Origin of the sequence: Algoriphagus terrigena DSM 22685 (assembly GCF_000429445.1) — a bacterium.
Classification (GTDB): Bacteria; Bacteroidota; Bacteroidia; order Cytophagales; family Cyclobacteriaceae; genus Algoriphagus; species Algoriphagus terrigena.
In genome coordinates, this window is the sequence record NZ_AUBW01000010.1 from 1 (window position 1) to 57671 (window position 57671).

Genomic DNA, 57671 nt, shown 5'->3' on the forward strand with positions numbered 1-57671 from the left:
AAAAGGCTATCGAACATTCGCCAACTTTAGAAGCGCTATTTTATTCTTCCATGGAGGCCTAAACTTATATCCTCACTAACTTAAGGGTAGAACCCAAAATTAAAAGGGGAAATACTAAGAAAACTATCCGTATTCGGGGTTAATAGCGGAACGATATTTCCGGACGTTTCTGGATTATGCTTCTATCTTAACTGGAAATATTTTGATAAAACCTTATAAAAGCAAACGCTAACAACTAAACTTCCGTCGCGTGCGCAGCTCAACAATGAAATCTAGATTGCTCGAAACCAGTCAAAATTTGGATCAGGCGGTAAAGTCTATTGGCTTTGACGGTCTGCTTTTGGGCATTTACTGAATTATAGCCTTGAGCCAGTAGCGCAGTTTGTAGGTTTCCAATTCCCCTTGCAGCGGTAAAGAGAACTCCTTGGCCGAACTGCCTTACTTCTCCAAAATCTTTTTCAAAATCTCCATCATCTCATCCTTTTCCTTCAGCATCCGCTCGTATAGCACAATTTTTTCTTCGTTAAGACGCTTGATCTCTTCCAAAGATTCAAGCCATTTTTCAAGTGGATTGATATTAAAAGTCGGGTAGTAATTATACCCATTTGATTGGTCGTTAAAGGTGTTAGAGATGATATTAACCACTTGATCCTCATCAAAACTCTTAATCGCCTCAGCAGGAACCTTCAAGATCTCCGCCACCTGACGGATCAGGTTCTCCTCCACCTCTTCCTTTTGCTCCAGCAGGCTGATCTTCTTTTGGGACCAGTCCTCCCCCAGCTCGAAGGCCAGAGCCTCCTGCTTGATGCCCATCATCTCCCGGAATCGCTTGATGTTTCTGCCGTGGTGGATCTTGTCGCTCATAGGTGAAGTGGTTAACCCGAAATATGCATTAGCAATTCTATTGCGGACTTAAATTGCTTCGAAATCAGTCACTAAGTTGCTGTTTTCGACTTCACCATAGCGATGCTATGCCTCAGTCTCCAAACAGCCTGATTTCCTTGCAATTTCAGCCCTCACAACGAAAACTAATGCATAATCCGGGTTTAAGAAAGGGAAATTAAGAATTTCCTCCGAATTGACTAAACTAAGATATTCAGGTGGTCGGTTTAATTCAAGCAAACACACACAAACCGGGACATTTGCTGTCTCTATTTCTTCTACCAAGTCTGCCTTTGTAGGCACCGCAGCGACTCAAAAAGTACTGCAACGCTGGAATTTTGCCAGCCTAGCACTAAATCCAAAAAGGATGTGCGCGGTGGCAGGATTTGCCAGCGGGCCAGCGTCCGGCCCCGTGCGGCTGGAGCATTGGCAAATCTTGATTTTTTGGTGACTTTTTTATCAAGAAAAAAGTCACAGTGAAAAGATCGACGGAGGTTTCTCTGACGGGTTGATAGAGAATATCACACCCCTGTATATATCGGCCATGCCTACGGCATTTCCTGGAATTCTTGATCAATCATTCTTTCCAGCCATTGAAATGGCTGGCTAGGTAATCGATCATGCCTACGGCATTGTTTCCAAATATACATTCCCGCCCTGCAAGCTGGCTGCTCGCTGGATTTGTCCACCGGACAAATCCTTTACGCTAGCCCCTCCCATAGGGACGGCCGATATAACCTCACATACCTACGGCATTTTCCAAAGCCCATCCTTCGCAAGAATAATTTATCCCCAACCCCTTCTAAGCTATTCCATCCCAGAATACCATACCCCATTGAAGATCATCAATTTGGACGCATAGTTCCTCCGAAAGGAGCGACCAACCGCACCAAACTGATTGCACGATGGAAAACACATTCAGCACCTGCCGCAGGGCCTTCCGATGTAAAAATCAATACGAGGCCTTTGTCAATTTAAACTATGTCCTCCAAAGTGTAGCCGACGCTTCTTATTGGCTTGAAAAAACCGAAGAGATACAACGGGCTGTATTTGACCACCACATTGATTTTGAAAAGACGTCATCCAATGCACTAATTTATTATGGTCAGCTTTTCCTCAAAGTCATCTACGCCGGTATCCACCTAAAGGAATTTCCCCCAATAGAAAAGAAGACGCTTGACTGGGGCCATCTAGCCGACTCTTGGATTCGGAGTCGGTGCAAAAAAGAATCCGAAACCCTCCTTCCCCTTCAAGTCCTGCAATACGGCCCAAAAAATCTAAGCCAAGATGAAATCCTCGATCCATCTGCTTTTATCAAGGTATTCTATAAGAAACGATCCCTAAAGAAATGGATCAAGCGCTGGAATCAGTTGCGAGAGATGGCTTTCTATAGCGAATCCATTTTTGAGGGAGACGAAGGGGAGTACCTGGAGGACTTTACCTATCTCAAAAAGCTGCTCGAAGCCAGCTACCTGATACTTGTTCGCTATTCTCCCATTTAACCTCCATTCTCATGCAAGTCAAAATCTCAAGAACCGATCAAGACCGGGCAGAGCACTTCAGAAACTTTCTGCAGCTGCTCGTCGAAAAATTCCAGCCTACCCGGATTATCTCTTTTGGAACCCAAACCCTCAAAAATGAGATCTCAGGATGCTTTGCCAGCAAGCAGGCAATTCACCAGCACCATTGCCTGCTCGTCTGCACCGAATCCTCCGCCCGCATCGAGTATGAGGTGCAGGACTTTGCCAATGCCCACTATCACAACGGGCAGGTCACCATCCTGTGTCACGGCGAAGCTGCCGTGCAGGAAGGAATCGAATCCAACAACCGCTTCTTCACGACCGTCCTGGCGCAAGGCAAGCCGCTTTATACCAAAGACGGTTTCTTTGACCTCGAATTCAAGGCATCCTTAGATCCCGCAAAGTGTCTGGCGAAAGCGGAGAAGCACTTTTTTCACCGTACAGGCTTGGCCAAAGGATTCTTGGAGTCAGCACATGCCAGTCTTACAAAGGGACAGTATAACGTCGCGACCTTCTTAATCCATCAGGCCGTAGAGCAGTCCTGCATCCTTCTGATCCGGGTTCATATCGACTACCGTTCCGAGTTTCACAACCTCCATCGGCTGCTGGGCCTGACCCGCTGTTTTTCTGACATTCCTATCGAGCTGATGATCGGAGATCGACCTGCCGACAAAAAACTGTTCAGCCTCCTCACCAGCAGCTATGGAAAGGCGCGATACGCTCCTGATTTCAGCGTCGCCCAAAAAGACGCCGAAGAGCTTTACCAAAAAGCCTCCGCCCTGTTTGAGTTGACCAAGACCATGTGTGCCACCAAGATGGAAGCAATGGCCGCGGAGGTTCCCGATTTCAATTTCCAAACCGAAAACCACTGAAACCATGACAAAAACAAGCCAAACCCCTGACATAAAAAACTTCTATCGCCTGCCCCTCGAGAAAGGCACCTTTGAGCTCACTGAGCAAACCCTCAATCTGCACTCTGAATTCCGAAAACCACATTATTTCTATCACGTCAAGGTGCGGAATATCCATTTCCGGAATGAGATCCTCACCTTGGGGGTGAAGCTGGAGGATGAGCCGGAAAAGCTGATTTACCTAAAAGTCACGCAACACGAGCTCTTGGTCTGCTGCAATGTGGACACCGATCCGGGCCACCTTAGCCGGTATGCCTACTTTGGACTTCTCTCCTTGCTTGACTTTAGAGGCAGCAAATGCTTTAAGGAATACTATTGGCCTGACTTCTTTGATGCCCAGAGCGGCAGAAGCAAATTCCTCACGATATACAATGATCGTCGGGGATTGGACATCTATTTAAAACCCCGATATCCCCACTTCTATCGGCCCGGTGATCCATTGATCGAATGGCACAGAGGATCAGAAAACCCGGAAAAGAATCTGCCCGCTCCACTTTTGCCTGATGAACACCCTTCTTCTGATCCGGCAATTGGATATTTTATTGCTGATGTGAAGCTGGACTCGATTCATTCTAATCATTATCCGTTTCTAATTCCATTTCTCGGCGTTCCGACCAAGGATAAGCAACGAATAAAATCCTATACCTCTATTTTGCTCAGTGAGAATGATATCCAATCCATAGAAATTACTCCCACACAACAAAAGCTAAATGCGATCTGCTTCAGCATGCGCAAACTGGCACCCGTCGAATCAAGAAGTTGGTGGAAACATTTCTCTCTTAGTGCAGAGGAAAAGGAAAACGGAAGCCAGTTGATGGAGCTGTGGCATGAGGCAAAGCACCTTATCCAGTCACAAAAATACATCCACTATTACAATACTCACGGTCTTGTATATCTACCAAGAAGACCGTCACGAAATTGGGTTCGCGCTTGTGCAATTCGGACCGAACCACCTAGACTCGTCATCCTATTGATTGACAAAGGAGAATACTTTCTATTGGAACTGAGGTTTAGAGTAAACAAAAAACTGCACATCCCGGAGAAATCAGACATTGCCTTTTTCATCAATGGAGCTACCGATCCAGAAAACCTCTATTTACTGGATAGGTTTACCGACTATCAGCTCGTCTCCTTTTTTGCGCAGTTTGGATACAAACTCGCTGTGCTGAAATGCCACTATCTGGATGAACTTAAGGACTTTGTCGAGACATTAGCCACCGAATACGAGACTGTCGAACGCTAATGAATTCCTCATCTCAGCGGGTACGCAATCTCTGTTCTCAAGCAACACGGAGGCTAAGCCAGGTTAATATATTACCATACTATGACCAATACAAGATCAATATATAATTATTTATAAAACAATATATAAATGCTTATCTAATTGTTTGAAAACGTTTTTTTGTAAATTTTAGATCGATTTATGATTCAGTTATTGCTTAGTTTGATTACATTCCGCTGTAAATCAAACAGTAAGCATATGGCACGGATCACAAGTTCGATTCTCGAGGGGCTATCGGGAACCATCGGGGAATTGGTCATCTACCAAGTAGACGGTAAAACCTACAGTCGCAAAAAACCCGGAAAACAAAGTAAAGCCACCAAAGCGAAGACTTCTCCAGCAAAACGCAAGTCACAGTCGGTGATAATTCAGACTCAGGCTTTCCTCAAAAACATCGCACATATCCTCCGGTTTGGCTATCAGAACCATATAGACGGTGCAAGAAGAGCCTATCATGAAGCGGTATCCTACACTTCCACAAACTGCTTCAAGGAGGAAGGAAAATCAAAGGTACTGGACATCAGTTTGGTGAAAGTAAGCCGGGGAAGTCTTATGGGGCCACAAGATCCCAAGGCCATCCGTGTTGCCGATGGAGTTGAGTTCAGCTGGACTGACAATTCTGAGCAAGGCTCAGCCAGGTTTTCAGATCAGGCCTTTGTTGTGTTGTACAACACATCGGGACAAGGCTCGGAATGGGTGTTTTTGGGAAGTTTTAGATCGATTGGAGAACACAAACTCCCCTTTACAAATAGCAATTCCGACGCGCAGTGGCATGCCTGGATCGCTTTCAGTCAAGAAAATCCCTGGACTAAAAAAAGAACGCTTTCCGATTCGGTTTACTTGGGGATTATGTAAGAGATATGATTATCGCACAATTGTACCGCTAACCTGATCTTTGTTTTCGGGGCTGGGATGCCCCGTCGCAGGGAATCGAAGACTGAGCAGAGAACTACAAAAACCTGAAGAGTCCGCTTGGCAAGATCGACGAAATTATTAATTTAGTCGCGACACCGCCCAGAAGGCCTGTAGGCAATCGAGAGAGAGTTGCAATAGGATAATAGGTCACTGGGGTTCGTCGAAGCGTTATGGAGTATTGTTTTAGGATAGAGAATAACCGCGAAGGATAAACAACAAAAAAGTAAATCTGTGGCTAAGAAGCTTGTTTCAATCGGATTCGTTTCCGCGACATTGTTGCTTTTGATTTACACTGACCCTCTCTGGACAAGATACCCCGGCGGATTTTGGATACCTTTAATATTCTTGTTTGTAGCGGCCGGATTTTTCTGGTTGATCATCAAACTAATTAAAGAAATAATCAGACTGATAAAAAACAGGAAGGATTTCAAACCAAATCATTTATCTCCAACAATTCTGATTATTGTAGTTTTATGTTTTACTTTTTTAAACTCATTCTCGTTCGACATTGAGGACAAGATTTATGGGAAGGTAGTTTTCCGAGCTTGCTACGAGGGAACACAAAATCAAGCGACTTTCAAACTCAGAGAGGGGAATAGATTTGAAATTCATGCAACAGGTGTATTCTTCTATGATGAGTATTTTACAGGACAATACATTCAACGCGGCGACACCTTATACTTAGACTATGACAGAGGTGTGCTCGGAGCTATCGGAGACAAAGTTTTCATGAACAATCGGGACAAAGTTTTAGAGCCAACAAACAACAATTCAGACAGCACAAGACGACCGTTGAAATTCTATTACGGCTATTGCAAAGGCTTGAACTAAAAACACATATCTCAATAAGACGCATATCAACAGTCCCACATCTTTCCTTCTCCAGCCTCTTTTTCCAAATCTCCACTTTCTCCCGCTTTGACCCAAAAGCCACTCATCAGTCGGTGTCCCAATGACGGGATCAGCTTTAAATCCCCTCCTGCTCCAGCAAATAAACCAACGCAGTCATAGCTGCTGCCCCCAACTCGAGTTCCCGCTGATCCACTGCTTCAAAGACGTCTGCCTCGGTGTGGTGATAGATGAAATACTTTTGCGAGTCCGGCTCCAAACCAATCAAGATCGGCCCCTGCGCTCTCAGCGGGCCGATATCGGCTCCTCCTCCCGGCTTTTCCAGATTCCAAACCTGATATGGCCTGAAGTACGCCGACCAGCTCGCCAGTTTGGCGCGCTGCTCGTCCGAACCGGTGGATGAAAATCCGATCGGCAAAAACCCTCCAGAATCCGACTCAATGGCCGCAATGTGCTTTTCTCCTTTTTCCTTGGCAATCTTGGCGTATTCCTGTCCCCCGCGGAGTCCATTTTCCTCATTCATCCACATCACGGCCCGGATGGTTCGCTTTGGCTTCCAGCCAAATTCCTTGTACAATCTCAGGGCCTCAATCCCCTGCATACAGCCCGCTCCGTCGTCGTGCGCTCCCTCTCCGACATCCCAAGAGTCCAGATGTCCGCCGACCGCGATGATTTCCTCCGGCTTTTCAAATCCACGGATCTCACCGATCACATTGTAGGACAGCTTGTCCGGCTTCATCTCTCCGTGAGATTCCAGATAGAGTTTCAAACCTGGCTGCTCGGCGAGCAGCTCGCTGAGCAGTTCGGCGTCCTGCGTGCTGATGGCCAAGGCGGGGATTTTGGGAAAATCAGGGTTGTAGCGTTGGTTGCCGGTGTGGGGGATGTCATCAATCCGATTGCTGAGTGAGCGGACGATGGAGCCGATAGCGCCGAGCTTGGAAGCCTCGCCTGCACCGGCACTCCGCTGGGCATTGGCTCCCCCATAAGCGGTGAAGGCATCGATCATGGTAGGATCCATCGGCCCGTTGAAGAAGACGATCTTGCCGCGGACTTTCTCTCCCAGTTCCTTGAGCTCCGGGATGCTTTTCACCTCCACCACCTCGCCTACCAGACCTTTTGGCCCGGTCCCCTGAGTATTTCCCAAGGCCAAAGCCGTGAGTTCCAGCTGCCCATGCTTGCCGGAATTGATAATCTTAACCACGTCTTTGCCGCCTCGCTCCCAATGCGGCACCATCACCGGCTGGAGGTACACGGTATCAAAGCCGTAACTTTCCATCAACTGGCGAGTCCATTCCACCGCCGCTGCCGCGCCGGCAGAACCTGCAAGCCGGTTGCCGATCTCCTTGCAGAGATAGCGGAGATTCTGATAGGTGTGGCCGCTGGAGAGCTCCGCATCGTAGATTTTTTTGATGTTGGCTTCGTGATCTTGCGCCATGGAAAATCCCGGCAAAAGGAGGAGGAGTAAAAAGAGTTTCTTCATTGTTTGATAGACTTGAACCAAAATATAAGGAAAGGAGAAATGGGTTTGAAGATTTTTTGACGGTTGGAAAATTTGAATTTAAACCTTTCTCAAAACCCTGTCTGCATTTCACAGTTATACCCCAAATAATCAACCCGTTCGCACCTGCATTTATCCTTCTTTTTTACCGTCTTAGAAATAAATTTTGGATTTGAATCCCAATTGATCAAAATTGAGACAATAGAAAACTTCTACTCGAATAAACCCCTAATCAGATAACCTATGACAAACCTTTTACGACGGCATTCTCCTCTTCTCTTTTTCCTACTGCTCGGGTTTCTGGCCTGTAAGTCTGAACCCGAGGAAGACACCTCCAAACCCGAAGACAACCGGTTCACCAAGGTCGTGCTGACCGAGGGTATGGACGAACCGATGGAGATGACTTTCCTCCCCGGAGGCAAGATCCTTTTTGTGGAACGAAAAGGCGGCGTCAAGATCCTCGACGAAGCGAGCGGGGAAGTCACCCTCGTCGCCACCATCCCGGTGAACACCAAGTACACCAACAAAGAAGGTGTGATCCGCGAAGCAGAGGAAGGACTGATGGGTGTGATCGCCCATCCCAACTATGCCCAAAACAACTGGATTTACATGTACTATGCAGATTCTGCGGATGCCAAGCACGTGCTGGCAAGATGGGAACTGAAAGGAAATGAACTGGTAGCTTCCTCCAAAAAAGTCATTTTGGAAGTGCCGACTCAGCGTCAGGAATGCTGCCACACGGGAGGCGGGATGGTTTTTGATGCGGAAGGAAACCTCTATCTAACTGTCGGAAACAACACCGTAAACCCCCGGGAGGGCTCCTCCAATCTGGACGAAAGACCGGGCATGGAAAACGCCGATGACCAGCGTGCTCCAGGAAACACCAACGACCTAAGAGGAAAAATCCTGAGAATCCACCCCGAAGATGACGGGACGTACACGATCCCTGAGGGAAATCTTTTCCCGGTAGGGACAGAAAAAACCAAACCTGAGATCTACACCATGGGTCACCGAAACGCATGGCGACCAACCATCGACTCCAAGACCGGCTACCTCTATTGGGGTGAAGTCGGTCCGGATGCCTCCGTGGACTCCATCTGGGGACCCAAAGGCTACGATGAATTTAACCAGGCAAAAGGCCCGGGCTTCTTCGGCTGGCCGTATTTCATCGGCGACAACTTTCCCTACAACCGCCACAATCACGCAGACAGCTCCTATGGCGCTCCCTTTGACCCCGCTAATCCAGTCAATGAATCGGTCAACAACACCGGTTTGAAGGAATTGCCCAAGCCGGTGCCTGCGATGATCTACTATCCTTACGGCACATCGGATGTATTTCCTCAGCTCGGCAGTTCGGGAAGAAGTGCGACCGGCGGGCCGGTTTTCCGCAAAGCGGATTTCAAAGACGCTCCGTTTACCTTTCCGGCTTACTATGAGGGCAAATGGCTGATCGTCGACTTTATGCGGGGATGGATCTTTGCCGTGTCTATGGATGAAAACGGCGACTACCAAAGCATGGAGCGATTCCTGCCCAATGAGACTTTCAGCTCGGCAATCGACATGGACTTCGGCCCGGACGGTGCGCTGTATATCCTGGAATACGGCTCGGCCTGGTTCCGGGGCAATGCTAATTCCCGTCTGATCAAGATCGAATATAACAAGGGCAACCGCAAACCAAACGTCACCGCCACTGCTGACAAGACTTCCGGGGCTTTGCCGTTGGCAGTGAATTTCAGTTCCGAAGGCACAAACGACTTTGATGACTATGATGCCGGCAAACTTACCTACGAATGGAAAATCACCAACGGGTCAGGTTTTGACCAGACCCTGACCGAAGCCAATCCGAGTTTCACTTTCTCTGAAGCCGGAACTTATCAGGTAACCCTGACGGTCACTGATACCAAAGGCGAGAAAAACTCTGCTTCCCTGGAGATCATCGCCGGAAACGAGCCTCCGGTGGTAGCGATTGACTTTGGCGGTATGAACAAGTCCTTCTGGTTTGGGGAAAAAGAACTTCCGTACTCCATCACGGTCTCCGACAAGGAAGACGGCAGCACAGCCGACGGAAAGATCAGTGCGGAAGAAGTAGCCGTGACTTTCGACTACGTGCCGGCAGGTTTTGACCCGATCGAGATCGCCTCCAAGCAAAGCGGAGTGGAATCTGCTGCGATCCTCAACCTTGGCAAAAACCTCATCGAGGGCAGTGACTGCAAGTCCTGCCACCAATACGACAAGACCTCCATCGGCCCGAGCTACGAAGCGGTGGCCGAAAAATATCCCAACTCAGCCGAAAACACGAAGTACCTGATCGGCAAGATCATCAACGGCGGAGCAGGTGTCTGGGGTGAGCACGGGATGGCAGCGCATCCGTCGCTGAGCGAAGCCGATGCGAAAAGAATGGTAGACTACATCCTCTCGATGAATGACGAGCAGGCCAATATTGCTTCCCTTCCGCTTAGCGGAAAGGCGAAAGCAGTCGTGCCAGAAGGCGAAAACGGCCAGGGTAGCTTCCTCTTGAGAGCTTTGTACACAGACAAAGGTGCAGGAGCGATCAGCACGCTTTCCGGAGTGGACTATGTCGCGCTGCGAAATCCGTTCCTCGATCCCCAGCTTTCTGTAGATCGCAAAGGCGTTACTCTGATGACCACTCCAAGCGTGAGCTTTATGATGATTGGCAATGATTCGCACATCGCCCTGAAAGGAATTGACCTCACCGGAATCCAGCAGATCGATGTGATCGCTAACATCAGCCAGCGAAACAGCGCAATCGGCGGTTCGGTAGAGATCCGACTGGGTTCACCGACCGGAGAGATCCTGGGACAATCCGAAAAAATCGGCCGGGTGGAGATGGGCTTCCGTCCTCCGCAGGGGACGAATATGTTGGATTGGAGACGGCAAGTTGCTCCACGGGCCAAGGTGGCTATCAAACCGGTGACCGGACTTCAGGACATTTACCTGATCTTCAAAAATCCGGAAGCAAAAGGCGAGGAAGTGCTGATGAGCATCATTGAGATTGAATTTAAGAATGCAAAAGTGAATTGATCCCAAAATCAAAGCAAAAACGGCTTCAGAGACCTAGATCTCTGGAGCCGTTTTCATTTAAAAAAATCTCATACTAAAAATCAATGCCCGAACCTTAATCTATTCCAACCAAGGCCTGGCAAAGCACCCTAAAAGGATTTTTTACATCAAGGACATTCTCGAAGGCCTCATAATCCACCCAAACAAACCCATCGTCTCCCCATTGTTCTCCCCAGGAATTGACCAGTTTGAAGGCTTTATTCTGGTCCGAATATCCCACTACCAGCATGGCATGAGCGCCATAAACCTCGTCTTTTTTCACCTGGTGTGGCCGATAGGCAGTCAGCCCAAGGTCATCCTTTTTTCCAAATTCCTTATCCAATCCCATCGCAACGACTACAGGCTTCCCTTGAGTAATCAAGGTCTTCACTTCAGCAACCAAGTTGACTCCACTCAAGATCTTATAATCGCTCATCTTGTATTCGCTGGCATTTAGACGTTGATTTTCATTAGGCTGCACATTACAACCGGTGGATTGGTAGGGGAAAATATCCCATTCGCTTGCCCCTTGATCTACCAAGAGCTGCATCGCGCTTCCAATCGACGTTCCTTTACATTGGCCTTTTGTGAGTTGATTGTAGATGTAAGAAGGGCTCAGTCGCACACTGGCTACCCGCGAAGTGTTTTCGGAGTAATTGGAGAGCAAACTCCTGCCATAATAAGCCGTGGCCCAAGCGGTACAGGAACCAAGCCTGCCTTGATTTCCTACTTCCGGAAGAAATGATGAGAGATCAAAAGTTGCCGGAAGATTATCGGGAATTACCAGATTCTTTAGGGTCATATCCCCATCTGGAGGAGCACCTGCGAAACCGTAACAATAGGTATTATCACACCCCATACCGTATTCTTCCCCGGATTCGTCGATAAAGATTTCACCATTTTGCGAAAGGGGGTCTGTGTCAAGTATGGCCGTAAACTCATCTTTGTCAAAACAGCCCGTAAGGATAAAAAATAGGATTAGAATCAGGCTTATCCGCTTCATAGATCTTGGGTTTAGGCTGAAAACGAATATTCTTTTTCATCCGCTACAGCCTGTAGAATTTTTTGTCTTCTTCGGGCTTCAGGACAATAAATTCATCTTCTCATTCAGCTAGATCCAACATATTTTGTCTTGTATTGGCCCGATTACTCCTCCTCTAAAACCAACCTGCAGCACAGTTAGCGGCTTAGCTTCAGATAATTGCGGCTTGAACGGTATGAAAAAGCCTTGGCTTTTTCTCTTCTCTCTCAAAAAACACATGAACTCGAAATACGGATTGAAGCCCGCCATCCGATCGGAAAGGGCCTAGATCGGCCTCTCCTTTTTCCTCTGTGGTGTAAAAAGAAGCGATGTTTATCTTTGGACAAATGCACTATTTCCAAGTTTACCGGATGGAAAAGTAGTTGAGAAGGTATATTTTCAGCCACATTTTTACCCAAATCCAGCCCTCGCTTCAAAACTGTTGTATGAGAAAAAACCCTTTCATCCCTGTGCCACTTTCCTTTTTGCTGACAGGCCTTGTCTTTAGTTTCTTTTGCACTGCTGTAAAAGCACAGGAAACAGGCGAAGACTGGTTGGTAGACGGAAAGTCCAGACCGGCAAAAGTGGTCGAGGTGTCTCCAAAAGAAATCCAACTGACCAACGGCCTGATCCGGCGAAGCTTTCACCTTTCGCCAAATCTGGTTTGCTATGATTTTGCAAACCTCAGCACCGGCGAGCAGCTCCTCCGCACGGTCATGCCTGAAGCGAGAGTCACACTGGATGGCAAAGTCTATGAAGTTGGCGGGTCGCTGAACCTAAAAGAGAGAGGATTCTTCAAGAAAGAGTGGCTTTCAGAAGTCTCTTCGCCTACTGCCAATTTCCAATATCAGTCCTACGCAGTCTCTGAAATTACCCCGCTGTTTCCATCGAAAAGCCGGTTTTGGGCAGGCGAAGAAAAAGGAGCGAAGGGCAAAAAAGTCTCCTTTTCCTATGCCCATCCAGATCTCTCGGGCATTGTTTTGAAGATCCACTACGAAATCTACGATGACCTTCCCCTGATCGGGAAATACCTGACGCTGGAAAATAGTGGACAAAAACCGATTCACATCAATCAGGTGGTGCATGAAATACTGGGAACCGTAGAGGAAGAATCTGCGGTAGTGGGAAGTACCGGAGAGATGAAAAAACCGCATCAGCTCTATGTGGAGAGTGACTTTGCTTTCAACAACTCCATGAATGCCGAACTGAGCGATCAGGCCCGACACTGGAAACAGGATTCGGCCTACACCTCCCAAGTCAACTACAACTACCAAACCCCTAGCACGCTGGAGATCTATCCGGAGAAAGGCATCGGGATCGACCTGCAACCCAAGGAAGATTTTAGATCGATCCGCAGCTATGAGTTGGTGTTGGACAGCTATGACCGGGAAAGAAACGGCCTGGCGAGACGGAAGATGTATCGGGCGCTCACTCCCTGGGCGATGCAGAATCCGATCTTCATGCACTTGGTCAGCAAGACCGACGAGCAGGTCCGAACGGCCATCGATCAGTGCGTCGCGACGGGATACGAGGCAGTGATCCTGAGCTTTGGCAGCCACATCGACATGGAAGATACGACAACGGCCAACCTGTCCCGATGGAAAGATCTCGCTGACTACGCCCACTCGAAGGGCATCAAGATCGGCGGTTATTCGCTCTTTTCATCCAGAACAATCGGACCGGAAACGGATGTGATAAGCCCCTTGACGGGCAAACCGGGCGGGGCATTTTTCGGCAATGCACCCTGCCTCGGTAGCGAATGGGGACTCTCTTACCTGGAAAAGCTGAGAAACTTCTACAGCCAAACGGGCTTTGATATCTTCGAAAATGACGGCCCCTACCCCGGAGACGTCTGCGCTTCGACCTCCCATCCCGGCCACAAAGGTTTGGAGGATTCCCAGTGGACCCAGATCAACCTGCAAAAGGGCCTGTACCAATGGATGAACGGCGAGGGAATCTACATCAACGCGCCGGATTGGTATTTTCTGGATGGCACACATAAGATCGCGATGGGCTACCGCGAGGTCAACTTTGCCTTGCCGCGTGAGCGGCAGAAAGTCCTGAACCGTCAAAACATCTATGATGCTACTTGGGAAAAAACGCCCTCGATGGGTTGGGGTTTTGTGCCACTGACAGCCTATCACGGCGGCGGAGCGGACGCGGTACTGGAACCTCTCAACGATCATTTGGTGGATTACAAGCAGCTGATGATGCAGTATTATGGTGCGGGGATTCAGGCTTGCTACCGGGGGCCGAGACTCTATGACACCGAGGAGACCAAGGAAGTGGTGATCTCGGTGATCGACTGGTACAAAAAGTATCGGAGCATCCTAAATGCCGACATTGTACGCCTGAGAAGAGCCGATGGAAGGGATTGGGACGGCTGGATGCACGTAGACCCTGCAGGAGATCAAAAAGGTCTGATCATGCTTTTCAATCCGACATCGGAGTCGATCAAGAAGGAAGTGACTTTGCCCCTTTACTACACCGGACTGACTGACAAAGCCAGCATCCGACTGGAAGATGGAAGCTCAAAATCCTTTGCTCTAAACAGGAATTATGAAGTTTCACTTCCTGTAGAAATCCCTGCAAACGGCTATACTTGGCTGGTAGTGGAATAGTTTGTGAGTCAACAGTCCATAGTCGACAGTCCACAGCGGGTGCAGGAAAGTCAATGAAAATGCGAACCATCACACATTTGGTGGATCCTACACGATGGCAAATTATAGGGTCTCCGATAGCCCAAACCCAGACATAAAGGGTTGTATCAGGACAGTAAGTGTGGGCAAAACCCTTATATTTTCGACTCTTTCCATTCCTGAAAATGCCCCGAGTATCCCAAAAGTCTCTTCTGTTCACCAAAGTGCCTGCCCTGGTTGCTTTCTTCATCCTATTCCTGGCAAGCTTTCCATTGCTGGCGCAAGACGGCTCTTCCGATTCTGGCTTTTGGCTCTGGCAGCTATTCGGAAGGCTGCATCCCATGATCGTCCATTTCCCGATCAGTCTCCTGATCTTCGCGGGATTTCTGGAGCTTTTTACGTTCAAAAACTTCAAGCATCCGCTTCGTCCGGGCATCCGAATCCTGGCTTTAGCAGGAGCGATCAGCGCAATCTTTTCCGCGGTCTTCGGACTGCTTCTGGCAAACAACGAAGGCGTGACCGGCCAGATCCTGGATATCCATCAGTGGATCGGCATCGTATCGGCAGGTCTGAGTTTGGTGTTGCTTTTTTTCCTGCGGAAAAGAAAACCTAAAACCAAGGCCATCCCTATCTACAGAACCCTTCTATTTATCTCCGGGATCGGCGTCGGGTTGGCGGGACATTTCGGCGCTTCGCTCACCCACGGCGAGGACTTTCTGACAGAGGTTTTACCCCGAGCGGAGGATGATTCGGACGCGCCCGAATCTCTGACCATCGATTTGTCCACATTCACTGCTGATATTTCACCCGATCAGGAGATCCAACTGGTCACCAATGTGAGATCGGTATTTGCGCATAATTGCTACAAATGTCACTCCGGCTCCAAGATCGAAGGCGAACTTCGCCTCGATGAAAAGGAATTTGTATTCGCAGGCGGGGAAAACGGGCCGGTCATCGAACCCGGAAATCCCGGAGCGAGCGAGCTTATCCGCAGGATTTCCCTCTCCAAAAATCACGACGACGTCATGCCTTCCAAAGGCAAGTTGCTCAGCAAGGACGAGATCAAACTCCTGACACTTTGGATCGAGAAAGGCGCTCCCTGGCCGGACGGTGTCGCCCAGCAATCCATCTATCGGGTTGCGGCATTGGCCCCCAGAAATCCCGCTTTGCCTCCGGCTCAAGCCGGACTGGAAAACCCCATCGACCGCTGGGTGGACCAATATTTTCAGCAAAATGAGCTCGAATGGAGCGAAGTGGTGGATGACCGGACCTACCTGCGAAGAGTCTATCTCGACGTCGTTGGCTTACTCCCAACTCCGCAGGAACTGGCCGCCTTCGAAAAAGACCCAAATCCCGACAAACGTAAGATCCTGCTTCAAGACTTGCTCAGCCGAAAGGATGACTTTGCGCAGCACTGGCTCACCTTTTGGAACGATCTGCTTCGCAATGACTACACCGGAACGGGCTACATCACCGGCGGTCGCTTCGCCATTACGGACTGGCTTTACGCCTCGATCCGCGACAACAAACCCTACGACCAGTTTGTCAAAGAACTCCTCAACCCAAGCGACAAGTCCAAGGGATTCATCGAAGGAATCCGCTGGCGAGGAACTGTCAACGCCTCCCAGCGCGTGGAAATGCAGGCTGCCCAGAACGTCGGGCAGGTGATCCTCGGGCTCAATCTGAAATGTGCCTCCTGCCACGACAGCTTCATCAGCGACTGGAAGCTGGAAGAGTCCTACGCCTTTGCCAATATCTTCGCCGACTCCACGCTGGAGGTCAGCAGGTGTGAGATTCCCACCGGCAAGATGGCCAAGACGAAAATCCTCTGGGAGGAGCTGGGAGATATTGACAGCACGGCCGCCAAAGCAGAAAAACTCCTCCAACTGGCCGACCAGCTTGTGCAGCCTGCCAATGGCAGAATGTACCGAACGGTCGTCAACCGAATCTGGAAGCAGATGATGGGCAGAGGTATCGTGGAGCCGGTGGATGAGATGGACAACGAACCTTGGAGCCAGGATTTGCTGGATTGGCTGGCGGTGGACTTTGTAGAAAACGGCTACGATCTCAAGCGTCTGGTCTTCCAGATCGCCTCCTCCAGGATCTACCAAAGCCAATCAATCGCATTTGATTCTCCTGAAAAACTGCGCGCGGATGACTTCAAATTTCAGGGAATCGTGAGCAGACGACTGACAGCCGAGCAGTTTTCGGACGCAGTGAGTCAACTGGCCTCGCCGCTTTTCGACTCCACCGAGGTCAAATTCAAACCGTACGAGTTGATCCCTGAGGCTAAAACCAGTCTCAACTTCGCCCGCGCCTCTCTGGTCGTCAACAATTCCTTTGTCACGGCACTCGGTCGTCCCAACCGCGAGATCGTGTCCACGAGCCGGGATAGCCAGGCAAGTTTGCTTCAGGCACTGGAGATGAGCAACGGTGACCGGCTCAACAAATCGCTGGAAAAAGGAGGTGCCGGCTGGGCAACGAGGTATCCCGACACTGAGCTACTGACTCGGGAGCTTTATGCCCGGGCACTGCTTCGAAGTCCAAATGAAAAAGAGCTCGCGGTGGCAAAAAAGGTTTTCGGTGAAAAACCGGAAGCAACCGAGGTCCAGGATTTACTCTGGGCGGTGTTTCTGCTTCCCGAGTTTCAAATGATTTATTGATAAGTACCCATGCCCCTGTGAGTGTCTTCACTCACAGGAAAACAAAAAGAAAGTTCCTATGAAAACTCTCCAAAGCCGTCGCGATTTCCTAAAAAAAACCAGCGCCGCCGCCATGGCCACTATGGGTATGGGCGCTCCTTTGGCTGGATTGCTTTCGTCCTGCGGCACCACGACGTTACCCTCCACCGCGGATTCTGTGATATTGCTTTTCATGGCAGGTGGAATGGCGCATACTGAGACCTTTGATCCGAAAAAATATACTCCTTTCCGCAAGGGCATGGAGTCCAAAGAAGTCCTGAGTACGTTCCCTTCCATCCCCACCAAACTCGACGGAATTCAAATTTCCGAAGGTTTGGAAAACATTGCCTCAATCTTGGACAAGGGGACGCTAATCCGCTCCTACCAGGCCGCAGATTTGGGACATATCCTCCACACGCGACACCAGTATCACTTTCACACCTGCTACGAGCCGCCGCAATCCGTCGTCGTGCCACATCTCGGAAGCTGGATCGCCAAGGAAAAAGGAGCTTTGAATCCGGTCATTCCGCCTTTCATCAACATTGGTCAGGATTTTTCCGTGGGAGAAGGTGAAGAATTGAAGGCATTTCACAGCGCAGGGTTTCTCGGATCGGAGCACGGGCCGTTTTTGATTCCAGACCCTTCCACCGGGCTGGAAGCTGTCCGGCCTCCCGTGGGAATGGATTCGAAGCGATTTGAGTCCAGAAATCAGCTGTACAAAGACTTGATCTCGGCTGGACCGATGGGAGAATTTGGCTCCGACTATCAGAAGGAATCACTCAAACGCTCCATGGAGCAAGCCTACATGTTGCTGAATTCACCGGAAGCGAAGGCTTTTGATCTGAGTCAGGAACCCAAAGAAAATTACGACAAGTACAACACGGGGAAGTTTGGACTAGGCTGCCTCCTGGCCAAGAGGCTGGTAGATCAGGGAGCCCGCTACATCACGGTGACGACGGAATACGTCCCGTTTTTCGGTTGGGACACGCATGACAACGGCCACACCCGACTCAAGGACATGAAAAAGATGATCGACGCGCCGATCTCGCAACTGATCAAGGATCTGGATCAAAGCGGAAGATTGGATCGAACGCTGGTCATCGTGGCAAGCGAATTCAGCCGGGACATGCTGACCGAAGGCCGTCCGGATCTGAAGGTGCTCGACCAGGTGGAAGTGCCGGATATCATCGACGATTTAAAGAACTACGGGATGCACCGGCATTTCACAGATGGCTGCTCGATGCTGATGTTTGGTGGTGGGATCAAAAAGGGCCATGTATTCGGTAAAACTGCCGACGAGCGTCCCTGCAAAACGATCGAGAATCCAATCAAGATCGATGGCATTCATCAGACAGTTTACCATGCTTTGGGTATTCCTCCTGACAAAAATTACGAGATCGAACAGCGTCCCTTCTACACCACACCGGACGGACATGGGAAGGTTGAGTATGGGTTGTTGGCAAACGCTGAGGTCTGATCATTCCTTTCCAGCAAATCTGCCTGAAATCAAAAACCTGAGTCCAATAGAAACAAACTCATTGTTGAGCAAAAAGTACTCCTCGGAAGGTTCTTTAAGGGTAGAAATGTTGTACTGTATCTCCAACTTCGCCTGGGGAAATCCTCCGCGGATCAGAATCCCGGGTTCGAACATCACTTTGTGGTTTATTTCGTCAAGAAATTCTCCGGAGTTGATCGGCATTCCATCCAAAACCAGTTGCAGGTCATCGCCCGAGGTGATGTTCAAATAAGAAATTCTTGGAGTGAGCGCCATGTCAAAATACCTGGTGGTAAAACCAATGCTGGGCTGAATAAAGGGCTTGATATAGTTTACATGAAGCTTTGATCCGCTATTGACTATAGACGTATTCTTGATGGAGGCTGTTCCGACTCCTGCGTAGCCTTCGTAGCTAATCTTCTTGTCCGGATTCCCACCGAAAAGCCCCACCCCCAGCTCAAAATAGGAGCCTTTTCCTTCCCATTCGTCACCTTGATCTTCGGCTCCTTTCATGGAATAGAAGCTGGAAATGACTCCTACCTTGTCCGAGATGGCATAGGCTCCCTGAAGCCCCACTCCATTGGCTATCCAGGCGCCATCGCTGCTGGAGTAGCTCACCTGCCCGCTAAACTCCCCCTTCTCTTGTAGCAGCGGGACGTTCTGTCCCACATTCGAATACAATACCGGGCCGCATGCATAAAAACTGGCAGCCGCTAAGAACAAAAGCAGAAATCTGAGAGAAGCTTTCATGACCAATTTATTTTGAGTGAAAATCATCTTATCGAATTTCGAAAAGTCCCATTAGTAGTGAGCTTCACGAATTACTTATCGGATATCTGTTTTTATTCCTTTTCACCAAAAAACCGAAAGCTCCCAACCATCACCACATCCGGCGCATTTTTATCCAAAACGATCCAGAAGTATCTGAAAAAATCCAGTTCAAATGGAAAATACGCCGCCGGTCAGAAATCAGCAACCTTGGGAAAAGCATCCGTTAAACCTTCTGTCCCACCCAAAATCAAAGACGGATACATTCAGTAACAATCAAACCAAACCATTTTAAAACATGAAATTGATTACCACTTTAATCCTTGCAGCCGGAACATTGCTCGCTACCAACACCACCCTGGCTCCTGCCACAGTAAACAAGACCGAAAGCACCGTCACCTGGAAAGCTGAGAAAGTGACAGGAAAGCACTGGGGCTATGTGCCGATCTCGGATGCCCAGCTCGACGTGGCAGGTGGCAAGATCACCGGTGGCTCCTTCGAAATGGACATGACCAACCTGACTGTGGAAGATCTGACCGATCCAAAATCAAAAGGCAATCTCACCAATCACCTGAAGTCTGACGACTTCTTCTCCGTGGAAAAATTCAACAAGTCCACCTTCAAAATCAAAGAAGCAAAGACTACCAATGGCACCGACTACACCATCTCCGGTGACCTGACGATCAAAGGCACGACGCAGCCGGTTTCTTTTCCTGCCAAAGTATCGGTGTCCGGCAAAGAACTCACGGCTACCGGAGAGATCACCTTTGACCGTACCAAATTCGACATCAAGTACAGATCCAGCAACTTCTTCGAAGACCTGGCCGACAAAGCCATCTACGACGAAGTGAAACTGGAAGTGAAGCTGGTAGCGACTATTTGATTGGAAAATTGAAAGATTTCAAAATTAAAAATTAGGCCTGGACGCAATTCCAGGCCTTTTTTTATGACTCCAGCAAACTTTGCAAAAACTTTGCAAAAGGCCGGATATTCTGAGCCGAACTGGCTGATTCCAGCGCGTTCATGTACTCTTCTCTCCTGCTCATGGGCACAATTGTCCAGGGATATCCGCCGGAAGCCATTAATAGATTCATCAGAAACCGGGCAATCCGGCCATTTCCATCCACATACGGATGGATATATACAAAGGCAAAATGGCCCAAAACAGCTCGAACCGCAGCACTTTCTTCTGAAGAAAGCAATTCAAAATAGGCAGGCATCAAATCCCTGACCAGCTCGCTTCCCGGCGGCACATGCTTGGACTGACGGATGTAAACAGGCTGATTGCGATATCCCGCCAAGTCTGAGGCACGGATAATCCCTGCCTCTACGCTCGGTGCAAATAGCTCCCGATACCAAGTCCGATGCGCAGACTCTGCAACTTTTCCGGATTCAGCACCTTCAAGCACGGCTTGGAGTTCTTTTTTCACTGACTGAAAGGCAAGCCAATACCCTCTGGCGGCCATTGCATCCCGATGCTGCCGGTCTGAATCCCGGGCCTCCGGCTGCCAATTCCCCGCTTTGATTCGCTCGATCAAGTCTGCCGATACCCGATAGCCTTCGATCGAAAGCGAGTTATAGGCATCGTTGACAAAGAGGTCAGAAACGCGCTTGAGGTAGCCTTCACGGTCCGCAGGTATCCCCGGCTCTTCGGGAAACTCTTCCAAAACCGTCTCCCTCATGCTCGCCCACATCAGATGAAGGCGGTTTACCTGAGGCAAAACCTGCCTCGAAGGAAGCAACAAAGTACTCGGAGCCGCAAATGGATCCTGCTCGGTGACCGCGTAGCCCACGCTCCGCATCCCAGCCAAGATATCATCTGCTATTGCATCCCGTCCGATATTCCGAAAGGCTCCAGCCAGTCTTCCCGCTACCACCGAATGGCCTCCGTCGAGAAGCTTGCGAAGCAAATCTGTGCCATCCCGAAAGGTGGCCAAAGCTGCCCGCACATCTACGGGATTGTTGCGAAAGAAAACTTCTGGACTATAAATGAGGGCCGATCCCAGGGAAAACAGCCGCAGTCCATGTGCGTCCACGACTGTCTCTTCTGCATCTGCCATCTTCGCTCTGGTCTCAAAGATGGATGTATCAAATGGCAATTGGGTAGTCTGGTTACGGGCACCGGGAGCCCGAACCAGCAACTGTCTGGGTACAGTGAGATTGCCAGCATGGAGAATCACCGATTGCTCGGGTGACAGGCTCCATTCCTTCCCAAACCGCTCCTCGAGGTATGCAGCACAGAAATACCAAAAGGAAGTGTACCAGGAAGTACTCTCCCCCGCAGGCTCATCCGGTCGGGTAGGAACATACCATCCCCGCATCACCTCTTTCAAAAAACCCGAACGAACCAGGCGCTCCCGATGGGTACGGCTCAGATCGGATGATTTGACGGCAATCTTTTCTACTTCCTGAAGATCCTTGAGGATGGTCAGGGAGTTAGCGAGTCTTTCGGAGATTGTAGCCATTCTTTCCTTTTTCCAAAGGTAATTTAGCTTTTACGGTTTTACAATTTTTAGCTTATATTGTTTTACAATTTTTAGCTTTTAATGATCTACAATATTTAGCTTTTAATGTTTTTTTTGTTTTAGCTTTTAATGCTTCTCAGGAAAAGGTCAACCTCCATAAACAAAAGCAGGCCGGAAAATTGACTTCCGGCCTGTTTTTTTCTTCTCTTTTGGGAGAAAGCTAAATCTCCTGCGCCGAACTCACCTGCTATTTGCAGTGGAACGAACCTCCACCCAAAAATCAACGAGGTCGGTTTGAACCATCCTCGCACCGGGAGCGACCAAGTCCAGAGCAAGTTTGGGATCAGGGGTCGAATTCAATTTCCGGTCTAAATCCCCTAGGGAATTGATCCAGGTCTTCATCTCAAATTTGCGGCAAACCTTCATCGTCTTACTTGTGTAAAAGCTCGGATCGATGTGAACCATCGCCGGTGCGAAGCGCTTTTCCACAGCATAAATATCCTCCACAGAATACGTTCTCGGCATCAGTTGGGCCTCTGGCATGAGACTGCGGACATGATCCAGCACGTCCCAATCCGAGTCGAAGAAAAACACCTGATCTGCCATATCCAATTCTTGTATGATAGGTACGAGATACTGGACTTTTTCAGTCTTTAGATCCAGGTCCACATAGACTTTCCCTTTGGCCAATTCCAAAGCTTCCCGCAGCGTGGGAATGTATTGGTCGGACTGGGTACCGTCGGTATTTTTCAGCTTTACCTTCTTGATCTGCTCGGCTGTCATGGTTTCCAGCGGGCCGCGGGCAGATACTGCAGTCCGGTTGACGGTGGCGTCATGGAGGAGAACGGGAACTCCATCTGAACTCACTTTGACATCAATCTCAATAATATCCACTCCGAGACGGATCGCTTCACGAATAGCCGCCAGGCTGTTCTCCGGATAAACTGCATGTGCAGCCCTATGGGACGCAATGACCAAACTGTCCGGATGGTCCATCCGAACTTTAATTTCACTCAATTGGGCTTGTGCTCCTTGGGAAAGCAGGACAAAAAACAGCAGCACGAAAGAAATTCGGGAATTCATGTTTGTGGGAGTCAATCGTTTCTTGAACCGGTTCGTTCGGGCGTGGATGGGATCTTGTTAACGATCTTGTTGCCGCCTTTTTTCTTGGTCATCACAAAGCTGTCATAAAGTTCGCCAGTACCCATGTACGACTCATACACCAGTTCGTCGCCGTTGATACGGATCGTCTGGAACAGCTGCGTGTTGAAGGCACTTCTCACCATCCATTCCTGCTTATTTACATCATACATCTTTGGTCCCGCCACAGACACCACGTAGACCGGACCTTTGTCGTAGTCCAATTTATCTGACCCGGCAATGGTATTGGCCTGGCCTCTTGCATAGGCATGATCATGCCCCTGCAGGACCATATCCACTCCAAACTCTTCGAAAATCGGTCTAAAATCCGCCAGCAACTTCACATTCGTCCGCTCCGCCTTGGTCGCATAAACCGGATAATGAATAAAGACAAAAGTCCATTTCTTGGGATTGTTGGTCAAAATATCGCGTAACCATGCTTTCTGGATTTCCAGCATCTCATTGGACTCATCGATCTGCTCGGTGTCCAAGGAGATCAGCTTCACGTCGGCATAGTTGACTTCGTAGGCTGTTTCTTGCAATTCTGCCACACCGATCGGACCGTTTGATGGCAGGTTAAACTGCGCTCTCCAGTGCTCGGTAATCTTGACATCGCGAAACTCATGGTTGCCGGGAGTCATGATCGTCGGGATCGATGAATGCAAAAATGCGCCTCCCTTGAACCATTCGCCCCATTCCAAATCCGAATTGTGACGGTTGATCAAGTCGCCCGCATGCAAGGTGACATCGACACGACCTGACTTCAGGTGCGACTCCCGATATACTCGGCTCCATTGAGACAAAATATTTGTCTGCGCATCTCCATAGTACAGGATCGAAAATCCTGCTTTAGAATCCGGCATCTGGATCTGAAACCATTCACTCCACAATCCCGGCTTGCCTACCCTATACATGTACATCGCGCCTGGAGTCAATTGATCGACTTTGACCGCGTGATTATTGAAATTCAAGATCGGCTCATCTTCCTTTTCCGTGGTGAATTTGGAAGTGCTGGCGGAAAACTTCCTGACATCCTTCTGGAATTCCGGTCCGGGTGTTGCCGGTGCCAGCTCGAGAAATGACTCAGTGACGGCAGATTCCGTTCGCCAGTTTACTGCAATGGAAGTCTCACCGTTTTCGCCGGGATGAAGGATGATTCGGTCTGGTCGCGATCCCGCAATCGCCATCTTGCCGGGAATGGAATCCGCGATCTGGGCGACACTTTGGAGATGGGTGAGCAAGCCAATGGCGAGACCCAATACCAGAGAAGTTCTGAATTTAATGTTCATAGAATGATAGAAAGTAAAAGCAGAACGACCGTTACCCACGATCATTCTGCCAAAAAAAACCACAGTCATATTACCTCATCAAGGTATTAATCGGACTACTGACAATGAATAATAAACAGGCGTTTCCTTTAAAGCTGTTGGATTTAATGGTTTTTGAAAAAAGGAAAAGTCGTTGGCGTACCATTGTCGGCAGACCACGGTCTTGGTCAAAAATTAAAATTAAGCGTTGCTATAAATCAAATTTCACCGTCAACAATCCATACCTGGGCTGGACAAGATAGGCATAGGTACTAATCAGATTTTCGCTGAAACTGTCTCTGCGGATCGAGCGGGTGTCGAGGATATTCCACACCGAAAGCCGGAATTCCCAAGGGCTGGATTTGCCCTGATAGCTCAGGAAAGCATTGAAAAACTCGTAGTCGCTCCGGATTCCACTGGCTTGATTCAGGTAAGTGTTATAGGTGTAGTCAGCATTCAGTTTGATCCCTTTGTAGATGTCCAGATCGATCTCGACTTTGGGGCTGTGGGTGGAAAAGGTGTTTTTGATCTCGCCCGAGGTGTACTGGTTTCCGGTGAAAGAATAGCCTAGATCCACTTCCAAAACCTTAAAAAACGTCGTGGTCACCTTTGTGTCATAGGTCTGGGAGAATTGTTCGTTTCGGCTAGGCATATCATTCAAGACAAGGTTGTTGGAGTAGGCATTCCATCGCCCGCCCAACTCGAATTTGAGGCGGTTGTACCGCTTGTCCATCCTGAGATTTCCATTGATCGTCTCGTTGGTAGGCTCGACGTTGAGCACCGAGAGAAGCCGATTGATCCCCATGAATTCCGTCGTGGTGATCAGCTCGTTCTTCTTTCTCTGCCAGACTGCATCCCCAAACAGATTGAATCCGGAGAACATGTCGAAATGGTTAAAATTCAGGGAATGGGTGTAGTAGAGACCATTTTCGAGCACGCGATTGCCCTGAAACACCGCATTGTAATCCTGAAGCACAAACCCCTGGGCAAGCTTTTGGATGTCCATGAAATTGGCTTCGGTCTGGAAACGATAGGTCAATGAACGGTTCGTCTTGATGGCCCATTTGGCATAAAATCCCGGAAGTAACAGCACCTTGTCATGGCTTCGTTCGTCCTCAAACTGCTGATCCTGCCAAGCGAAACGGTGAAGGTAAAGTGAGGGACTGAGGATCAGTTTTTTCCATTTGGTCTTGTACGTCGTCCCCAGATACAGATCCTGGAAGCCAAACTCATTGTCATTTTCAAAGGCATCAAAATCACTCCCTGCGTCCACCTGCTCCAAGCTTCCCGTCAGGCTTTGGGAGATGTTCTGATAGCCCAGCGACCAGTTCAGGTGGTTGGTTGCATTCAGGATGTGGTAGTAGTTAAAAGCTCCCTCGATCGTGCGGGAATGGATCTCCTGCTGCTGAAGAAACTGGTAGCTTTCCTGATCCATGACCGGAATGACACCGCCCAGCGGCTTCAAATTCGTGTTCAACTCATACAGCGGATCTTGAAATTTCTTTTCCCAGTTCACCTCCATGGAGTACACCCGCTTCTCGCTCGGCGCATGATACCATTCGGCTTTCTGCTGCAAGCTGTAGGGAGTTCGGGTTTGAACCGTCCCAAGATTTTGGACAATTTGCCCAAAATTGGAGTTCATCAGATTCCCGTTCTCAATATCGGAGAGCTTCCCAAAAGCGCTGTATTTGAAATATGTTTCGTCTTTAGGCGTGAAAGTCAAGCCATACTTCAGGAGCCCGGATTTGTTTTCCACCCGGCTGACCGAGGTCAGGAGTTCCTGATTGTTTTCACCTGAGTTCAGATAGGTTCGAAAGGAAGAACTCCCGAGCTCATTATCCGAACTTGAACCGATCAGAAATCCAGAGTGCCTCCACTTTTTGCTTGGATTGTAATTAAAATTAAGTGCCCCAAGTGTAGTCTCGAGCGAAGCGGCGTTATCGCGGCTGGCCATCGGGATGCCGATGTCGTCTCCTGCAAGGGCCACATTCGAACCGGTTCTTCGGCCCAGTCCGGCCATTCCCCCGCTAAACCGGAAATAATCCTGAAGCGTAAAGGTTTGCTCGCCGACATTGTTAGTGCCTCCGATTAGGTTTAGATTCAGTTTGGGAGCATAATAAAAGACATTCGCGTGCCCCAAATAGCGTTCTTGCGGCCCTCCTCCGGCCGTCACATCGCCGAAGACCATGTTCTTTTTCCCGTCCTTCAGCTGGATATTCAGGGCCAATGTTTCGTCATTGTCCAGTCCCCGGATCGGGGAGATTTCGTTGAAATTCTTCAACACCTGCACCCGGTCCACGGCATTTGCGGGAAGGTTTTTGGTAGCCAGCTTGGTGTCTCCGTCAAAGAACGTCTTGCCATCTACCAGGATTTTGTCGACCTTTTTGCCCTGTACTTTGACATCACCGTTGTCGTCGATCTGGAATCCCGGCAGCTTTTCCAGCACATCCTCCAGCTTGCGCTCCGTGCCGGTGGTAAAGGCGTCCGCCTTGTACGTCAGCGTATCCCCTCTCATCGTAACCGGCATCTCGGATACCACTTCGACCAGCCCGAGCTCCGTATCACTTTGCTTTAGGATGATCTGCATCTGGACATCCTGATTCCATTCTGAGATCAGTTTTTCAAACTGCTGATAGCCGACAAAAGAAACACGGAGTAGAAACTGGAAACCCTGAGCCAGCGTGATCTTAAATCTCCCCTCCTCGTTGGTGATCCCGAATCCGCCGATCTTTTGGGTGCCCTGGTTCACCGCCACGACGTTGGCGTAAGCAATCGGCCGATTCAGGCTGTCCAAAACCTGTCCGACGAGGGGTTTGGTTTGGGAAAAAGAAGAAAAGGAAATCAGAACAAATCCCAGGCAGATCAAAGTCCGGTAGAAAAAAGGCATAGTTGGTTTAGTTTTAAATGGTCAACAGTCGACGGACGACAGTCCACGGCTGTGTCAGGTAAAGATTTAATCTGGATTCTTCTGTGGTGCGTTTACCTCGTCCCAAAAGGCTTCGCCTTCCCAACTCTCGTAGGTGCTCAGCCTGACACATGTCATCGTACTTGGTACTTGGTACTTTGTACTTAATACTAATTTCCCACCCTAATCGTAAACTGATTCCCTTCACCGGGCTTTCCCTGGTACTGGTTCATCATCTGTTTCATCCCTTCCTCCTGCACGGTTCGGAATTCCTCGCGGCTGACAATTTTCCCACGCTTGGGATGCTCGATTTCAACAGGGTGGGAAGCAGGATTCAGCTCGATTTTTTCACAAATAAGTGTTCTGCCTTGATTATGAACTTCCAGTATCAAACCCGGTAAGCCGAAGTAATTATCCGGCCCATGGGAAACGGGGATTTCTGGGGTAAACCAAGCCTCTACCTTGATCGTGTCTTTGACAGCTTCCATCTCAGTCATCCCGGTGGAAAACCGCTGGGAATCGATAATCTTGGAATAGATTGCCTTTTGAGCGTTGTAGTTTCCGATTTTTTTGGTCTCTCCTGTGAGCTCCCATTCGGCAGGCTCCAGGACATCTTTGATCAGAAATTCTTTCCCCATCATTTCCTGTTCCTGTTCATAGGCTTGGTCTGCGATGTTTTTGTAGAGCACCCGGTCTGCACTGCCTGTATTGATCACCATGGTCATGCCGCCAGAGCTGGCTGTGGCTGGTCCGGCACCAAGACTTTCGGCTTGCTTCCAGTTGGATTCTGTCTGGGTGAAAGAAAGTATGTAGTCCCGCTCCATCTGCTTTTTGAGCTGCGCCTGGATTTCGGCCATCTGCTCGGGGCTGGTTTTGCTGCTGTCCATCTGGAACTGCATGCTGCTGGAGGATTTGTAATAGGCTCGTCCGGTCAATCCCTGAGCGATGGCCTGGGGTATGGTCGCGCTCACAAAAAAGAGCAATGCGAGTACTAGTAGTTTTGCTTTCATAGCTAGGTTAAATTATTTGTCTGAATAAGTTGAATTTGCGGTTTGGATTAAATTTGGTGGTCTTACGACCGTGGCCTGTTGACTTATTTCATTCTGGCACAAACCAATAAAATGCAATCAAACCAAAGAGTTAAGCACTGTTAACGTGTCTTAACCTTGAATTTTAAGCTGGCAAAAGTCTAGTCGGAGGCTTCGAAATTTTGACTTTCTTGACGCTTAAATCTTGACTCTAAAACTTCCAATCATCCACCAACCCGGACCTTATTTCCCTCACCCGGCTTGCCCTGATATCGATTTTGCAGCTGCTGGATGCTTTCTTCCTGGATCACATGAAACTCTTCATAGCTGACCACTTTTCCCTGTTTGGGCTTTTCAATTTCCACAGGATCAGCCGCAGGATTGAGTTCGATTTTTTCGCAATAGTAGGTTCTGCCTCCATTATGCACCTCCAAGATTAAACCCGGCAATCCGAAGTAGTTTTCCGGACCATGGGCCACGGGGATTTCGGTAGTAAACCAGACGGTGACCTGGATGGTATCTTTCACATCTTCCATTTCCGTCATCTCTGCCGAAAAGCGCTGTGCATCCACCACTTCAAAATAGCTTGCCTTTTGCGCTGTGTATTTTCCGATCTTTTTCGTCTCTGCACTCAGTTCCCATTGGCGCGGAACCAAGGCATCCTGGATCAAAAACTCCTTGCCCATAAACTCTTGCTCCTGCACATAGCTTTGATCCACGAGGTCTTTATAGAGGACCTCGCTTCCACTTCCGGAAAGACTGATAGTCATCCCATCGGCACTGGCTTGATCGGTGGCGCCTGCTAGAGTTTCGGCTTGCTTCCAGTTGGATTCAGTTTGGGTAAAAGAAAGGATAAAGTCCCGCTGCCAGGGTTTTTTCATGATTTCATGAGCTTCGGCAATTTCTTCCGGACTCATATCGGCGCTGTCTATCCGAATCATAATCTGATTAGAAGCTTTGAAATAGGCTCTACCTGAAAGCTGCTGGGATTCTGCCTCACCGAGGAGGAAGCCGAATAAGGAAAGGAGAATCAAAAGTCTGGTTTTCATGGCTAAAATGGATTTTGGTTTGGGATAAATTGTTCGGTACAAACCAATCCAAAGCCGCTGAGCAAAAGCGTTAAGCACTGTTAACGTGTGTTAACCTCGGTTTTTCGCTTCCACATAAGCCTCTAATTTAGTGGCGTGAAATCGAGCTAGTTGCAAGCGAGACTCGTAGAGATGACTATAAAGCTTGCGAGATTCCATGTGGCCTTTAAGAAATAATTACAATCACATGAAAAAGCTGCAATTCAAGCGAATAGGATTTTTGATCGGATTTACCCTGCTGGTGAGCATCGGGGTTCAGGCCTGGCGCACCTATTCCCAATTGCAGATCATCAGACGTCAGCTCGTCGTGGACATCCAGCAGTCTCTGGACAATGCTCTCGAAAGCTACTTTGCCGAACTGGCCCAAACCAATGTGATTGGGTTGACCAATCGGCCCGGCTCCCCCGCTCCCCCCAGTTTCGCGGGATTAGACTCGGGCCATATCACGCATATTACCATAAACAGTCAAGACACCGTCGGCATATCTGCGAATGGGTTGAGTCACAATACCCTCCGGCTTAAAAGGTCCCTGGATTCTGAATTAAGTCAAGAAATTGACTCCATTTTTTGGCAGGGTGCGCCAGCCGATTCCACTGTAAAAATGATTTTTCTAGATTCTTCCCAAAGAATTAATGTGGACAAAGGCCAAGATTTGAACGTGTTCTACAGGCGAAATCAAAACGACAGCATCAACCAGCTCCGATATTTCACCAACAAAGTTATCATCTCCATCACGCGGGATTCCCTTGATTTTGACAAAATCAAGACATACCTCGAGGCAGAACTGGATCGTAAAAGAATCGAGATCGACTACGAACTTTTCCAATCCACCAGAAGGATCCCCCGAACAGGAGAAAAAATGGAGCCTCCAAAAGCGCCAGAGAAAAAATCGGACTTGAGCTACATTACCGTCTCCCGCGCTACCTTTTTACCACCGGGACAGTCGTTGGAGATACATTTTGAAATTATTTCGAAAACCCTGGTAAGACGTGGAATCTTCGAGATTTTGACTTCTTTGACGTTTTTGGCCATCATCGCCTATGCCTTTTATTACCTGTACCAGACGATCAAAAACCAAAAGGAAATCGCCGAAATCAAGCAGGACCTGATCGCCAACATCACCCACGAATTCAAAACCCCGATTGCGACGACGCTTTCAGCGATCGAGGGGATTCAGCTGTTCAATTCGGAAAATGATCCTGCAAAGACCAGTCGCTACTTGGGCATTTCCAAAGCCCAAATGCTCAAATTGAACCAGATGGTGGAGAAACTGCTGGAAACGGCTACCCTGGATTCTGACCAATTGCCGCTTCATCCAGAGCCAATCGAACCTGAGATTTTGCTCCGCACCCTCGTGCAGAAGTTCCACACGATGGCTCCCGAGAAATCCATTGACCTCACGCTGCCCTCCCATTGCAAACCGATCCTGGCTGATCCCTTTCACTTTGAAAACGTCATCTCCAACCTCTTGGACAACGCCATCAAATACGGCGGAGATCAAATCCGGATTTGCCTGGACCAAAACGGCAACAGCCGCATCCGCATCTGGGACAATGGCGGAAAGATAGAATCCGCACAAAAGGAGCGGGTTTTTGAGCAGTTTTACCGGATTCCACAGGGAGATCTGCATGATGTCAAAGGCTTTGGAATCGGGCTTTATTACGTGAAAAAAATCCTCGAAAAACACGGAGGCAAGATCGAATTGGACACCGCGCCGAAGCACACGGCCTTCACCACCATCTGGCCATGAGCAAGATCAATGTATTACTGGCCGAAGACGAATTGGCCCTGGGAATGATCATTCAGGAAAGTCTCGAAAGCAGGGACTTCAAAGTCCGCCTCTGTGGCGACGGGCAAAAAGCCTGGGAAAGCTACCTCCAGCAAAAGCCGGATGTACTGGTCCTGGATGTGATGATGCCGAAGAAAGATGGATTCACCCTGGCTGCGGAAATCCGCAAGACCGATCCCTACACCCCAATCATCTTCCTCACTTCCAAAAGCCAGACCGAAGATGTGGTCAAAGGCTTTGGCCTCGGAGCCAACGACTACGTGCGGAAGCCCTTTAGCATGGAGGAACTGATCGTCCGAATCAAATCCCATCTGGACAAGATCCGAGTCCGGCAGAGCCAAAGCGATTGGATCGTCTTGGGGAAATACGAATTCCATCCTACCCGACAATTGCTGAAGCTGGGAGAAAGCGAGCATCCGCTCACTTCCCGAGAATCCCAATTACTTCAGATTCTACTGGAAAACGCGAATGACATCACCGACCGAACCAAGATTCTCACCCAAATCTGGGGTTCGGACGACTTTTTCAATGCCCGCAGCATGGATGTCTTTATCACCAAACTTCGCAAAAAACTCCAGGACGACCCTGGGATTCAGATCCTGAATGTGCGGGGATATGGGTTTAAACTGGTGTGTTGAGTTTTGAACTTATCGTCCCCGTGAGTGTCCCACTCACGGATTGACCACGTCTCTCCCCGACTCCCAATCCTACAAACCCTTACTCTTTCGAAGCCTTGTAGATCGCGTCAAGCAGGGAGCCTGCTTCTTTGGTGTCGTTGCCGAGTTCCCAAAACATGATACCTCCGATGCCCTTTTCCATCGCATAGCGGGTTTTCAGGGCTACGGACACGGTGTCATCATAGGACACCATCAAGCTGTCGGCTGCATTGTACATGTAGGGAGCCTGCGCTTTGTCATCCCAGAATCGTTGGAAACTGCTGTCCTGCTCGTACTTTTCCCGGATCTCGTGATAGGCCATCCAGCCGATGTGCAAGCCGTTGCTGAGCTGATAGAGTCCGTTGTTTACCGGCGGCACACCTTTCCAAACCCGTCCGTAGAAGGCTCCTCCGATCACGATCTGCTTGGGATCGACACCCTTTTCGATTAGGAAATCGACGATCTTTTGTGCGGACCGAGGGTCGGGATCAGGATTTTCTCCGCTTTGGAACAGACTATCCAGATGGGCTTTGAACGGCGTCCCCGCGATATCTGCGCTTTTGACATCGCCAAGCGGCGTATGGTGTCCGGTGTAGATAGACACGCCGGAGACCTGATCGTAGGTCATCACATTGGTGTAGTCCGCGTACTTCATGACCTCATTCACATCGATGAAATCGTAATACCGCTTCCAACCCGCCGAAGCAAAAGTCAGGATCTTTGGCGTGTCGAAGGTATCCAGCATCTCCCGCAAGCCCTTCATGAGTGCGGTAAAGTTTTGGGTATCTTCCGGTCGGGCTTTGGTACCCGCTCCCGAAATCCCGGGATACTCCCAGTCCATATCCATGCCGTCCAGGCCATAGGTTTGGATAAAATTCTTAGCGCTGGCAATGAACTTTGCCCGGCTCTCCGGAGTCAGCGCCATGTCAGAGAATCCATCCGCACCCCAACCGCCGATGGCGATCATGACTTTCAGATCCGGATTTCGCTCCTTTTGTTTCACCAGCGCTTCCAGTTTCGCTCCTGCTATCTCAGGTTTGCCAAACTTCATCTCCCCATCGATCACATGGGCGAAAGAGTAGATGATGTGGGTCAGTTTTTCCACCGGAACCTCCTCGGGCTTGTAGTTCCGCTCGGGCACGTAGTAGGCCATGATGACGGGTTGATGGGCGGAATTGGCCGTGGGAGTTTCTTCGGAAGGGTGGGCAGAAGGAGCAGAGCATCCCCACAAAAGGATCAGCGCAAAAAGAGCAGCGAGGTAAATATGTTTCCGAGCCAAAGTAAAGTTCTTTTGAAGTTGATGGATAATTTTTAACAAGATCAGATTACTTCTGTTATTTTTTTTAACAATCATCTAATGAAAGGATTATTTTCCTCCCAGAAAACCAAAATCAGAGAAAGTTTGAGATTATCGTTTAAACGGGGGGCTCCTCGGCGATAAGCACCAAATGCTGTCAGCCAGCTGCCATTCCACCGGAATTTATCGCAACTTTACAACAGTTACATCAGGCCACGTTTCCTCCATGAATATTAGAAAAGCTCTGTTTGAAGATGCTGAGGCCATTGCAGGACTTTTGATGCTGGCTTCCGGAGAGGTGATGTACAAGTTCGCCGGGGAGAAGAACTATCCGAAGGCGAGGGATTTTTTGTTTCATTTTGTAAAAAGACAAAGCAACCAATACTCCTACCAGAATTGCTATGTTGCTGAGGATGAAAACGAGTTGGTCGGCGCAGTTTTGGTTTATGATGGAGCGAAATTGGCAGAATTGAGAAAACCAGTTCTGGACTATATCCATCAGCATTTCGACTCCACCCTGCAAGTGGAGGACGAGACGCATGCCGGCGAATCTTACATCGATTCGCTGGGAGTTTCGTCAGTCCATCAGGGGAAGGGCATCGGCTTTCAATTGCTTCAGTTTGTGATCAACGAGAAGGTCAAAACAGGCGGCGGGACGATTGGTCTGTTGGTTGACAAGACAAATCCCGGAGCAAAGAGACTCTATTTGAACTTGGGCTTTATACCAGTTGGGGAGAAGTCGCTCCTGGGAATTTCACTGGAACACCTGCAGCTGAAGGTGATTTGATAGTGGTTTTTTAGCTGACACCTCCCTCCGAATATCAGTCCAGCCAGATCAACTGATTTGAGTTTTTGGACAGCTATTTTTGAAACGGTTCTTATCTTAGAAAGAAAACAAGTCGTGAAAACAGCTTTTGCCCTGCTCCTCCTCTTATTTCCTTCGCTGGGTTTCACTCAAGAAAAACTCGTCTCTGTAAACGGCATCAATATCAACGTCTTAGTGAAGGGGATGGAAGACCGGGCCAAAGGTTCGACTGTCATCGTATTCGAAAATGGGATGGGCGTGGACTTGGGCTCATGGAATAAGGTGCTGGATTCGATTGCCTCTTTTGCTCCTGTAGTCGCCTATGACCGGGCCGGAATGGGGAAATCCGAGGTTGTTTTTGAAATGCCCACCATCCAGTTTGTGAATGAGAACCTTCATGCGCTTCTCGATTCATTGCAGATTCTTCCACCCTACATCTTGGTCGGACATTCGTTTGGAGGTGTTTATATCCGAAGCTATGCAGGTCTCTATCCCGATGAAATCGCCGGATTGGTATTCGTTGATCCCGCGGATTTTACGGAGACAAAGGACGACTGGAACGATATATTCCGAACTATCGGAGTACCGGAAGCTAAGATCGAGGAAATGATCACCAAGCGCCTTTATCAACCGAGTAAGGTGGACTCTGTGAATTTCGGACCATGGAGCGAAGGTGAGGTTTTGAGGGAGTTAAGACTAAACGACTTTGAAGAAATCTCAAGATTGACATTGCCAAATGTTCCGATCTACTTTTTTGTCGGGGGGAAGTTTGATGTACCGGTCGAGAGGCGAAGCAAAGATTTTGACCAAGAGCAATTCTTCCACGTCAAAAACAATTCAAATATGGAACGATGGAAAAAGCTGATCTACGCTTCGGACAAAGGCGGCGCGCTCATCTATCTCACCAATTCAGGCCACTATATCCAATGGGACGAACCTCAATCTCTGATCGCAAACATCAAAGTCTTGGTAGACAGCCTGAAAGAAAAGAAATGATTGGCCTCAATTCTTCCCGGAACAAGTAGAAACTCTTCGAAAGTGGTTTCTAACAGCATTCTCAATCCATTTATTGTAATATTTATTACTGTAATCTATCTTACAACAATCACTTCTTCACCGGCAATCTCGCGCCGGTTTCCTCCCAAAAAGCTTCCAACTTCGTCTTCAGTTCCATCGCAACCAGGGGCAACTGCTTCACCAGATTGGTTCCCTCCAGAGGATCGTTGCGCAGGTCAAAAAGTTCCGCTTCCTTGCCGTCAAAGTAGTAGATCAGCTTGTAATCCCCAGAGCGAACGACCGAATGTGGCACTACATCCGGCTCCCGATAGTGGGGGAAATGCCAAAATAAGTCACGCTCAAGCGACGGCGATGCTCCCGTCAGCACTGGCCAAAGGCTCTCACCCTCCAATCCCGGTTGATCCGGATTGTCACCGGCCACTTCCAAGATCGTGGATACCCAATCCATCGTGATTGTCGGGACTTCGGAAGCGACTCCTTCAGGAACTCTACCCGGCAAACTCACAATCGTCGGGACGCGAATTCCTCCTTCGTAGGGATAGCCTTTGTATTCTCTCAGGCCAATGTTCCAGGTGACTGGATTGGCTTTGTTGCCGATCAGGCCGCCGTTATCCGAAGTGAAGATCACCAGGGTATTTTCCCGAAGTCCTGTTTGATCCAGGTAGGCTATGAGTTTGCCGACATTGGCGTCGAGGTTTTCGATCAGCGCAGCATAGACCGGATTTCGCTGCTGGCCTGGCTTCTTCTGCTTGTATTTTTCCACCAAATCAGCAGGCCCCATGATCGGCGTATGCACCGCATAAGGTGCCCAATGGACAAAGAACGGTTTCCCCGGATGGGTATCCAAAAAGCCAATCACCTCATCCGATTCCCGATCTGTCAGAAATTCACCGGTCTTGCGTGGCGGCAGGTTTTTGATCTGATAAAACTCCCTGGGAGTAGCCGGCAAGTAGGGATCAAAGTAGCTCGGCGGTTGGCCAAGGTCATTCCCGCCGATGTTCACGTCAAATCCCTGATCCTCCGGATGCATCCCTTCCTCGCCAAGATGCCATTTGCCCACATGGAGTGTGCTGTAACCCAATGGCTTCAATCGCTCCGGAATAGTCTGTTCTTCCAAGGGCAGAAAACCCTGAATCTTGGGCGTTTTCAGCGGCTTATCGGCAAATTCCTCGTACTCTCCGGGCAGGCCGGACGTGGTCACTCCCTGAAATTTCGCCCGAATCCAGTCCGTGATTCCGATCCTCGCGGGATATTTTCCCGTCATCAACGCCGCCCTGGATGGCGAGCAGATATGCGCCGCGGCATAGGATTGGGTGAAGCGCATCCCCTCGGCCGCCAACTGATCAAGATGCGGGGTTTCGTAGAAATCACTTCCAAACACCCCAAAATCCGTCGCACCCAAATCATCGACATGGATAAGGATGACATTCAGTCTCTCTTTGTCCTGGGGAAAAGACTGAAAAGTCAGCGTAAAAAGAGCGAGGAATACGGCAATTTTCTTCATATAACTTAATGGAGAAAGCCCGGAAAACCGGGAACTGAATCAATACTTCAGGCTTTTCAAATAAGCAATACTTTTTGGCAAGGCCTCCAATTCGTGGTCACCCTCATCCTCGATAAACATGTGCTTGATGCCGATTTTATTGGCTTCTCTCAGGATCGCCGGGAAGTCCAACTGTCCCTCTCCGAGCGGAACGTCATTTTCCGGCCCGGTCAGGCCAGTCATATCTTGGGGAGCACCTTTACGGAAATCCTTCAAGTGAAGTGAAACCCAGCGCTTGCCGTACTTTTTCAGCAAAGCCGCCGGATCTCCTCCTCCGAAAAAAGTCCACATCACGTCCATTTGCAGGGAAACGTACTTCGGATCGGTATTTTCTACCAAGTAGTCAAACAGAGTTCCTTTTTCATAAGGCTGGAATTCGTAGCCGTGGACGTGGTATTTGAAAATAAGCCCGTTTTCCTTCAGGACTTTGCCTCCTTCATTGAAAGCCTTGATGGCCCGGTCCGCGTCTGCTTTGCTGAATTCTCCTTTTTTGTGAGGAATCCATGCGCACATCACATACGTCGCTCCCGAAGCTTTTGCCCGATCGGCTACGGCTTGAGGATCTTTTTCCAATTGCTCGAAACCGGTTCCGGTCGAAGGGATCGAAATGCCACGATCCGAAAGCATTTTCTTGAAGTCCTCCGGAGAAACGCCCTGTGGCGCGCCGCCTTCAAACTCCGTGAAACCCATCTGCTGAATGATGTCAAGCGATTCGGGGACGCCATTTTTCCATTGGTTTCGGAAAGTATAGGAAGCAAATCCCAGCGGAACCTGAAGCATCGGGTCGCCTTTTTTCTGCGCGAAAGTCTCCTGAGGAGAAATGATCCAGGCGAAGGCGAGGAGGAGTAAAAGTGTCTTTTTCATAGGTTTTTATTTTTATCAACGGTCAACAGTCCGCGGTCCATAGCTGCTTGTAAAGCACTTCATTCGATGAGGCCGAATTAAACCATCCGCTTGGCTGGTGGAATCAGGCGGCAGTCGACTGTCGTCCGTGGACCAAAAATTATAGATTCATTTTCTTCAGTTCTTCTACGGCATGGTTAGCCGCGCGGGCAGTCAAAGTCATAAAGGTCAGCGTCGGGTTTTGTGTACTTCCACTCGTCATACAGGCCCCATCTGTGACAAAGACGTTTTTGCAATGGTGAAGCTGGTTGTATTTGTTGAGCAGGGACGTCTTGGGATCGTTGCCCATACGCACGCCGCCCATCTCATGGATATCCGAACCAGGAGGCGAGCCCCGATCTATCACGTTGATGTTTTTGAAGCCCATCCGCTCGTACATCTCACTTTGTTGCTGGATAAAGTCCGCCGTCATCTTGTTGTCATTGTCTTTCCACTCGACTGACATGATGACCTTTGGAATTCCGTATTTGTCTTTTTCGTCCTCACTCAGACGCATGTGGTTGGATTCATCCGGCACCATTTCGCCTTGCATCCAAGCCGCCATGCTCCAAAGTCCGTATTTCGGGTTGAGCAGATTATCCCGCAGCGCGTCGCCAATCAATTCGCCATTGCCATCCAATTGACGACCTCCCGACATCCCGATGGCGTAGCCTCTGAGGAAATCGGTTTCCTGCAGAAAGACGTTCCTGAACCTCGGGACATAGGCATGACCCGGATTTCGGCCTTCGTTGAATTTATCCGCAAAGCCTTCGAAAGTTGCGTTTCCGCTGCCCCGATAGTTATGGCAAGTGATGAATTTGCCCATCAGCCCGCTGTCATTTCCCAGTCCGTTGGGAAAGCGTGAGGATTTGGAATTCAGCAAGATCGCATTGGAGTTGAGCGTGGAAGCGTTGAGGAAGATGACTTTTGCATAAAACTCAATCGCCTCTCCGGTGTGTCGGTCGATGATCCGAACTCCCGTCGCTTTCCCTTTTTCTTCATCATAGATCACCGACTCCACGACCGAATCGGGCCGTAGCGTGAGATTTCCGGTCTTTTCAGCCCAAGGCAAGGTAGAGGCATTGGCCGAAAAATAACCTCCGTAGATACAGCCACGGTTGCACATCGCCTGATTCATGCATCTGCTTCTGCCCTGCTGCCTGTGAATCTCCTGCGGATCGGTCAGGTGAGCCATCCTACCTTGGATCAAATGGCGGTCCCCGTAGAGTTCTTTCAACTGGGCTGAATAATGCTTTTCGATGCAGCTCAGCTCAAAGCCCGGCTGCACCATCTGATCGGGAAGTTCAGCCAGCCCATCTCTATTTCCACAAAAACCGACAAATTGCTCCACATAGCTATACCAGGGCTCCATGTCCTTGTATCGGATCGGCCAGTCCACTGCATAACCGTCTCTGTCCGGCCCTTCAAAATCAAAGTCAGACCAACGCTGGGTACCTCTGGCCCAGAGCAGCGATTTACCTCCGACGTGGTAGCCCCGAAACCAGCGGAAAGGTTTTTCCTCGATATACGGCTGCTCATCTTGTGCCAAAGTCCAGTGCATCGTCTCTTCACGCTGCCAGTTGGCTCCACCGACTCCGGAGCGCTTTTCGATCGGCACATTGCCCCGAAACTCAAACTCCCAAGGCGCTTTAGAAGCCGTTGGATAGTCTTCGACGTGACGGACCATACGGCCCCGCTCGAGCACCAGTGTCTTCAGTCCTTTTTCGCAGAGCTCTTTCGCAGCCCAGCCGCCGGATGCTCCTGAGCCGATGACGATGGCGTCGTAGGTGCGTTTTTCTTTTGAATCTTGTAGCATGGGATTTTGGGTCTAAACTTTATCAGCAGGTACATCCGCACATCCACGGTAGAAACCGGGAGCGACTTGGTAGCCACGGTAATCGACCATGACTTCTTTGACCGTCGTAAATCCCATGATCGTGTTGGAGCGCATCAAATCGTAAAACTTCTTTTGCTCCTCGTCTTCAGATGCTTTCAAAGACATCAGGGTGTTTTCTCTTTCTTCCTGAGAAAAATCCTCAAACCCTGATTTTTTAAGCGCTTTTAGCTGGGATTTGATCAGGTCCTGATCTTCCTTTTCAAGGCATTTTTCAAAAAATTTGACCAGAAACTGATCGGTTCCGGTGCTGACCGCACCGATGGGTTTGGCATCGGGAGGGGGCAAGATCGGGGGGTGGCCCTCCGGAATGAATGTGTCGGCGATGGCCGTGATTATCCGTTCTTCATCAAAGCTAAAAAAGCCCTGATGAGTCAATCGATCCACGATCTGCCATTTCCAGTCCACCAGTGCGAGTCCGGCGATGCCTGCCACTGATCCGCCGATGAGCTTGAGTGAGTTCCTTCTGTTCATGTTTTAGGTATTTTGGGCAAATACTAAAAGCCAAGATAGATTTTTTTGAAAAGGGCTGTCGAGAATCGGTGAGGAATTCCACCAACGGAAAAATCAGCCCGGCAAAATCTAGCGATCTGAATAGTTGAAAGACAGGCCGATGGAAAAATAGGTCCTCAGTTTTTTGTCTGTGGTGTTGCTCGTGACGCCAAAGGTAATCGGTCCAAGGATGGATTTGTATGTGACATCCGCGCCGTAGCCAAAGTAACTTTCGTCCCGAAAGATCTTGTCCGGAAAACTCACCTCGTCGATTGGATATTGCTGACTGTACCCTATCACATTCGCCCCACCCCGCAAGTAGATCTTCTTGAATGGAATAAACTGAACCTCCGCGCCGAGCTTGAGAAAGTTGGGAGCAGTCACCTCGGCATAGTTTAGACCCCAGAATCTCGTGTCTCCAAACCGGATATTCTGGTAGCCGCCCACGTAGAAATCCTGAAAGATCTTCGACCCGTCATCGGTAGACAACACCACTGCTCCTGCCACCTCAGGCTTGATCTGTAGCCTCGGAGTCAACGGGAGGAATTTTGAATATCTGCCATAAACCGTGGCATGAGACTGTGGCGTGAACGTTTCGATCAATTCGTCCAAGGCGGAGACAGGAATCGGAAAAGGCTCTCCCTCTGAATCCAGATACACGGTATCCACGCCGGACTTTATATTCATCCCCAGCCAGTTACCAACGTTGAAGATGGTCTCGACCAGCCCCTCTGCTCCTGTTGTCGGATAATTACGGTCATTTTGAGAATTGCGGTAGTAGCGAAACTTCAGGCCCAAGTTGCGTTGGTACGCATTCTTAATATCCTCCGGAAAAACGCTCGCAAACCGATATTTCGAATTGTTATTTTCCAAAATCATCCCAAAAGAAAAAGCCTGTTTAAGAGAAGATGTAGAGATCATCTGTGCCTCTGCGCGCGAGTTTCTTGTAATGGTCACGTTGTCTTCCTCGCCGTCCACATAGTTGGGCAGTTGCTGATTGAGGTAATTCAACCGCATATTAAAAGCAAACTTTTTGGCGCCACCTACATACTTGTAGTAGTCGATCCTGAATTTTGGATTTTGGGAAATGTCCGCCAAGACCACAGTACGGGAAGACTTTCCGATCAGATCCCGGGCCGTATAATTCAAGAGAATTCCCGCAGAAAACTGGTTGTCGTAATGGATTGCGGTATTGAGCAACCGGGAAGATTTTTCTTTTACCCTGATCAAAAGGGCAAAATCTCCCCCATCAACAGCGGCCAGACTATAGTCAACCTTGTAAAAACCATTCATGCCAAACACCCGGTTGATCCCGTCCTGGAGTTCCTTGCGCGTCACTTCTTCCCCGTCCTTCACATCCAGTTTGGATAAGATGAGCGAGGTCGGAAAGATGGAATTCCCAAGTACCTGGATGGACTGGATACGAATCGAGCGGGCCTCCAGACCGATTGCTTCGAAGCTGTCTTTCCGTCCCAGGCTGTCTGCTAGATGTTCAAAACTCGGGTAAAACTTCTCCCCAGTCTCGTCTCCGATCTTCAAGATGGCATCGAAGTCATCAAAGCTCGCCGTGCCATAAGGCCCCAGATCTGGTTTGATATAGATGTTTGTGTCTTTGATATTGACGGCTGTTTTGCCGAGCGACTGCGCCATCGAGAGCTGCATCAAGATCGCTGCGAACCCTTCCAAATCGGCAGCTTTGATAAAATCCTCGTCGCTCACGTTGACGCCGATTACATAGTCCGCACCCATGGCCTTCACCACGTCCACGGGATAGTTATTCACCACACCGCCGTCCACGACCATCGTACTGTCCAGATGGAAAGCAGTAAATGCGGTAGGAATGGCGATACTTGAGCGCAACGCGTCGTGAAGGTATCCGCCTTGGAAAACGATCGGTTGTCCGGTACTGATGTCCGTGGCGATGCAACGGAATGGAATCGGGAAGTCGTCGAAGTCCTTGTACTTCCGGGCCGGCCAGGTGTAGTACTGCAAGACCTCCGACAGCATCTGTCCTTCGATCAATCCGGAAGGAAGCGAGATTTTCCCATTCCGAATCGGGAACTCAAGCAGGTATCTGTTGTAGTATTCTTTCTCCTCAAAGGCAACAGTCTCAAAGCCGACCCGGTTGGAGATGATCAGATCCCAGTCAATGGCGCGAATGATCTGCTCGAGCTCATCCGCGCTGTAGCCCAAGGCATACAAGCCACCAATCACCGAGCCCATGCTGGTACCAACGATGTAGTCGGGACGGATTCCAGCCTTTTCCATGGCACGGATTACGCCGACATGAGCCATTCCTTTGGCTCCCCCGCCACTGAGCACCAGGCCGATTTTGGGAGAAGGAGTGGCTAAACTGTCCTGCTGAAAAGAAAAAGAACGATGCGTCAATAACGCGCAAAAGCACACTAAACACAGCGTCTTCAAAATAGTCATCTTCGAACAGTTCAGCCCCAAGTCAGTACTTTACTTTCTGTAATCCAACGGAGCCTTCCGGTCGCCCACCAAAGCCTTATAGACGAACTTATCCCCTCTTCTTTTGTTCAATTCCTCCAGCGCTTTGCCAGTCACAGAGGGGTCTTTGAAGATATCCATCGCGGTCAAAGTCATCGTCTTGGCAGCTACCAGCATGCCTTTTTGCCCAATGCTCATGCCGCCCGCCGCGACTGCCTGCCAAGTATGCGCAGAGGTGCCTGGTACCCAAGTCGCAGCACCCAGACCTACAGTCGGCACCAGCCAACTGATATCTCCCACGTCGGTAGATCCGCCGGCGCCTTCCTCAGACACCACAAACGGGGCAATCTTCGCTGCGTCGTCTGGACTTGCTTTGACCCCCGCAGGATAAGTTTTGATGATGTCTTCGGCAAATTTCTTTTCCTCCGGTGTGTAGGTAACTCCGCCTACAAGCTCCAGATTTTTGTGCATGATGCGAGCAAGCGTCTCATTGGGCAGGAGATTATACACGCCGTTGATGACTTCGTATTCCATGCGCGTTTGGGTTCCCAACGCTGCGCCCTCGGCGGTTTTTACCATTCGGTCAAAGATCTCTTTCACGACGATGGCATCTGGATGACGGACATAGTGATATGATTCTGCGAAAGCAGGAACCACATTCGGGGCCTCTCCTCCACGGGTGATCACATAGTGCATTCTGGTTTCCATTGGCACATGCTCACGCATCAGGTTGACCATGAAGTTCATCGCCTCGACTGCGTCCAGGGCTGATTTGCCTCTCTCTGGAGCCGCAGCTGCGTGAGAAGCTTCCCCATAAAACCGAAACTTGGTCGAGATATTGGCCAGCGAAGAAGTCGCACCCGCCGCATTCTGGGAACTTGGATGCCAATGGATCATCGTATCCACGTCTTTGATCAAGCCAGCACGGGCGATGTAGACTTTTCCTCCACCGCCTTCTTCTGCCGGAGTTCCATAGACGCGGATAGTTCCCTGTATCTTATTTTCCTTCATCCACTCCATCACGGAGATACCGGCGGCGACCGATGCAGCACCAAACAGGTGGTGTCCGCAGGCATGCCCCGCTCCTCCTTCTACGACCGGATCACGGAAGGGAACCGCCTCCTGGGATACTCCCGGTAGCGCATCAAACTCCGCCATAATGCCTATCACCGGCTTGCCTGAACCGTACTCCGCAACAAATGCGGTGGGAATGTCTGCGACTCCGGCAGTCACTTTGAATCCGGCGTCAGTCAGCGTCTTCTGCAAAAGCGCAGAGCTGTTGGTTTCGAGATATCCCAATTCGGGATTTGACCAAATCTGCCGGGCGATATCGCCATAAAAATCAGCTTTGGAATCGAGTTTTTTCAATACTTCATCCTGGCCAAAGAGCGGCGAAAATGTAAGTAGAAACAGGAGTGGTAGTAGATAATTTTTCATCTGATTTCATGTAAGGTTGGTTTCCTGAGCAAAATACTAATTGTTGCCAAATGAAATAGAAAATAAGGTTGCGAACGGTAATCCTCATGAAAAGAGGCAAAACAAAAACTAACCGAGATTTTCTTTCATTTTTCAAACAATAAAATTCATTTTGAACCACTTTAATTGTCAGTTATTTAGAATATTCTTAATTTTTGTGACCAACCTCCAATTCAAAATGAAAAAATTTTTAAAAGTAATCGGCTATCTCCTAGGGGCGGTAGTCATACTGGTGATCGGCGCAGTCGCCTTTCTCCAATTCGGGTTTCCAAAAGTGGATCCTGCCGAAGAAATCACCATCGAGTACACGCCTGACCGGATCGAGCGGGGCGCGTACCTCGCCAACCACGTCACAGTCTGCATGGACTGCCACTCGACACGCGATTTTTCGTTGTTTTCAGGGCCAGTTGCCGAAGGAGCCTTGGGTGCTGGAGGGGAGAAATTTGATCAGTCGATTGGCTTGCCGGGAGTTTTTTATTCCAAGAACATTACCCCTCATGGCATCTCAGACTATACCGACGGGGAGCTCTATCGCCTGATCACCACCGGCGTAACCAATGAGGGAAGACCGATATTTCCCCTTATGCCTTATCCTTCGTATGGCAAGATGGACTCGGAAGACATCTATGACATCATCGCTTACCTTCGTTCGTTGCCTGCGGTAGCTTCCGACATTCCGGACTCCAAAGCCGATTTCCCGGTCAATCTGATCATGAGGACCATGCCTCAGAATGCAGAGATGACCAAAAAACCATCCCCAGCAGATCAGGTAGCCTACGGTGCATATTTGATCAATGCTTCCGGATGCAAAGAATGCCACACACAAGTCAGCCCTCAAGGCGTGATTATGCCGGAAGTGGCCTATGCCGGAGGAAGAAGCTTTCCGTTTCCAGGCGGTGCGATAGTCAGTTCAGCGAATCTTACCCAATGTCCCGACACCGGAATCGGCAATTGGGATGAAGCTACTTTCGTATCCAAATTCAAGCAATACGCAGATTCAGGCTACGTCAATCCAAAAGTAGCTCCCGGAGAATACAACACGATCATGCCTTGGACGATGTATGCGGGGATGAAGGAAGAAGACCTGAAGGCAATCTTCGCCTATCTGAAAACTGTAGAGCCCATAACCAATCAGGTAGTGAAGTTCACCCCATCAAGCGAATAAGCTATTTCGATGTACTCATGATTGAGCGGCCTCACTATCTGTGAGGCCGTTTTTTTTTACTGGATATTTTTCAAAATCCCCACACTGCCCAATTATCCACGAATGATGCTATTTTAGTAGCAAGCGGGGCTAGCCCATTTTCGGAATCTTCCCGTAGCCCTCCGTTTCTATGTCAAGCCGATTTCTATGAATCCATCCCGAAGGAAATTTATCGCCCAACTCGGCACGCTGAGTGCAGGCGCAGGACTTGCTGACTTGGCTGTTGCTTCGTCAGACAAGTTGAGATTTCCCGAAAAGGCTCCGGCTTCTTTCACGCTCAGCATCCTTCAGACCACCGATGTGCATTGTCAGATCCATGCGCATGATGAATTATTTTGGGAGGATGGAGCTGCCGTATTTCGAAAAACCGGTGGCTATTCCAATCTGAAAACTTTTCTCGATCAGGAAAGGGCGAAGATGGATCACAGCTTCTTGATTGATACAGGAGACATGTTTCAAGGATCTGAGCTGTCGGTCAAAACCACCGGAGAGGCGATGGTTCCTATCTTGAATGCCCTGGACTACGACCTTTATCTTCCCGGAAACTGGGAGGTGGTCTACTACAAAAAAACCATGCAGCACCTCTTGGGGTCTTTGACTGCTCCGAAGGTTTGCGCCAACATGTATCACGACGCAAGAGATGGAAACAAAGGAGAACTGATCTTTCCACCTTACCATATCTGGACGGTGAATGGGGTTAAAATAGCATTTCTCGGCTACACAGATCACCTCGTCCCACTGCGGCAATCGCCAAATTACAGCAAAGGAATCTTCTACACCAAGCCAGAAGAAAACCTGGCGCATTATGTAGATATCCTGAAAAATCAGGAAAAGTGCGCCTTTATCGCACTCATCGCCCACATCGGCCTTTCGCAGCAAATCCACTTGGCGAATCTCCCCGCTTGTGAGGGCGTCGACTACATCCTGGGCGGAGACACCCACGAGCGTGTTCGCAAACCGATCCAGGCCAAGTACGCAAAAGTCGTGGAACCCGGCGCATTCGGTTCCTTTGTAGGAAAATTGGAACTCAAGATTGAAAACGGCAAGGTCATCGGCGACTCCTACGAACTGATGGAAGTGGATGCCGCCAAATACCCGGAATCTCCTGAAATGAAGCAACTGATTTCGCAGAACGAAGGACCCTATCTGGAAGATATTCAGCGAGTCGCCGGATACAGCACCATTCCACTATACCGGTATTTTGTAATAGAAAACACGATCGATACGATGATTTTGGATGCCATCAGCTGGCAAATGCCGGAGGTAGACATTGTGCTTTCCAATGGATTCCGTTTTTGCCCGCCACGATCTACCCCGGACGAGACTGGCAATATTCCGATCACCAACGGTTTCATCTTCGATATGCTACCCGTGGATTCCTTTATTCGGACAGGAAAAGTGAGCGGAAAACAACTGCAGGACTGGTTGGAGAAAGAACTCCACAACGTCTTCGCTGCCGATGCTTCCCAGCGGTTTGGCGGCTGGATGATCAAGTTCAAAGGCATGGAATTGAAGTTCAACGCTTTTGGGAAAAATGGAAAAAGAGTACAGTCGATCCTGGTCCACGGGCGACCTCTAGACCCGAAGAAAGTGTATCAGATCTGTGCCTGTGAGCGCGATGGCGATCCCGACGATATGCTTTGTCGGATCCGCGGAGTGAAGGACACGGAGAACACGCCGTTTACGCTGCACAATGCGATGAAGAATTACCTTGCCGAAAACTCACCCGTGACACCAACCCCTCCACAATCCTCCATTGCGCTGGACGCCCCCGCGACGCTTCTGACACAGGTGAGCGGAGTGGACTATGAGTTTAGATAGCTGATCAGGCCCCTTGGATTGTTTAAAATCTGAATTTCTTTGGTCTTCCGCTACGGTCTTCGGAACCTTTTCGACGCCGATATTCGATGTCGGCCGAGTTGCTACAACTATGAATCAATCCCCCTCATTCCTTTCCTGCCGATTTCTGCCTAGTTTAGCTCCTCCAAGCGTTTTCACCGAAACCCCAAAGCAATGAGCAGAAAATACCTCCAAATTGGTCTTATCCCTTTAACGCTTTTTGCCTTTTCCTGCACGCCAAAAGCCACTTTTCGAATCATCGACAAGCCGATCACCTGGAACGCCGAACGCGAAGCTCTTTCCCTCCAATACCTTAAAGACCGGCACGGCTTGGAACAAACTACGGCTACCATCCAGCCACAAATGGTCGTGGTTCACTGGACGGCGATCAACAGCATCGAGGTGACGCATGACGTGTTCAATCCTCCGGTTTTGGGTGGGCGTGCCGACCTGACCGGAGCAAGCAATCTGAACGTCTCCAGCCAGTTTCTCATCGACCGGGACGGGACTATTTTCAGGCTTTTACCGGATACCACCCTCGCTCGGCACGTGATTGGCTTAAACTATCTGGCCATCGGCGTCGAAAACATCGGCAGCGATGACATGCCACTGACCAAAGCCCAGCTCAAAGCCAATGAACAACTCGTCAGATACCTCAAGAGAAAATACCCCATCGACTATGTGATCGGGCATCACGAGTACCAAAACTTCCAGAAAACCGACTTGTGGAAGGAAACAGATCCCAACTATCGAACTGTCAAAAGCGATCCTGGGGACAAATTCATGAACAAACTGAGAAAAAATCTTGTCGACCTCAACCTCAAACCTGTACCCAAGCTTTAATTCCCTTATGCGTTTCCAATTACAGTTTTCCATTTGGATCATTTGCTCAGTCTTGTTTTTTGCTTCCTGTAAGTCCCAAAAACCAGTTCCCGTTCAGAAGCCAACTCCTCAGCAGCCGAGTACTACTACCAAACCGACAACCCCGGCAAATCAGAATACTCCTCCCAAAACCGCCGAAACACTTCCTCCAAAAACCACACAACCGTCTCTTGCTCTCAAGCCGCTCAGCTACCAGATGCCGGATATTCCCCGGGAATTTCGCGGAGTTTGGATCGCCACCGTCGCCAATATCGACTGGCCGATTTCCTCCACGGATCCCTGGGAAAAGCAAAAACAGGAATTTGTCAGGCTCTTGGACTATTATAAAAAAAACAACTTCAATGCGGTTATCGTCCAAGTACGGACTGCGGGAGATGCCTTCTATCCGAGCAATCTGGCTCCCTGGTCCAAATACCTGACCGGAAAGCAGGGCAAAGCTCCCGCTACCGCCGAAAACCCGCTCACTTGGATGATCAAGGAAGCACACGACCGCGGGCTGGAGTTTCATGCATGGCTCAATCCCTATCGGGCCACGATGACCCTCAACACCGAGGAATTAAGTCCCGAGCATGACTTCAACAAGCACCGCAACTGGATGCTGAAGTACGGAAGCAAATGGTACTACGATCCGGCACTTCCTGAAGTAAAAGCTCACCTGCTCGCCGTGATCTCGGAGATCGTGGACAATTATGACGTGGACGCGATACACTTTGACGACTATTTCTACCCATACAAAGAGCCGAAACTGGATTTCCCCGACAAAGCCTCCTACGACAAATACAAAAAACCGGGGCAAAGCCGGGACGACTGGAGAAGACAGAACGTCAATGACCTGATCTATGCCCTGAACCAGACGATCAAAAGCCGCAAGCCTTGGGTTCAGTTTGGTATTTCACCCTTTGGAGTCTGGAGAAATCAAAGCAAAGACCCGAAAGGCTCTCCTACGCAAGCGGGCCAAACCAACTACGATGACCTCTATGCGGATGTCCTTCTTTGGATGAAAAACGACTGGATCGACTACCTGGTGCCCCAGCTCTACTGGAGCATGGAGCACCGCCTCGCCTCCCACCGCATGCTCGCCGACTGGTGGTCCAACAACAGCTACGGCACCAACGTCTACATCGGCAACGGCCCCTACAAGATCCGGGATGATTCGGACGCTGCCTGGAAAAACCCATCAGAGCTCAACACCCAGATCAACTACGCTCGAACCCTGCCCCAGATCCAGGGAAATGCCTTTTTCTCGGCAAAGTCGCTCTACACCAAAAATCAGGACATCGCGGACCTGCTCAGCAGAGATGTCTACAATCAACCGACGCTTCCGCCTTCCTTTGAGCCCAAAACCCAGTCCACAATCGAGATCCCAGTCGTCTTTGACGTGAAGACAAACGCCGAAAAGACCCAGATCAGCTTGGAAAAGCCGATTGATCCCGCGATCCGCTACGCAATGGTACAGGGGGGAAATGATCTGTCCACGCTACAAGACCAGACTATCCACACCGCTTGGGTAGGTGGCTCAAGAGTGCGATATTTAGAAGTGCCGAGCCTGAACACCGACTATCTTGCCGTCCGATGGATTGACCACTACGGCAGGATTGTGCAGACTCAGGTATTCCAAACACCAAAAAACTCCCGCTAATGAAAGACATGCTCGTTCGCCTTTTGGAGCTCCCGGACTTTTCTGATGTAGAAAAGAAACTGCTGGAAAAAGAGAAAATCGTTTTTCGCAGGGCCATTGCTCCCGAAAAACTCCTCGTGGCGGACTGGGTGATGGAGCAGTTTGGAGAATATTGGAAATCCGAAGTAGAAGTGGCCTTTTCCCGGCAGCCTGTTTCGGTTTGGCTGGCGCAAAGGGGAAATCAGATCTTGGGCTTTGCCTGCTATGAAAGTACCGCCCGTAACTTTTTTGGTCCGACGGGCACCTTGGAGTCCGAGCGGGGAAAAGGAATCGGCAAAGTCCTCCTGATCAAATCACTGGAATCCCTTCGAGAGATGGGCTATGCCTACGCCATCATCGGCGGCGTCGGACCAGCCGAATTCTATGAAAAAACGGTTGGTGCCAAAGCCATCGACGGCTCCGAGGTCAGCGTATACCAGCATCTTCTGAGAAAAAAATGACCCAAAATAACACCAAAAACCCTTGGTTTTGGGTTCCTTCGCTGTATCTGACTGAGTCGATGCCCTACGTGGTCATCATCACTGTCTCGGTGATCATGTACAAAAACCTCGGCATCTCCAATGCCGACATCGGTCTTTACACCTCATTTCTGTATTTGCCGTGGGTCATCAAACCTATCTGGAGCCCGATTCTGGAGCTTTTCGGAAATAAGAAAAAGTGGTTTCTGAGTATGCAGCTTATCCTTTCCCTGGTCTTTCTGGGAGTGGGGTTGACGACCGGCACGGATCAGTTTTTTGTAGTCACGCTGGCTTTCTTTTGGATGGGAGCTTTTGCCTCCGCCACCAATGACATTGCTTCCGACGGCTTATACCTGATCGCACTGAAGCCCGATCAGCAAAGCTTTTTCGTAGGAATGCGCAGCACCTTCTATCGTGTGGGAATGATCACGGGGCAGGGTTTGATCGTGATCCTGGCTGGTTTCCTAGAGGAAAAATTTGGGAATCCCACCCAAGCTTGGTCCTATACGATGATTGGAGTCGCCGGTCTGATGCTGATCCTGGCTGGACTGAATTTCCTGACCACCCCGAATATCCTGGAAGTTCGCAGCAAGCCCGAGGATCAACCAGCCTTCGGAAAGATCTTTGCGACCTTTTTTACCAAGAAAAACATCGGACTTTCGCTGGGGTTCGTACTGCTGTATCGACTCGGGGAGTCTCAGTTGGTAAAGATGGCTTCGCCGTTTTTCCTGGACGAAAGAGCAGAAGGCGGCTTGGGATTGAGTACGACGGAGGTTGGGTTTATCTACGGCACTTTGGGGGTAATTGCTTTGCTGGCCGGAGGAATCCTGGGCGGGATCGCCATCTCCAGACATGGACTCGGCCGATGGATGATGCCGATGGCCTTTGCGATCAATGCGCCAAATATCGGCTATGTGTTCCTTTCCTGGCTGCAACCGGAAAGCATCAGTTTCGCGATGACCGTTGTGGTGATCGAGCAGTTTGGCTATGGATTTGGCTTTGCAGCTTATATGATCTTTCTGATTTTCTTGGCAGAGGGAGCGTTCAAAACCGCCCACTACGCACTGGCGACGGGTTTTATGGCGATGGGAATGATGCTGCCTGGCATGCTCAGCGGCTACGTGCAGCAATGGCTCGGCTATCCGGGCTTCTTCGTGTGGGTGGTGATCGCGACGATTCCTGGTTTCTTGATGGCGTATCTGGCGAAGTATCCAAGGGAGTTTGGGAAAAAATTAGAAGGCTAAAGTCAGAAATCTGAAACTTCGAAATTCGACGTTTAGTATTCGGTGTTCATTATTAAAAAATCAAAAAGACCGAATATCGAACGTCGAATATTGAATGTCGAAGTACGGAAAGAACGCACAATTATATGAATAAGAATCAAAAAATCGCCCAATGCTTCTCTCCTGCGGCTTTTATCCATGATTCAGAGGAAAATTATCGAGAGATCGAAAAGCTGATTCAGGAGCAGGAAATCGGCGGGTTGACTTTTTTCCACAGCCGTCATTCCGCTGCCGCCAACTTCGAAAAGCGGGCAGAAGTCTTGGATGTGGGCGGGACTTTTGAGAAACTGATCGGACTAATCAACCGCTACCAAGCCATTTCCAAAATCCCGCTGCTGATCAGCATCGACGGGGAATACGGACTGGCGATGCGAGTAGAAAACACACCCCAATATCCCTTTGCAATTACCTTAGGAGCGCTGAAATCCGACGCTGAAACTTGGGTGGAGGAAGTCGGCTATCGCATGGGGGTAGACATGAAGCGATCCGGAATTCACTTGAATCTTGCGCCTTGTGCCGATGTCAACACCAATCCAAACAATCCCGTAATTGGCTATCGCTCTTTTGGAAAAGATGTGGAAGCAGTATCCAAGCTTTCTTTCGCAGCCTATTCCGGAATGAAAAAAGCAGGAATCGGAGCCTGTCTGAAGCATTTCCCCGGGCATGGAGATACCGCAACCGACTCTCACTTGGGTTTGCCGATCCTGCACAAAACCAAAGCCGAACTGAAAGCCGAAGAACTCTTCCCCTTCCAATACGGCATTGACCGGGGAGTAGAAATGATCATGGTTGGACACTTGGCTGTTCCTGCGTTGACCGGAGGAAAGGACGTTCCTGCCAGCATCAGTCGGGAATTGATCACTGATTTGCTGAAGGGTGAAATGGGTTTCAAAGGCCTCGTGATCTCGGACGCGCTGAATATGAAAGCCGTTGCGAACCTCTTTCCCGAACCCGGTGAACTCGAGTGGCAGGCTTTCCATGCCGGAAATGATATTCTTTGCTTTTCGGATCATGTCAAAGAAGGAATTGAAAAAATCGCGCAAAACGCCTCCGATGCCGAAGTCGATGTGGTTTTTGAAAAGGTGATGGACTTAAAAAATCGCTTGGGCGTGATGGAGTTCCAGCCAATAGAAGTTCCGGCTTTCAATTGTGAAAGCCACTCCAGGCTTCAGTCGGAGTTGGCAGCGAACTACGTTTCCGTGATTTCAGGTGAGATCAATCCTGCTGAAATCCAAGCTCTGGCTCTGGCTGGAAAACTGGGTTATAGCGAGTTTTTTACCTCAACCCCCAGTCCTTTTTCAGAGAAATTGGATTTGACTTTTTCTCCGATAGATCAATCAGAAAAAGTGATCTTGGCTGTCTTTGTCCCCAGTCATAAGCCGCTGTATCAGTTTGGAATGGAACAGACTGTGCTGGATGAAATCAGTGTCTTGGCAAAAAGTAAAGCTTGTATTTTGATCCATTTTGGGAATCCTTTGGCACTAAAACATCTTGAAAATTTGAAAGATTTTGAAGCGGTGATCTGTGGGTATCAGGGATTTGAGGAAGTGCAGAGGGTAGCGGCTGATAGACTTTTTTCGAAATAATTCGTAGGTTGAAGTATGGACATTCACTGAAGCATGACCCCAAGAATTGAAAAGTTGAACGAGAAGAAACTGATCGGCATGCGGTTGAGAATGAGTTTGTCAAACAATAGAACCGGTGAGCTTTGGAAAAGCTTTATCCCAAGAAAAAGAGAAATCCAAAACAACCTCACGGGTGACGTGATCTCCATGCAAGTGTATAGCCCAACCCACTTCGCAAACTTCGATCCAGCGACCGAATTTGAAAAATGGGCTACCGTTGAAGTCTCCGATTTTGAGATCATACCGAAAGAAATGGAAACCTTCCCCTTGACAGGCGGCATGTATGCTGTTTTTGATTACACAGGTCTCAGTAGCGACCCCGGTATCTTCCGATACATCTTTGGGACCTGGCTCCCAAAATCGGACTATAAGCTGGATGATCGACCGCACTTCGAGATCTTGGGGGCCAAATACAAAAACAACGATCCAGCCTCAGAGGAAGAAATCTGGATTCCGATTCGACCCAAGAGTGAATAAGTCGCTGTGCAGCTTCTTGAGGTTTGCCTCCTCGCGATTCGATCAACGGACTTTCACTCAACTCCAAACAGATTGTATTCCGAGAATGAAAATCTCCTAACCTGCCTCAAATTGCTTCGATTTCTGTCGAGGATTTCGAAGCAGAATCGATAATTTGAAAGCCTAACGCGGTAACCCATGAAGCCTACAGACACACACAATGAGCGGATCGCAAAGATGACTTTTGCCTCGGTCTATCCACACTACGTCACCAAAGTCGAGAGGAAAGGCAGGACCAAGGAAGAACTGCACCAGGTCATCACCTGGCTGACCGGCTTCGACGACCAAAAGATCCAAAAACTGATCGAGGAGAAGGCGACTTTCGAATCTTTCTTCGCGCAAGCAAACCTACATCCCAACGCCCACCTCATCACCGGAATGATTTGCGGATACCGGATCGAAGAAATCGAAAACCCGCTGACACAAAAGACCCGATACTTGGACAAGATCGTCGACGAACTGGCCAACGGAAGAAAGATGGAGAAGATACTGAGGAGCTAAAGAGCAAAAAAACGACCCCCCAAACACTGGAGGGTCGTTTTTCTTAGTTCTCTACCGAAAACTTATACTCAATCGTGTGCTCGTATTTCTCTCCCGGACTTAGGATCGGGCTGGGGAAGTTTTCATGATTGATGGCATCTGGCCAGTTTTGCGATTCCAGACAAAAGCCCCAGTGGGCATCATACGTTTTTCCATCCGCTCCCGCAAAATCTTTCACGAAGTTGGCCGTGTAAAACTGCACTCCGACGTTGTCAGAATACATGTCCATCACCCGGCCGCTCTCTGGATGACGAACTTTCACGAAATGTTTCATCTCATCTGATTTTTCGGTTTTCATCACCATGTTGTGGTCAAATCCTCCGCCATTGGCGGCGATCTGATCAGCGAGGATCTTTGGCGTGCGGAAGTCAAATGGCGTTCCTGCAACATCCTTAACCTCACCGGTTGGGATCAGCCCGGCATCGACCGGAGTGTAGGCATCCGCCCAAAACTGGAACTCATGATCCAGCACGTCACGCTTCATCCCACCGAGGTTGAAATAGGTATGGTTGGTGAGATTCACAATGGTTTTCTGGTCAGTGGTAGACTCGAAACGAATGCGAAGTGTGTTGTCCGTAGTCAGCTCCATCCAAAGCGTCGTGGTCAGATTGCCGGGATAGCCTTCCTCACCATCAGGACTCAGATAGGTCATCTTCACGCCGACGGTAGAGTCGTTGGTGTAGGTTTCCGGAGTCCAAACTTTCTTGTTGAAACCCACCAGTCCACCGTGAAGGTGATTGTTTCCGTTGTTTTTGGCGAGTTCATAGGCTTTGCCATCGAGTTCAAACTTGCCCTCAGCGATCCTATTGGCAATTCGACCGGCAGTTGCTCCAAAAAACGGGTTTGGCTTAGTCAGGTATTCCTCAACGGTATCAAACGTCAGGGTGACATTTTCTTTGTTTCCGTTTTTGTCCGGAGTGATGATCTTCGAAATCAGCCCCCCATAGTTGGATAGTTCTACTTGCATGGTCCCATTGTCAAGGACGTAATGGAACACGGGTTGGCCTTCGTGTTCGGCCACTTTTTCAGCTTTGATCATCAGATTGACTTCTTCTTTAACAGGTTGTTGGGTTGTGGTTGTTTTTTGATTGCAGGCAAAAGTGCCCGAAAATACGATTGCTAAGCCGAAAAGGGAAAGGTATTTCATGGGTTTAATTGAATTGGAAAATTTCAAAATTGAAGGATTGGAAAGTGGTAAAGTTGCAAAGTTTTGGAATCAGGAAGGCTATCTGCAGGTTATCGCCTCAACTCTTCTTGAGACCTCGTAAATCGTATTTCGTAAATCACAAATTGGGTGCAAGGTCTCCCGGAGCTAAAAGCTTCAATTCCTTTCAAGGCCTGATAAATCGCAAATCCTACTGTCTGAGGTACTTTTGTCTGATCAGATTTATTTGCAGCTGGAGCTCATCGCGCTGGATAAACTTGCCCTGGATCATGATCGCTTGGGGTTTCTGCATGGTAGTCAGATCTTCCAGCGGATTCTTTTGCACCAATACAAACTCAGCCGCCGCACCCGGCTTCAGCACGCCCCATTCTCCACTTTCCTCGAAGTAGTCCGCGCAGTTTACTGAGCCAGTTTTTAGAATTTCGTAGTTGGACATGCCTGCTTTGGACATGGATTCGATCTCCCTGTGGATGGAAAATCCGGGTACATTGAACACCTGGGGAGAGTCCGAGCTCATGATCATCGGCACGCCGGCACGGTGAAGATCGAGAAAAAGCTTTTGCCGAAACTCCAGATAGGGCTTTGTTTTGGCCTCGGCCAACACTCCATCCGCTTCCAGCTTGGTTTTGGTATTGAACCATTGGGTCACTAGCTGACCCGGCAGGTAAAACATCTCCGGCTGCTGACGCAATTCGTAGGCAGGCTGATAGCCGAAATACCGCTCAAAAAGCGTCATCGTAGGAGCGATCCAAGTCTTATTTTCAAGGCAAAGCTCGATCAGTCCGGCCAATTTACTTTGATCCACTTGGCCAACCAGATTCATGTTGAACGGCCCGGAAACGGTAGGATCAATCGCTGTCCCATCCGGTAGCATAGCCTCGAGAAAGCCGTCGATGTGCTCCACAGAGCGGTAGCCGTTCGTCACGGAGGTCACCAAACCCACATCCAGCGAGACGTGTCCCCCATAGAAAATCCCGACCTTCTTGGCCTCATCTGCAATAGCCAGAAACTTTGGCGTATCCAACCCGGGATGGAGCTTGAGGTGATCGTAGCCAGCGGCCTTTTGATCGCGAACCATCTTCCGTCCCGCATCGGGATCGGCCACCGAAGTCCCATTGAGCGAAGGTCCGGAGACAAACATCCTCGGCCCGGCCACTTCTCCTTTTTCCACCTTTTCCTTCAATGCAAGATGCGATTCATGGCCCAGCATGCTTCGGATTCTCAGGACACCATTGGCCAGATATAGCCACAGAACCTCTTCTTGAAACTCCGGCCCATACTGATCCGGATTTGGCAAATGCGCATGAAACTCCGCCAAACCGGGGAAAACGTACATCCCGCGACCATCCAGCGAACGAATACCCGCCACCGATATCTCCTCCTCCGGGGCAATCTCCATGATCACACCATCCTTCACATAGATCGAATGGTTCTCCAGTACGGTTTCATCCTGCATCGTGACCACATTGACGTGGTTGATAAGGAGTTCCTGAGAAAAAGCCGGCGCAGAAATAAGGGCCAGAAAAGCCAGTGACAGCAGAATTTTAAAAGGTTTCATCGCCGGGTGGGTTAGGGTTCGAAACATAATTTCGGTCATTCCTATTTGCAAACCAATCCGACTGTGGAAATATTTATTTTGCCACAAAGGCTCTAGGACACAAAAAGAAACTTGTACGTCTAAAAAGTAAGAAGCAAGTCGCAAACGAATCAGTCCAGCTTCTGGAGAAGCAGGACAACGCGAAATCTGTGAGAATCTGTGACCTTTTCTGTGATGATCTGTGGGAAAAGAAAAAGGACTGAATTTCTCCAGCCCTTCGTATTTCCAGTTTCGTCCCTCGTATTTACTTAGTCCATTCCGTGTGATAAAACTTCCCGCTTGGGTCGTCTTTCCGCTGATAAGTATGCGCACCAAAGTAATCCCGCTGCGCCTGAATCACTGACGCAGAGGATTCCGCCGTAATTCTTCCCAGCAGATAGTTGATCCCAGCGCTCATCACCGGCAATGCAAATCCATGCGTCAGTCCCAATCCGACCAGTTCTGCCAAAGCTTTTCGACCGGAAATCACCTGTTCCTTCACGCCAGCCATCTCAAAGAAGGAGCCCGAATCAGTGTAGTTTGCTGAGATATTCTCCATCAGTCCGGAGCGGATGATACAGCCATTTGTCCAGATTCTGGAGATTTCGTTGAAGTTCAGCTTCCAGTCTTTGGTGTCAGAAACGGTTTTCATCAGTCGGAAACCAACCTCGTGATTGATGATTCTGGCCAGGGAATACGCCGCTTTGATCTTTGGTAACCAAGAATCAAGAGAGCCTTCAACTCTGACGAACTCATGCTGAAAAGTTTTTGAGAAAGCGACTCTCATCGCCTTTTCACCCGACACTCCGCGGGCGTTGACCGACTCGGCCAGTGGGCTATAAGGAATTCCGTATTCCAAAGCGGTGGTCAAAGACCAAGCCCCGGTTCCTTTTTGACCGGCCTGATCGAGGATTTTATCCAAAAGCAGTTCTCCGTTTTCCTTGTGCAAAAGCAAGTCTGCCGTGATTTCCAGAAGGAAAGACTTCAGCTCACCTTTGCCCCAGTCAGTAAAGATCGCTGAAACCTGCTCTGCCGTACAGCCAAAACCGAATCGCAGCAAATGGGTCAACTCGGCTAAAACTTGCATTTCACCGTATTCGATGGAGTTGTGTACCATCTTGACAAAATGCCCTGAACCTCCGGGCCCAA

The 57671-nt window shown here is 49.3% G+C and carries 43 protein-coding genes (1 of these 43 running past the window's edge); 23 read left to right on the plus strand and 20 right to left on the minus strand.

Annotated elements, in window-relative coordinates; genetic code table 11:
• Nucleotides 1-438 precede the first annotated feature (438 nt).
• Nucleotides 439-864 carry a helix-turn-helix domain-containing protein gene (locus G459_RS0110215; protein WP_026967571.1) on the minus strand — a complete coding sequence of 142 codons (426 nt, stop codon included), beginning with the start codon at nucleotides 862-864 and terminating at the stop codon, nucleotides 439-441.
• Between the two features lie 923 nt (nucleotides 865-1787).
• On the opposite strand from G459_RS0110215, the gene G459_RS0110225 reads away from it, so the two are divergent.
• From G459_RS0110225 to G459_RS0110250, 5 genes are all read left to right on the plus strand, one after another.
• The gene (locus tag G459_RS0110225; protein ID WP_026967572.1) at nucleotides 1788-2384 is read left to right on the plus strand and encodes a hypothetical protein; all 597 of its coding nucleotides are present in this window, start codon (nucleotides 1788-1790) and stop codon (nucleotides 2382-2384) included.
• An 11-nt stretch (nucleotides 2385-2395) separates the two neighbouring features.
• Nucleotides 2396-3274, plus strand: a complete 879-nt coding sequence (locus tag G459_RS0110230; protein WP_026967573.1) for a HEPN domain-containing protein — start codon at nucleotides 2396-2398, stop codon at nucleotides 3272-3274.
• 4 nt (nucleotides 3275-3278) lie between these two features.
• Complete coding sequence (locus G459_RS0110235; protein ID WP_026967574.1) at nucleotides 3279-4556, plus strand: hypothetical protein; 1278 nt, start codon at nucleotides 3279-3281, stop codon at nucleotides 4554-4556.
• A 237-nt stretch (nucleotides 4557-4793) separates the two neighbouring features.
• Complete coding sequence (locus G459_RS0110240; RefSeq protein WP_026967575.1) at nucleotides 4794-5450, plus strand: DUF6266 family protein; 657 nt, start codon at nucleotides 4794-4796, stop codon at nucleotides 5448-5450.
• A 291-nt stretch (nucleotides 5451-5741) separates the two neighbouring features.
• Nucleotides 5742-6341, plus strand: coding sequence for a hypothetical protein (locus G459_RS0110250; RefSeq protein ID WP_157373312.1), 600 nt, complete (start codon nucleotides 5742-5744; stop codon nucleotides 6339-6341).
• A gap of 136 nt (nucleotides 6342-6477) precedes the next feature.
• Here G459_RS0110250 and G459_RS0110260 read toward each other — a convergent pair whose 3' ends face one another.
• Complete coding sequence (locus G459_RS0110260) at nucleotides 6478-7839, minus strand: M20/M25/M40 family metallo-hydrolase (RefSeq protein ID WP_026967577.1); 1362 nt, start codon at nucleotides 7837-7839, stop codon at nucleotides 6478-6480.
• A 261-nt stretch (nucleotides 7840-8100) separates the two neighbouring features.
• Here G459_RS0110260 and G459_RS0110265 point away from each other — a divergent pair, with 261 nt between their 5' ends.
• Entirely contained in the window at nucleotides 8101-10899 is a 2799-nt protein-coding gene (locus G459_RS0110265) for a PQQ-dependent sugar dehydrogenase (RefSeq protein WP_026967578.1), read from the plus strand.
• Nucleotides 10900-10993: 94 nt separating this feature from the next.
• On the opposite strand, the gene G459_RS0110270 is transcribed toward G459_RS0110265, so the two are convergent.
• Nucleotides 10994-11920, minus strand: a complete 927-nt coding sequence (locus G459_RS0110270; RefSeq protein WP_026967579.1) for a C1 family peptidase — start codon at nucleotides 11918-11920, stop codon at nucleotides 10994-10996.
• 464 nt (nucleotides 11921-12384) lie between these two features.
• On the opposite strand from G459_RS0110270, the gene G459_RS0110280 reads away from it, so the two are divergent.
• The 3 genes from G459_RS0110280 to G459_RS0110290 all read left to right on the plus strand — a co-directional run bounded on the left by G459_RS0110280 (nucleotide 12385) and on the right by G459_RS0110290 (nucleotide 18735).
• Nucleotides 12385-14559, plus strand: coding sequence for an alpha-galactosidase (locus G459_RS0110280; RefSeq protein ID WP_051315164.1), 2175 nt, complete (start codon nucleotides 12385-12387; stop codon nucleotides 14557-14559).
• Nucleotides 14560-14762: 203 nt separating this feature from the next.
• Nucleotides 14763-17240 carry a DUF1549 domain-containing protein gene (locus G459_RS0110285; protein WP_084454455.1) on the plus strand — a complete coding sequence of 826 codons (2478 nt, stop codon included), beginning with the start codon at nucleotides 14763-14765 and terminating at the stop codon, nucleotides 17238-17240.
• 58 nt (nucleotides 17241-17298) lie between these two features.
• Nucleotides 17299-18735 carry a DUF1501 domain-containing protein gene (locus G459_RS0110290; protein WP_026967583.1) on the plus strand — a complete coding sequence of 479 codons (1437 nt, stop codon included), beginning with the start codon at nucleotides 17299-17301 and terminating at the stop codon, nucleotides 18733-18735.
• Here the strand turns inward: G459_RS0110290 and G459_RS0110295 are convergent, their stop codons facing one another.
• On the minus strand, nucleotides 18736-19503 hold the full coding sequence (locus G459_RS0110295; RefSeq protein ID WP_157373313.1) for a hypothetical protein: 768 nt from the start codon (nucleotides 19501-19503) through the stop codon (nucleotides 18736-18738).
• A 316-nt stretch (nucleotides 19504-19819) separates the two neighbouring features.
• On the opposite strand from G459_RS0110295, the gene G459_RS0110305 reads away from it, so the two are divergent.
• On the plus strand, nucleotides 19820-20404 hold the full coding sequence (locus G459_RS0110305) for a YceI family protein (RefSeq protein WP_026967586.1): 585 nt from the start codon (nucleotides 19820-19822) through the stop codon (nucleotides 20402-20404).
• 61 nt (nucleotides 20405-20465) lie between these two features.
• On the opposite strand, the gene G459_RS0110310 is transcribed toward G459_RS0110305, so the two are convergent.
• The 6 genes from G459_RS0110310 to G459_RS0110335 all read right to left on the minus strand — a co-directional run bounded on the left by G459_RS0110310 (nucleotide 20466) and on the right by G459_RS0110335 (nucleotide 29415).
• Nucleotides 20466-21986 carry a Fic family protein gene (locus tag G459_RS0110310; RefSeq protein WP_026967587.1) on the minus strand — a complete coding sequence of 507 codons (1521 nt, stop codon included), beginning with the start codon at nucleotides 21984-21986 and terminating at the stop codon, nucleotides 20466-20468.
• A 240-nt stretch (nucleotides 21987-22226) separates the two neighbouring features.
• Nucleotides 22227-23069 (minus strand): glycerophosphodiester phosphodiesterase family protein, encoded by an 843-nt coding sequence (locus G459_RS0110315; protein WP_026967588.1) that lies wholly within the window; start codon nucleotides 23067-23069, stop codon nucleotides 22227-22229.
• An 11-nt stretch (nucleotides 23070-23080) separates the two neighbouring features.
• Nucleotides 23081-24415 carry a purple acid phosphatase family protein gene (locus G459_RS27205; RefSeq protein ID WP_169725018.1) on the minus strand — a complete coding sequence of 445 codons (1335 nt, stop codon included), beginning with the start codon at nucleotides 24413-24415 and terminating at the stop codon, nucleotides 23081-23083.
• A 229-nt stretch (nucleotides 24416-24644) separates the two neighbouring features.
• A complete protein-coding gene (locus tag G459_RS0110325) occupies nucleotides 24645-27320 on the minus strand; it encodes a carboxypeptidase-like regulatory domain-containing protein (protein ID WP_026967589.1) in 2676 nt (891 codons plus the stop codon).
• A 188-nt stretch (nucleotides 27321-27508) separates the two neighbouring features.
• On the minus strand, nucleotides 27509-28348 hold the full coding sequence (locus G459_RS0110330) for a GLPGLI family protein (RefSeq protein WP_026967590.1): 840 nt from the start codon (nucleotides 28346-28348) through the stop codon (nucleotides 27509-27511).
• A 242-nt stretch (nucleotides 28349-28590) separates the two neighbouring features.
• Nucleotides 28591-29415 carry a GLPGLI family protein gene (locus G459_RS0110335; RefSeq protein ID WP_035455646.1) on the minus strand — a complete coding sequence of 275 codons (825 nt, stop codon included), beginning with the start codon at nucleotides 29413-29415 and terminating at the stop codon, nucleotides 28591-28593.
• Between the two features lie 226 nt (nucleotides 29416-29641).
• Between G459_RS0110335 and G459_RS0110340 the strand changes: the two genes are divergently transcribed.
• Together G459_RS0110340 and G459_RS0110345 are read left to right on the plus strand one after the other, a co-directional pair.
• The gene (locus tag G459_RS0110340; protein WP_026967592.1) at nucleotides 29642-31204 is read left to right on the plus strand and encodes a sensor histidine kinase; all 1563 of its coding nucleotides are present in this window, start codon (nucleotides 29642-29644) and stop codon (nucleotides 31202-31204) included.
• On the plus strand, nucleotides 31201-31881 hold the full coding sequence (locus tag G459_RS0110345) for a response regulator transcription factor (RefSeq protein ID WP_026967593.1): 681 nt from the start codon (nucleotides 31201-31203) through the stop codon (nucleotides 31879-31881). Before G459_RS0110340 ends, G459_RS0110345 begins: the two co-directional genes overlap by 4 nt.
• A 79-nt stretch (nucleotides 31882-31960) precedes the next feature.
• Here G459_RS0110345 and G459_RS0110350 read toward each other — a convergent pair whose 3' ends face one another.
• On the minus strand, nucleotides 31961-33253 hold the full coding sequence (locus tag G459_RS0110350) for a glycoside hydrolase family 18 protein (RefSeq protein ID WP_084454460.1): 1293 nt from the start codon (nucleotides 33251-33253) through the stop codon (nucleotides 31961-31963).
• A gap of 169 nt (nucleotides 33254-33422) precedes the next feature.
• Here G459_RS0110350 and G459_RS0110355 point away from each other — a divergent pair, with 169 nt between their 5' ends.
• Nucleotides 33423-33983, plus strand: coding sequence for a GNAT family N-acetyltransferase (locus tag G459_RS0110355; RefSeq protein ID WP_026967595.1), 561 nt, complete (start codon nucleotides 33423-33425; stop codon nucleotides 33981-33983).
• Nucleotides 33984-34097: 114 nt separating this feature from the next.
• Nucleotides 34098-34997 (plus strand): alpha/beta fold hydrolase, encoded by a 900-nt coding sequence (locus G459_RS0110360; RefSeq protein WP_026967596.1) that lies wholly within the window; start codon nucleotides 34098-34100, stop codon nucleotides 34995-34997.
• 109 nt (nucleotides 34998-35106) lie between these two features.
• Here G459_RS0110360 and G459_RS27210 read toward each other — a convergent pair whose 3' ends face one another.
• From G459_RS27210 to G459_RS0110390, 6 genes are all read right to left on the minus strand, one after another.
• Nucleotides 35107-36522, minus strand: coding sequence for a sulfatase (locus G459_RS27210; protein WP_051315165.1), 1416 nt, complete (start codon nucleotides 36520-36522; stop codon nucleotides 35107-35109).
• Nucleotides 36523-36561: 39 nt separating this feature from the next.
• A complete protein-coding gene (locus G459_RS0110370; protein WP_026967597.1) occupies nucleotides 36562-37425 on the minus strand; it encodes a sugar phosphate isomerase/epimerase family protein in 864 nt (287 codons plus the stop codon).
• A 139-nt stretch (nucleotides 37426-37564) separates the two neighbouring features.
• Nucleotides 37565-39259, minus strand: coding sequence for a GMC oxidoreductase (locus G459_RS0110375; RefSeq protein ID WP_026967598.1), 1695 nt, complete (start codon nucleotides 39257-39259; stop codon nucleotides 37565-37567).
• Nucleotides 39260-39271: 12 nt separating this feature from the next.
• Entirely contained in the window at nucleotides 39272-39811 is a 540-nt protein-coding gene (locus G459_RS0110380; RefSeq protein WP_026967599.1) for a gluconate 2-dehydrogenase subunit 3 family protein, read from the minus strand.
• A 108-nt stretch (nucleotides 39812-39919) separates the two neighbouring features.
• Complete coding sequence (locus tag G459_RS27215; RefSeq protein ID WP_084454462.1) at nucleotides 39920-42262, minus strand: patatin-like phospholipase family protein; 2343 nt, start codon at nucleotides 42260-42262, stop codon at nucleotides 39920-39922.
• A 30-nt stretch (nucleotides 42263-42292) separates the two neighbouring features.
• Entirely contained in the window at nucleotides 42293-43717 is a 1425-nt protein-coding gene (locus G459_RS0110390; protein ID WP_026967600.1) for an amidohydrolase, read from the minus strand.
• A gap of 217 nt (nucleotides 43718-43934) precedes the next feature.
• On the opposite strand from G459_RS0110390, the gene G459_RS0110395 reads away from it, so the two are divergent.
• The 9 genes from G459_RS0110395 (at nucleotide 43935) to G459_RS0110435 (ending at nucleotide 53742) form a co-directional block, all read left to right on the plus strand.
• A complete protein-coding gene (locus G459_RS0110395; protein WP_026967601.1) occupies nucleotides 43935-44921 on the plus strand; it encodes a c-type cytochrome in 987 nt (328 codons plus the stop codon).
• A gap of 186 nt (nucleotides 44922-45107) precedes the next feature.
• Nucleotides 45108-46781: a bifunctional metallophosphatase/5'-nucleotidase gene (locus G459_RS0110400; protein WP_026967602.1), complete on the plus strand. Its 1674-nt coding sequence runs from the start codon at nucleotides 45108-45110 to the stop codon at nucleotides 46779-46781.
• A 192-nt stretch (nucleotides 46782-46973) separates the two neighbouring features.
• Complete coding sequence (locus G459_RS0110405) at nucleotides 46974-47642, plus strand: N-acetylmuramoyl-L-alanine amidase (RefSeq protein WP_026967603.1); 669 nt, start codon at nucleotides 46974-46976, stop codon at nucleotides 47640-47642.
• 7 nt (nucleotides 47643-47649) lie between these two features.
• Nucleotides 47650-49320, plus strand: a complete 1671-nt coding sequence (locus G459_RS0110410) for a glycoside hydrolase family 10-like protein (protein ID WP_026967604.1) — start codon at nucleotides 47650-47652, stop codon at nucleotides 49318-49320.
• Nucleotides 49320-49799, plus strand: a complete 480-nt coding sequence (locus G459_RS0110415) for a GNAT family N-acetyltransferase (RefSeq protein ID WP_026967605.1) — start codon at nucleotides 49320-49322, stop codon at nucleotides 49797-49799. Before G459_RS0110410 ends, G459_RS0110415 begins: the two co-directional genes overlap by 1 nt.
• Nucleotides 49796-51061 (plus strand): MFS transporter, encoded by a 1266-nt coding sequence (locus G459_RS0110420; RefSeq protein WP_026967606.1) that lies wholly within the window; start codon nucleotides 49796-49798, stop codon nucleotides 51059-51061. The genes G459_RS0110415 and G459_RS0110420 overlap by 4 nt, the downstream gene beginning before the upstream one ends.
• Before the next feature lie 125 nt (nucleotides 51062-51186).
• On the plus strand, nucleotides 51187-52686 hold the full coding sequence (locus tag G459_RS27220) for a glycoside hydrolase family 3 protein (protein WP_035455649.1): 1500 nt from the start codon (nucleotides 51187-51189) through the stop codon (nucleotides 52684-52686).
• Nucleotides 52687-52719: 33 nt separating this feature from the next.
• Entirely contained in the window at nucleotides 52720-53202 is a 483-nt protein-coding gene (locus tag G459_RS0110430) for a GyrI-like domain-containing protein (RefSeq protein WP_026967607.1), read from the plus strand.
• 177 nt (nucleotides 53203-53379) lie between these two features.
• Nucleotides 53380-53742, plus strand: a complete 363-nt coding sequence (locus G459_RS0110435; protein WP_026967608.1) for a DUF2200 domain-containing protein — start codon at nucleotides 53380-53382, stop codon at nucleotides 53740-53742.
• A 43-nt stretch (nucleotides 53743-53785) separates the two neighbouring features.
• Here G459_RS0110435 and G459_RS0110440 read toward each other — a convergent pair whose 3' ends face one another.
• From G459_RS0110440 to gndA, 3 genes are all read right to left on the minus strand, one after another.
• Entirely contained in the window at nucleotides 53786-54928 is a 1143-nt protein-coding gene (locus G459_RS0110440) for an aldose epimerase family protein (protein WP_026967609.1), read from the minus strand.
• A 208-nt stretch (nucleotides 54929-55136) separates the two neighbouring features.
• Nucleotides 55137-56504 (minus strand): amidohydrolase family protein, encoded by a 1368-nt coding sequence (locus G459_RS0110450; protein WP_026967610.1) that lies wholly within the window; start codon nucleotides 56502-56504, stop codon nucleotides 55137-55139.
• Nucleotides 56505-56787: 283 nt separating this feature from the next.
• A protein-coding gene (gndA, locus tag G459_RS0110455) for an NADP-dependent phosphogluconate dehydrogenase (RefSeq protein WP_026967611.1) crosses the window boundary here: on the minus strand, nucleotides 56788-57671 show its final stretch. Its footprint extends 1015 nt past the window's final position; 884 of the gene's 1899 nt are visible here — the last part of the coding sequence; the start codon falls outside the window, past its right edge; the stop codon is at nucleotides 56788-56790.

Coding starts and splice junctions, on each gene's coding strand:
- G459_RS0110315 (WP_026967588.1), bottom strand. CDS start 23,069: ATGAATTCCCGAATTTCTTTCGTGCTGCTGTTTTTTGTCCTGCTTTCC.
- G459_RS27220 (WP_035455649.1), top strand. CDS start 51,187: ATGAATAAGAATCAAAAAATCGCCCAATGCTTCTCTCCTGCGGCTTTT.
- G459_RS0110370 (WP_026967597.1), bottom strand. CDS start 37,425: ATGAAAAAGACACTTTTACTCCTCCTCGCCTTCGCCTGGATCATTTCT.
- G459_RS0110345 (WP_026967593.1), top strand. CDS start 31,201: ATGAGCAAGATCAATGTATTACTGGCCGAAGACGAATTGGCCCTGGGA.
- G459_RS0110310 (WP_026967587.1), bottom strand. CDS start 21,986: ATGGCTACAATCTCCGAAAGACTCGCTAACTCCCTGACCATCCTCAAG.
- G459_RS0110260 (WP_026967577.1), bottom strand. CDS start 7,839: ATGAAGAAACTCTTTTTACTCCTCCTCCTTTTGCCGGGATTTTCCATG.
- G459_RS0110440 (WP_026967609.1), bottom strand. CDS start 54,928: ATGAAATACCTTTCCCTTTTCGGCTTAGCAATCGTATTTTCGGGCACT.
- G459_RS0110340 (WP_026967592.1), top strand. CDS start 29,642: ATGAAAAAGCTGCAATTCAAGCGAATAGGATTTTTGATCGGATTTACC.
- G459_RS0110225 (WP_026967572.1), top strand. CDS start 1,788: ATGGAAAACACATTCAGCACCTGCCGCAGGGCCTTCCGATGTAAAAAT.
- G459_RS0110295 (WP_157373313.1), bottom strand. CDS start 19,503: ATGAAAGCTTCTCTCAGATTTCTGCTTTTGTTCTTAGCGGCTGCCAGT.
- G459_RS0110420 (WP_026967606.1), top strand. CDS start 49,796: ATGACCCAAAATAACACCAAAAACCCTTGGTTTTGGGTTCCTTCGCTG.
- G459_RS0110240 (WP_026967575.1), top strand. CDS start 4,794: ATGGCACGGATCACAAGTTCGATTCTCGAGGGGCTATCGGGAACCATC.
- G459_RS0110430 (WP_026967607.1), top strand. CDS start 52,720: ATGACCCCAAGAATTGAAAAGTTGAACGAGAAGAAACTGATCGGCATG.
- G459_RS0110215 (WP_026967571.1), bottom strand. CDS start 864: ATGAGCGACAAGATCCACCACGGCAGAAACATCAAGCGATTCCGGGAG.
- G459_RS0110400 (WP_026967602.1), top strand. CDS start 45,108: ATGAATCCATCCCGAAGGAAATTTATCGCCCAACTCGGCACGCTGAGT.
- G459_RS0110380 (WP_026967599.1), bottom strand. CDS start 39,811: ATGAACAGAAGGAACTCACTCAAGCTCATCGGCGGATCAGTGGCAGGC.
- G459_RS27210 (WP_051315165.1), bottom strand. CDS start 36,522: ATGAAGAAAATTGCCGTATTCCTCGCTCTTTTTACGCTGACTTTTCAG.
- G459_RS0110270 (WP_026967579.1), bottom strand. CDS start 11,920: ATGAAGCGGATAAGCCTGATTCTAATCCTATTTTTTATCCTTACGGGC.
- G459_RS0110410 (WP_026967604.1), top strand. CDS start 47,650: ATGCGTTTCCAATTACAGTTTTCCATTTGGATCATTTGCTCAGTCTTG.
- G459_RS27215 (WP_084454462.1), bottom strand. CDS start 42,262: ATGACTATTTTGAAGACGCTGTGTTTAGTGTGCTTTTGCGCGTTATTG.
- G459_RS0110350 (WP_084454460.1), bottom strand. CDS start 33,253: ATGATTGTTAAAAAAAATAACAGAAGTAATCTGATCTTGTTAAAAATT.
- G459_RS0110450 (WP_026967610.1), bottom strand. CDS start 56,504: ATGAAACCTTTTAAAATTCTGCTGTCACTGGCTTTTCTGGCCCTTATT.
- G459_RS0110305 (WP_026967586.1), top strand. CDS start 19,820: ATGAAATTGATTACCACTTTAATCCTTGCAGCCGGAACATTGCTCGCT.
- G459_RS0110390 (WP_026967600.1), bottom strand. CDS start 43,717: ATGAAAAATTATCTACTACCACTCCTGTTTCTACTTACATTTTCGCCG.
- G459_RS0110230 (WP_026967573.1), top strand. CDS start 2,396: ATGCAAGTCAAAATCTCAAGAACCGATCAAGACCGGGCAGAGCACTTC.
- G459_RS0110375 (WP_026967598.1), bottom strand. CDS start 39,259: ATGCTACAAGATTCAAAAGAAAAACGCACCTACGACGCCATCGTCATC.
- G459_RS0110335 (WP_035455646.1), bottom strand. CDS start 29,415: ATGAAAACCAGACTTTTGATTCTCCTTTCCTTATTCGGCTTCCTCCTC.
- G459_RS0110285 (WP_084454455.1), top strand. CDS start 14,763: ATGCCCCGAGTATCCCAAAAGTCTCTTCTGTTCACCAAAGTGCCTGCC.
- G459_RS0110395 (WP_026967601.1), top strand. CDS start 43,935: ATGAAAAAATTTTTAAAAGTAATCGGCTATCTCCTAGGGGCGGTAGTC.
- G459_RS0110325 (WP_026967589.1), bottom strand. CDS start 27,320: ATGCCTTTTTTCTACCGGACTTTGATCTGCCTGGGATTTGTTCTGATT.
- G459_RS0110280 (WP_051315164.1), top strand. CDS start 12,385: ATGAGAAAAAACCCTTTCATCCCTGTGCCACTTTCCTTTTTGCTGACA.
- G459_RS0110235 (WP_026967574.1), top strand. CDS start 3,279: ATGACAAAAACAAGCCAAACCCCTGACATAAAAAACTTCTATCGCCTG.
- G459_RS0110290 (WP_026967583.1), top strand. CDS start 17,299: ATGAAAACTCTCCAAAGCCGTCGCGATTTCCTAAAAAAAACCAGCGCC.
- G459_RS0110435 (WP_026967608.1), top strand. CDS start 53,380: ATGAAGCCTACAGACACACACAATGAGCGGATCGCAAAGATGACTTTT.
- G459_RS0110415 (WP_026967605.1), top strand. CDS start 49,320: ATGAAAGACATGCTCGTTCGCCTTTTGGAGCTCCCGGACTTTTCTGAT.
- G459_RS0110355 (WP_026967595.1), top strand. CDS start 33,423: ATGAATATTAGAAAAGCTCTGTTTGAAGATGCTGAGGCCATTGCAGGA.
- G459_RS0110330 (WP_026967590.1), bottom strand. CDS start 28,348: ATGAAAGCAAAACTACTAGTACTCGCATTGCTCTTTTTTGTGAGCGCG.
- G459_RS0110405 (WP_026967603.1), top strand. CDS start 46,974: ATGAGCAGAAAATACCTCCAAATTGGTCTTATCCCTTTAACGCTTTTT.
- G459_RS0110265 (WP_026967578.1), top strand. CDS start 8,101: ATGACAAACCTTTTACGACGGCATTCTCCTCTTCTCTTTTTCCTACTG.
- G459_RS27205 (WP_169725018.1), bottom strand. CDS start 24,415: ATGAACATTAAATTCAGAACTTCTCTGGTATTGGGTCTCGCCATTGGC.